The organism is Delftia sp. WSY_7 (genome assembly GCF_043104845.1).
In the GTDB taxonomy this organism is placed as follows: domain Bacteria; phylum Pseudomonadota; class Gammaproteobacteria; order Burkholderiales; family Burkholderiaceae_C; genus Comamonas; species Comamonas tsuruhatensis.
Map to the genome: position 1 here is coordinate 112,587 of NZ_JBICLB010000021.1, position 54,866 is coordinate 167,452.

Annotated in this window: 54 protein-coding genes (2 of these 54 cut by a window edge); 29 read left to right on the forward strand and 25 right to left on the reverse strand. The window is 67.2% G+C overall.

Annotated features, from left to right (window positions below):
• The 4 genes in view from infB to typA are tightly spaced (at most 23 nt apart) and all read left to right on the forward strand, a layout consistent with a single transcriptional unit that may run on beyond the window.
• Window positions 1–840: the end of a translation initiation factor IF-2 gene (infB, locus tag ACF8ME_RS09540; RefSeq protein ID WP_016448884.1), read on the forward strand. The gene continues 2,016 nt to the left of window position 1, outside the view; 840 of the gene's 2,856 nt are visible here — the last part of the coding sequence; its start codon lies off the left edge, out of view; its stop codon occupies window positions 838–840.
• 6 nt (window positions 841–846) lie between these two features.
• On the forward strand, window positions 847–1,218 hold the full coding sequence (rbfA, locus tag ACF8ME_RS09545; protein WP_016448883.1) for a 30S ribosome-binding factor RbfA: 372 nt from the start codon (window positions 847–849) through the stop codon (window positions 1,216–1,218).
• A 4-nt stretch (window positions 1,219–1,222) separates the two neighbouring features.
• On the forward strand, window positions 1,223–2,188 hold the full coding sequence (gene truB / locus ACF8ME_RS09550) for a tRNA pseudouridine(55) synthase TruB (protein ID WP_016448882.1): 966 nt from the start codon (window positions 1,223–1,225) through the stop codon (window positions 2,186–2,188).
• A 23-nt stretch (window positions 2,189–2,211) separates the two neighbouring features.
• Window positions 2,212–4,041, forward strand: a complete 1,830-nt coding sequence (gene typA / locus ACF8ME_RS09555) for a translational GTPase TypA (protein WP_034364351.1) — start codon at window positions 2,212–2,214, stop codon at window positions 4,039–4,041.
• A gap of 123 nt (window positions 4,042–4,164) precedes the next feature.
• Here typA and ACF8ME_RS09560 read toward each other — a convergent pair whose 3' ends face one another.
• Complete coding sequence (locus ACF8ME_RS09560) at window positions 4,165–5,055, reverse strand: LysR family transcriptional regulator (protein WP_392416168.1); 891 nt, start codon at window positions 5,053–5,055, stop codon at window positions 4,165–4,167.
• 83 nt (window positions 5,056–5,138) lie between these two features.
• On the opposite strand from ACF8ME_RS09560, the gene ACF8ME_RS09565 reads away from it, so the two are divergent.
• The 4 genes from ACF8ME_RS09565 (at window position 5,139) to ACF8ME_RS09580 (ending at window position 9,135) form a co-directional block, all read left to right on the forward strand.
• Window positions 5,139–6,335 carry a CaiB/BaiF CoA-transferase family protein gene (locus ACF8ME_RS09565; protein WP_074923289.1) on the forward strand — a complete coding sequence of 399 codons (1,197 nt, stop codon included), beginning with the start codon at window positions 5,139–5,141 and terminating at the stop codon, window positions 6,333–6,335.
• Window position 6,336: 1 nt separating this feature from the next.
• Window positions 6,337–6,834 (forward strand): MaoC family dehydratase, encoded by a 498-nt coding sequence (locus tag ACF8ME_RS09570; RefSeq protein WP_209800357.1) that lies wholly within the window; start codon window positions 6,337–6,339, stop codon window positions 6,832–6,834.
• Window positions 6,835–6,876: 42 nt separating this feature from the next.
• Window positions 6,877–7,890, forward strand: coding sequence for a tripartite tricarboxylate transporter substrate binding protein (locus tag ACF8ME_RS09575; protein WP_016448877.1), 1,014 nt, complete (start codon window positions 6,877–6,879; stop codon window positions 7,888–7,890).
• Window positions 7,891–8,043: 153 nt separating this feature from the next.
• A complete protein-coding gene (locus ACF8ME_RS09580; protein WP_016448876.1) occupies window positions 8,044–9,135 on the forward strand; it encodes an enoyl-CoA hydratase/isomerase family protein in 1,092 nt (363 codons plus the stop codon).
• A gap of 75 nt (window positions 9,136–9,210) precedes the next feature.
• Here ACF8ME_RS09580 and ACF8ME_RS09585 read toward each other — a convergent pair whose 3' ends face one another.
• Window positions 9,211–9,876 (reverse strand): TetR/AcrR family transcriptional regulator, encoded by a 666-nt coding sequence (locus ACF8ME_RS09585; protein WP_047327212.1) that lies wholly within the window; start codon window positions 9,874–9,876, stop codon window positions 9,211–9,213.
• Window positions 9,877–10,032: 156 nt separating this feature from the next.
• Between ACF8ME_RS09585 and ACF8ME_RS09590 the strand changes: the two genes are divergently transcribed.
• A complete protein-coding gene (locus tag ACF8ME_RS09590) occupies window positions 10,033–10,728 on the forward strand; it encodes a DAPG hydrolase family protein (protein WP_012204844.1) in 696 nt (231 codons plus the stop codon).
• A 15-nt stretch (window positions 10,729–10,743) separates the two neighbouring features.
• Here ACF8ME_RS09590 and ACF8ME_RS09595 read toward each other — a convergent pair whose 3' ends face one another.
• From ACF8ME_RS09595 to smpB, 4 genes are all read right to left on the reverse strand, one after another.
• Window positions 10,744–11,583 carry an anti-sigma factor gene (locus ACF8ME_RS09595; protein ID WP_047327213.1) on the reverse strand — a complete coding sequence of 280 codons (840 nt, stop codon included), beginning with the start codon at window positions 11,581–11,583 and terminating at the stop codon, window positions 10,744–10,746.
• A gap of 10 nt (window positions 11,584–11,593) precedes the next feature.
• On the reverse strand, window positions 11,594–12,127 hold the full coding sequence (locus ACF8ME_RS09600; protein ID WP_016448872.1) for an RNA polymerase sigma factor: 534 nt from the start codon (window positions 12,125–12,127) through the stop codon (window positions 11,594–11,596).
• Window positions 12,128–12,157: 30 nt separating this feature from the next.
• Entirely contained in the window at window positions 12,158–12,574 is a 417-nt protein-coding gene (locus tag ACF8ME_RS09605; protein ID WP_016448871.1) for a hypothetical protein, read from the reverse strand.
• Window positions 12,575–12,683: 109 nt separating this feature from the next.
• Entirely contained in the window at window positions 12,684–13,157 is a 474-nt protein-coding gene (smpB, locus tag ACF8ME_RS09610) for an SsrA-binding protein SmpB (protein ID WP_016448870.1), read from the reverse strand.
• Between the two features lie 168 nt (window positions 13,158–13,325).
• On the opposite strand from smpB, the gene ACF8ME_RS09615 reads away from it, so the two are divergent.
• Both ACF8ME_RS09615 and ACF8ME_RS09620 read left to right on the forward strand, forming a co-directional pair.
• Entirely contained in the window at window positions 13,326–13,778 is a 453-nt protein-coding gene (locus ACF8ME_RS09615) for a type II toxin-antitoxin system RatA family toxin (RefSeq protein WP_392416171.1), read from the forward strand.
• Window positions 13,771–14,115: an RnfH family protein gene (locus tag ACF8ME_RS09620; RefSeq protein ID WP_016448868.1), complete on the forward strand. Its 345-nt coding sequence runs from the start codon at window positions 13,771–13,773 to the stop codon at window positions 14,113–14,115. The genes ACF8ME_RS09615 and ACF8ME_RS09620 overlap by 8 nt, the downstream gene beginning before the upstream one ends.
• A 19-nt stretch (window positions 14,116–14,134) precedes the next feature.
• Here the strand turns inward: ACF8ME_RS09620 and ACF8ME_RS09625 are convergent, their stop codons facing one another.
• On the reverse strand, window positions 14,135–14,689 hold the full coding sequence (locus tag ACF8ME_RS09625; RefSeq protein WP_034364364.1) for a DUF4124 domain-containing protein: 555 nt from the start codon (window positions 14,687–14,689) through the stop codon (window positions 14,135–14,137).
• 84 nt (window positions 14,690–14,773) lie between these two features.
• Here ACF8ME_RS09625 and guaB point away from each other — a divergent pair, with 84 nt between their 5' ends.
• Window positions 14,774–16,249, forward strand: coding sequence for an IMP dehydrogenase (gene guaB / locus ACF8ME_RS09630; RefSeq protein WP_013803023.1), 1,476 nt, complete (start codon window positions 14,774–14,776; stop codon window positions 16,247–16,249).
• Window positions 16,250–16,334: 85 nt separating this feature from the next.
• Here guaB and ilvD read toward each other — a convergent pair whose 3' ends face one another.
• Window positions 16,335–18,029, reverse strand: coding sequence for a dihydroxy-acid dehydratase (gene ilvD / locus ACF8ME_RS09635; RefSeq protein ID WP_047474146.1), 1,695 nt, complete (start codon window positions 18,027–18,029; stop codon window positions 16,335–16,337).
• A 93-nt stretch (window positions 18,030–18,122) separates the two neighbouring features.
• Between ilvD and ACF8ME_RS09640 the strand changes: the two genes are divergently transcribed.
• The 4 genes from ACF8ME_RS09640 to guaA all read left to right on the forward strand — a co-directional run bounded on the left by ACF8ME_RS09640 (window position 18,123) and on the right by guaA (window position 21,550).
• Complete coding sequence (locus ACF8ME_RS09640; RefSeq protein ID WP_392416173.1) at window positions 18,123–19,052, forward strand: LysR family transcriptional regulator; 930 nt, start codon at window positions 18,123–18,125, stop codon at window positions 19,050–19,052.
• A 140-nt stretch (window positions 19,053–19,192) separates the two neighbouring features.
• A complete protein-coding gene (locus ACF8ME_RS09645) occupies window positions 19,193–19,471 on the forward strand; it encodes a type II toxin-antitoxin system Phd/YefM family antitoxin (protein ID WP_012204855.1) in 279 nt (92 codons plus the stop codon).
• Window positions 19,468–19,902, forward strand: coding sequence for a type II toxin-antitoxin system VapC family toxin (locus tag ACF8ME_RS09650; RefSeq protein WP_012204856.1), 435 nt, complete (start codon window positions 19,468–19,470; stop codon window positions 19,900–19,902). Before ACF8ME_RS09645 ends, ACF8ME_RS09650 begins: the two co-directional genes overlap by 4 nt.
• A gap of 31 nt (window positions 19,903–19,933) precedes the next feature.
• Window positions 19,934–21,550, forward strand: a complete 1,617-nt coding sequence (gene guaA / locus ACF8ME_RS09655; protein ID WP_016448864.1) for a glutamine-hydrolyzing GMP synthase — start codon at window positions 19,934–19,936, stop codon at window positions 21,548–21,550.
• Between the two features lie 91 nt (window positions 21,551–21,641).
• On the opposite strand, the gene ACF8ME_RS09660 is transcribed toward guaA, so the two are convergent.
• Both ACF8ME_RS09660 and ACF8ME_RS09665 read right to left on the reverse strand, forming a co-directional pair.
• Window positions 21,642–23,513 (reverse strand): DUF2075 domain-containing protein, encoded by a 1,872-nt coding sequence (locus ACF8ME_RS09660; RefSeq protein WP_046238702.1) that lies wholly within the window; start codon window positions 23,511–23,513, stop codon window positions 21,642–21,644.
• Window positions 23,510–23,884, reverse strand: a complete 375-nt coding sequence (locus ACF8ME_RS09665; protein WP_016448215.1) for a nucleotide pyrophosphohydrolase — start codon at window positions 23,882–23,884, stop codon at window positions 23,510–23,512. Before ACF8ME_RS09665 ends, ACF8ME_RS09660 begins: the two co-directional genes overlap by 4 nt.
• Before the next feature lie 319 nt (window positions 23,885–24,203).
• On the opposite strand from ACF8ME_RS09665, the gene ACF8ME_RS09670 reads away from it, so the two are divergent.
• Window positions 24,204–25,346, forward strand: coding sequence for a DUF3883 domain-containing protein (locus ACF8ME_RS09670; RefSeq protein ID WP_392416176.1), 1,143 nt, complete (start codon window positions 24,204–24,206; stop codon window positions 25,344–25,346).
• A 157-nt stretch (window positions 25,347–25,503) separates the two neighbouring features.
• Window positions 25,504–26,790, forward strand: a complete 1,287-nt coding sequence (locus ACF8ME_RS09675) for a M16 family metallopeptidase (protein ID WP_392416296.1) — start codon at window positions 25,504–25,506, stop codon at window positions 26,788–26,790.
• 60 nt (window positions 26,791–26,850) lie between these two features.
• On the opposite strand, the gene ACF8ME_RS09680 is transcribed toward ACF8ME_RS09675, so the two are convergent.
• Both ACF8ME_RS09680 and ACF8ME_RS09685 read right to left on the reverse strand, forming a co-directional pair.
• Window positions 26,851–27,243, reverse strand: a complete 393-nt coding sequence (locus tag ACF8ME_RS09680) for a 5-carboxymethyl-2-hydroxymuconate Delta-isomerase (protein WP_392416178.1) — start codon at window positions 27,241–27,243, stop codon at window positions 26,851–26,853.
• A gap of 12 nt (window positions 27,244–27,255) precedes the next feature.
• A complete protein-coding gene (locus ACF8ME_RS09685) occupies window positions 27,256–28,236 on the reverse strand; it encodes a Bug family tripartite tricarboxylate transporter substrate binding protein (RefSeq protein ID WP_392414252.1) in 981 nt (326 codons plus the stop codon).
• Window positions 28,237–28,341: 105 nt separating this feature from the next.
• Here ACF8ME_RS09685 and ACF8ME_RS09690 point away from each other — a divergent pair, with 105 nt between their 5' ends.
• Window positions 28,342–29,286, forward strand: a complete 945-nt coding sequence (locus ACF8ME_RS09690; protein WP_227469613.1) for a LysR family transcriptional regulator — start codon at window positions 28,342–28,344, stop codon at window positions 29,284–29,286.
• Between the two features lie 55 nt (window positions 29,287–29,341).
• On the opposite strand, the gene ACF8ME_RS09695 is transcribed toward ACF8ME_RS09690, so the two are convergent.
• The 3 genes from ACF8ME_RS09695 to ACF8ME_RS09705 are packed head-to-tail and all read right to left on the reverse strand — an operon-like array spanning window position 29,342 to window position 31,830.
• Window positions 29,342–29,641 (reverse strand): putative quinol monooxygenase, encoded by a 300-nt coding sequence (locus tag ACF8ME_RS09695; RefSeq protein ID WP_392416180.1) that lies wholly within the window; start codon window positions 29,639–29,641, stop codon window positions 29,342–29,344.
• A 3-nt stretch (window positions 29,642–29,644) separates the two neighbouring features.
• Window positions 29,645–30,664 (reverse strand): zinc-binding alcohol dehydrogenase family protein, encoded by a 1,020-nt coding sequence (locus ACF8ME_RS09700; protein ID WP_016448208.1) that lies wholly within the window; start codon window positions 30,662–30,664, stop codon window positions 29,645–29,647.
• A 59-nt stretch (window positions 30,665–30,723) separates the two neighbouring features.
• Window positions 30,724–31,830, reverse strand: a complete 1,107-nt coding sequence (locus ACF8ME_RS09705; RefSeq protein ID WP_016448207.1) for an alkene reductase — start codon at window positions 31,828–31,830, stop codon at window positions 30,724–30,726.
• Window positions 31,831–32,050: 220 nt separating this feature from the next.
• Here ACF8ME_RS09705 and ACF8ME_RS09710 point away from each other — a divergent pair, with 220 nt between their 5' ends.
• Window positions 32,051–32,611: a dihydrofolate reductase family protein gene (locus ACF8ME_RS09710; protein ID WP_392416182.1), complete on the forward strand. Its 561-nt coding sequence runs from the start codon at window positions 32,051–32,053 to the stop codon at window positions 32,609–32,611.
• A gap of 29 nt (window positions 32,612–32,640) precedes the next feature.
• Here the strand turns inward: ACF8ME_RS09710 and ACF8ME_RS09715 are convergent, their stop codons facing one another.
• The 3 genes from ACF8ME_RS09715 to ACF8ME_RS09725 form a co-directional block, all read right to left on the reverse strand.
• A complete protein-coding gene (locus ACF8ME_RS09715; protein ID WP_016448205.1) occupies window positions 32,641–33,591 on the reverse strand; it encodes a LysR family transcriptional regulator in 951 nt (316 codons plus the stop codon).
• Window positions 33,592–33,724: 133 nt separating this feature from the next.
• Window positions 33,725–35,239, reverse strand: coding sequence for a 4-hydroxyphenylacetate 3-hydroxylase family protein (locus ACF8ME_RS09720; protein ID WP_392416184.1), 1,515 nt, complete (start codon window positions 35,237–35,239; stop codon window positions 33,725–33,727).
• Window positions 35,239–36,387 carry a branched-chain amino acid ABC transporter substrate-binding protein gene (locus ACF8ME_RS09725; protein ID WP_392416186.1) on the reverse strand — a complete coding sequence of 383 codons (1,149 nt, stop codon included), beginning with the start codon at window positions 36,385–36,387 and terminating at the stop codon, window positions 35,239–35,241. The genes ACF8ME_RS09720 and ACF8ME_RS09725 overlap by 1 nt, the downstream gene beginning before the upstream one ends.
• Window positions 36,388–36,666: 279 nt before the next feature.
• Between ACF8ME_RS09725 and ACF8ME_RS09730 the strand changes: the two genes are divergently transcribed.
• The 7 genes from ACF8ME_RS09730 to ACF8ME_RS09760 all read left to right on the forward strand — a co-directional run bounded on the left by ACF8ME_RS09730 (window position 36,667) and on the right by ACF8ME_RS09760 (window position 42,893).
• Window positions 36,667–37,584: a branched-chain amino acid ABC transporter permease gene (locus ACF8ME_RS09730; RefSeq protein WP_074923460.1), complete on the forward strand. Its 918-nt coding sequence runs from the start codon at window positions 36,667–36,669 to the stop codon at window positions 37,582–37,584.
• On the forward strand, window positions 37,584–38,765 hold the full coding sequence (locus ACF8ME_RS09735; RefSeq protein WP_016452302.1) for a branched-chain amino acid ABC transporter permease: 1,182 nt from the start codon (window positions 37,584–37,586) through the stop codon (window positions 38,763–38,765). The genes ACF8ME_RS09730 and ACF8ME_RS09735 overlap by 1 nt, the downstream gene beginning before the upstream one ends.
• Window positions 38,755–39,582 carry an ABC transporter ATP-binding protein gene (locus ACF8ME_RS09740; protein WP_392416188.1) on the forward strand — a complete coding sequence of 276 codons (828 nt, stop codon included), beginning with the start codon at window positions 38,755–38,757 and terminating at the stop codon, window positions 39,580–39,582. Before ACF8ME_RS09735 ends, ACF8ME_RS09740 begins: the two co-directional genes overlap by 11 nt.
• A complete protein-coding gene (locus ACF8ME_RS09745) occupies window positions 39,575–40,273 on the forward strand; it encodes an ABC transporter ATP-binding protein (protein WP_016448200.1) in 699 nt (232 codons plus the stop codon). The genes ACF8ME_RS09740 and ACF8ME_RS09745 overlap by 8 nt, the downstream gene beginning before the upstream one ends.
• 115 nt (window positions 40,274–40,388) lie before the next feature.
• Window positions 40,389–41,672, forward strand: a complete 1,284-nt coding sequence (locus tag ACF8ME_RS09750; protein ID WP_392416190.1) for a flavin-containing monooxygenase — start codon at window positions 40,389–40,391, stop codon at window positions 41,670–41,672.
• Between the two features lie 55 nt (window positions 41,673–41,727).
• Entirely contained in the window at window positions 41,728–42,162 is a 435-nt protein-coding gene (locus ACF8ME_RS09755; RefSeq protein WP_392416192.1) for a RidA family protein, read from the forward strand.
• A 53-nt stretch (window positions 42,163–42,215) separates the two neighbouring features.
• Window positions 42,216–42,893 (forward strand): DUF1028 domain-containing protein, encoded by a 678-nt coding sequence (locus tag ACF8ME_RS09760; RefSeq protein ID WP_392416193.1) that lies wholly within the window; start codon window positions 42,216–42,218, stop codon window positions 42,891–42,893.
• A 67-nt stretch (window positions 42,894–42,960) separates the two neighbouring features.
• Here the strand turns inward: ACF8ME_RS09760 and ACF8ME_RS09765 are convergent, their stop codons facing one another.
• Both ACF8ME_RS09765 and ACF8ME_RS09770 read right to left on the reverse strand, forming a co-directional pair.
• Window positions 42,961–45,930: a diguanylate cyclase gene (locus tag ACF8ME_RS09765; RefSeq protein ID WP_392416194.1), complete on the reverse strand. Its 2,970-nt coding sequence runs from the start codon at window positions 45,928–45,930 to the stop codon at window positions 42,961–42,963.
• A 333-nt stretch (window positions 45,931–46,263) separates the two neighbouring features.
• A complete protein-coding gene (locus ACF8ME_RS09770) occupies window positions 46,264–47,235 on the reverse strand; it encodes a LysR family transcriptional regulator (RefSeq protein WP_392416196.1) in 972 nt (323 codons plus the stop codon).
• 116 nt (window positions 47,236–47,351) lie between these two features.
• On the opposite strand from ACF8ME_RS09770, the gene ACF8ME_RS09775 reads away from it, so the two are divergent.
• Window positions 47,352–48,593, forward strand: coding sequence for a serine hydrolase (locus ACF8ME_RS09775; protein WP_154834630.1), 1,242 nt, complete (start codon window positions 47,352–47,354; stop codon window positions 48,591–48,593).
• Entirely contained in the window at window positions 48,590–49,762 is a 1,173-nt protein-coding gene (locus ACF8ME_RS09780) for an MFS transporter (protein WP_202760039.1), read from the forward strand. Before ACF8ME_RS09775 ends, ACF8ME_RS09780 begins: the two co-directional genes overlap by 4 nt.
• A gap of 32 nt (window positions 49,763–49,794) precedes the next feature.
• On the opposite strand, the gene ACF8ME_RS09785 is transcribed toward ACF8ME_RS09780, so the two are convergent.
• From ACF8ME_RS09785 to ACF8ME_RS09805, 5 genes are all read right to left on the reverse strand, one after another.
• Complete coding sequence (locus ACF8ME_RS09785) at window positions 49,795–52,071, reverse strand: putative bifunctional diguanylate cyclase/phosphodiesterase (protein WP_392416198.1); 2,277 nt, start codon at window positions 52,069–52,071, stop codon at window positions 49,795–49,797.
• 28 nt (window positions 52,072–52,099) lie between these two features.
• On the reverse strand, window positions 52,100–52,858 hold the full coding sequence (locus tag ACF8ME_RS09790) for a GGDEF domain-containing protein (RefSeq protein WP_016448192.1): 759 nt from the start codon (window positions 52,856–52,858) through the stop codon (window positions 52,100–52,102).
• Entirely contained in the window at window positions 52,858–53,259 is a 402-nt protein-coding gene (locus tag ACF8ME_RS09795; RefSeq protein WP_016448191.1) for a DUF1987 domain-containing protein, read from the reverse strand. The genes ACF8ME_RS09790 and ACF8ME_RS09795 overlap by 1 nt, the downstream gene beginning before the upstream one ends.
• Window positions 53,260–53,343: 84 nt before the next feature.
• Window positions 53,344–53,916, reverse strand: coding sequence for a SiaB family protein kinase (locus ACF8ME_RS09800; RefSeq protein ID WP_016448190.1), 573 nt, complete (start codon window positions 53,914–53,916; stop codon window positions 53,344–53,346).
• A 9-nt stretch (window positions 53,917–53,925) separates the two neighbouring features.
• On the reverse strand, window positions 53,926–54,866 hold the 3' portion of the coding sequence (locus ACF8ME_RS09805; RefSeq protein WP_392416200.1) for a SpoIIE family protein phosphatase. 292 nt of this gene lie beyond the right edge of the window; only the last 941 of its 1,233 coding nucleotides appear in the window; the start codon falls outside the window, past its right edge; it ends in the stop codon at window positions 53,926–53,928.

Sequence of the window (54,866 nt, forward strand, 5' to 3'; positions counted from 1 at the left end):
GACGAAGACGGCAAGCAGACCAAGTCCGCTGGCCCCTCCATCCCGGTGGAAATCCAGGGTCTGTCCGACGTGCCCCAGGCCGGCGACGACTTCATGGTGCTGCAGGACGAGCGCCGCGCCCGCGAAATCGCGACCTACCGCGCCGGCAAGTTCCGCAACACCAAGCTGGCTCGCCAGCAGGCTGCCAAGCTCGAGAACATGTTCGCCGAAATGGGTGCGGGCGAGGTCCAGACCCTGCCCATCATCGTCAAGGCCGACATGCAGGGCTCGCAGGAAGCACTGGGCGCATCGCTGCTCAAGCTCTCCACCGAAGAGATCCGCGTGCAGCTGGTCTACTCGGGCGTGGGCGGCATCAGCGAGTCCGACGTGAACCTGGCGCTGGCCTCCAAGGCCATCATCATCGGCTTCAACGTCCGGGCCGATGCCCAGGCGCGCAAGACGGCCGAGAGCAACGATGTGGACCTGCGCTACTACAACATCATCTACGACGCCGTCGAAGAGGTGAAGGCAGCGATGTCCGGCATGCTGGCTCCCGAGCGCAAGGAAGAGATCATCGGCATGGCCGAGATCCGTACCGTGTTCGTGGCGTCGAAGATCGGCACCGTGGCTGGCTCGTACATCACGCAAGGCCAGGTTACGCGCAATGCGCATTTCCGCCTGCTGCGCGAGAACGTGGTCATCTACACGGGCGAGATCGAATCGCTCAAGCGCCTGAAGGACGACGTCAAGGAAGTCAAGGAAGGCTTCGAGTGCGGTATCAAGCTCAAGAACTACAACGACATTCGCGAAGGCGACGTGCTCGAAGTGTTCGAGATCAAGGAAATCGCGCGCTCGCTGTAATTCGACATGGCAACACGCAAGTCCGCTGCGCCGAACCGCAGCTTCAAAGTCTCCGACCAGATCCAGCGGGATCTGGCGGAGCTGATCGCACGCGAGTTGAAGGACCCGCGCGTGGGCATGGTGACGCTGCAAAGCGTGGAGGTGACTCCGGACTATGCCCACGCCAAGGTCTACTTCAGCCTGCTGATCGGCGATCCGCAGGAGACGCAGGACGCCCTGAACCAGGCCGCAGGCTTCCTGCGCAACGGCCTGTTCAAGCGCCTGCACATCCATACCGTGCCCACGCTGCACTTCATCTACGACCGCACCACCGAGCGTGCGGCCGACATGAACGCCTTGATCGCCAAGGCCGTCTCCTCGCGCGGGAAGGAAGAGTAGCCCCATGAACGCGCCACGCACAAGGGTGCAGCGGCGCCCTGTGCATGGGGTGTTGCTGCTCGACAAACCGCTGGAGCTGTCCAGCAACGACGCCTTGCAGAAGGTCAAGTGGTTGCTGCGCGCCGAAAAGGCCGGACACACCGGCACGCTGGACCCGTTGGCCACCGGCGTGCTGCCGCTGTGCTTCGGTGCGGCGACCAAGTTCAGCCAGTTGCAGCTCGAAGCTGCCAAGACCTACGAGGCGATTGCGCGCCTGGGCCAGACCACGACCACGGCCGATGCCGAGGGCGAGGTGCTGCGCGAGCGCGCCATCGATCCCGCCGCCCTCACGGCCGAGCGGCTTGCCGCCGTGCAGGCGCAGTTCACGGGCCCCATCCGCCAGGTGCCGCCCATGTACAGCGCGCTCAAGAAGGACGGCAAGGCTCTTTATGAATATGCGCGTGCCGGCATCGAAGTCGAGCGTCCGGCGCGCGAAGTGACAATCCACGCACTGGAGCTTTCGCTGACGCAAGACAGCCAAGGCCAGCCGGCGATCCGGATGCTGGTGACCTGCAGCAAGGGCACCTATATCCGCACGCTGGCGGAGGACGTGGGAGAGGCCCTGGGCTGCGGCGCGCACCTGCGCGCGCTGCGCCGTATCGACACCGGCGGGCTGGGTGTCGAGCGCTGTATCTCGCTGGAGGCGCTGGCCGCCATGGGCGAGGACGAGCGTCTGCAGCAGTTGCAGCCTGTCGATGCCTTGCTGGCCAGCCACACGGCTGTCACGCTGGGCGAGCAAGATGCGGCCCGTTTTCTCACGGGCCTGCCCCGCAAGGGCGCTTGGGCCGATGCCGAGGCGGTGGCTGTGTATGGCGAAAACCCCCAGGCTCTGCTGGGGGTGGGGCGCGTGGTGCGTGGGGAACTCATCCCCGCCCGCCTGCTCAGTTCACTGGAAATTCAACAGATTTTGGAAGACACGCCGCGCCCATGACGCTGCGGCAATGGGAAAACACTATGAGCAAACAAATCCGCAATATCGCGATCATCGCCCACGTGGACCACGGCAAAACCACCATGGTGGACCAGCTGCTGCGCCAATCCGGAACCTTCGCCGAACACGAGAAAGTCGTGGACACGGTGATGGACAACAACGCCATCGAACGCGAGCGTGGCATCACCATCCTGGCCAAGAACTGCGCCGTGAGCTGGAACGACACGCACATCAACATCCTCGACACACCCGGCCACGCGGACTTCGGCGGTGAAGTGGAGCGTGCCCTGTCCATGGTCGACGGCGTGGTGCTGCTGATCGACGCGCAGGAAGGCCCCATGCCCCAGACGCGCTTCGTGACCAAGAAGGCGCTGGCCCTGGGCCTGAAGCCCATCCTCGTGGTCAACAAGGTGGACAAGCCCGGCGCGCGTCCCGACTACGTGGTCAACGCCGCGTTCGACCTGTTCGACAAGCTGGGTGCCACCGACGAGCAGCTGGACTTCCCCGTGGTGTACGCCTCGGGCATCAACGGCTGGACCTCGCTGGAAGAAGGCGCTCCGGGCGAGCAGTGGGGCCCCGACATGTCGGCCCTGTTCGACACCATCCTGAAGCACGTGCCTTCGGTCAAGGGCGATCCCGCCGCTCCGCTGCAAATGCAGATCTCGGCGCTGGACTACTCCACCTTCGTGGGCCGCATCGGCGTGGGCCGCATCACCTCCGGCACGCTCAAGCCTTCGACCGACGTGCTGGTCATGGAAGGTCCTGACGGCAAGAGCTACAAGGGCCGCATCAACCAGGTTCTGAAGTTCCAGGGCATCGACCGCGTGCAGGTGACCGAAGCCGGCCCCAGCGACATCGTGCTGGTCAACGGCATCGCCGACCTGGGCATGGGCGTCACGCTGACCGACCCGCTGAACCCCCAGCCGCTGCCGATGCTCAAGATCGACGAGCCCACGCTGACCATGAACTTCTGCGTCAACACCTCGCCGCTGGCAGGTCGTGAAGGCAAGTTCGTGACCAGCCGCCAGATCTGGGACCGCCTGCAAAAGGAACTGCGTTCCAACGTGGCCCTGCGTGTCAAGGAAACCGACGAAGACGGCATCTTCGAAGTGTCGGGCCGCGGCGAACTGCACCTGACCATCCTGCTGGAAGAAATGCGCCGTGAAGGCTACGAGCTGGCCGTGTCCAAGCCCCGCGTGGTCTACCGCGACGTGGACGGCGTGCGCCACGAGCCCATCGAGCTGGTGACGGCCGACATCGAGGAAGGCCACCAGGGTGGCGTGATGCAGGCCCTGGGCGAGCGCAAGGGCGAGCTGGTCAACATGGAACCCGATGGCCGCGGCCGCGTGCGCCTGGAATACCGCATTCCTGCGCGTGGCCTGATCGGCTTCACCAACGAATTCCTGAACCTGACCCGTGGTTCCGGCCTGATCTCCAACATCTTCGACAGCTACGAGCCGCACAAGGGCGAAATCGGCGGCCGCAAGAACGGTGTGCTGATCTCCATGGACGAAGGCGAAATCTTCACCTACGCCCTGGGCAAGCTGGACGACCGTGGCCGCATGTTCGTCAAGGCCAACGATCCCGTGTACGAAGGCATGATCATCGGCATCCACAGCCGTGACAACGACCTGGTGGTCAACGCCACGCGTACCAAGCAGCTGACCAACTTCCGCGTGTCCGGCAAGGAAGATGCCATCAAGATCACGCCCCCGATCGACCTGTCGCTGGAATACGCGGTGGAATTCATCGAGGACGACGAGCTGGTGGAAATCACCCCCAAGAGCATCCGCGTGCGCAAGCGCCACCTGTCCGAGAACGAGCGCAAGCGCGCTTCGCGCGCAGGCGCATAAGCGCCGTGGCGCCGAGGGCGCGCGCAAGCCAGCCGGCTTAGCCGCCCTCATTGTCAAAGGCCGCATCCGCGGCCTTTGTCTTTTCTGCGGCGGCTTCTGCCACGCCGTCCGCCAGGCCGTCCGTCAGGCATTCAGCCGCAGCAGCAATTCGCGCAGGCGCTGGCCGGACGCTGCGCTCTGGTGCGGGTTGAGCGCCAGGGCCAGGCCGATGGAGGGCAGGGTCCCGGCGTCTTGCAGCGTGCGGAACACCACGCCCGGCGTGCTGCCCTTGGCCACGATGGCCGGCACCAGGGCCACGCCCAGGCCCGCGCCCACCAGGCTGACCAGGGTCTGGGCCTGCACCGCATGCTGCTTGACCTGGGGCATGAAACCCGCGTTCTGGCAGGCCAGCACCACCAGCGCATGCAGGCCGGGCACTTCGCTGGGGCGGTAGTTGACGAAGGGCTGGTCGGCCAGATCCCGCAGCCGCAAGGCGGGCCGCTGCAGCAGCGGGTTGCCTTCGGGCAGCACGGCCACCAGTTCGTCCTTTTCCACGGGCGTGATGGACAGCTCGGTGGCCTGCGTCACCGGGTAGCGCAGCAGGCCGGCATCGAAATCGCCGCTGGCCACCTGCGCGCAGATCTCGCGCGTGGTCGATTCGGTCAGCACCAGGTCGATCAGTGGATATTCGCTGCGAAAGGCCTGCACCAGCCGTGGAATCAGCGAGAACGTGGCCGAGCCTATGAAGCCTATGTGCAGCCGGCCGCGCTCGCCGCTGGCCGTGGCCTGCGAGACCTCCTGCACCTGGCGCGCATGGTGCAGTGCCAGCTCGGCACTTTCCAGGGCCGCCCGGCCTGCCTCGGTCATCTCCGTGCCCCGGCGGTCGCGCTGGAACAGCTGCACGCCCAGGCTGTCTTCGAGCCGGCGGATGGATTGGGACAGCGGCGGCTGCGACATGTGCAGCTGCTCGGCCGCCTGCCGGTAGTTGAGCGTGCGGGCCAGGGTGACGAAGTGACGCAGTTGGCGCAGGTCCATTGATATCCACCGTGTATCAGCGATGCTGAATTAAGTCTTAGACGCAACTTCAAAGATATCAAATACTGGCTCCCTGAAGCAACATGGAGACCACAGTGCAGGCTGCGTTGACAGGGATTCGGGTGCTGGATCTGTCCAGCGTGGTGTTCGGGCCGCTGGCCAGCCAGGTGCTGGCCGACTATGGCGCCGAAGTCATCAAGATCGAGCCGCCGGCCGGCGACTCCACGCGCCACACCGGCCCTGCCGTGGAGCCCGGCATGGCGGCCATGTTCATGGGCACCAACCGCAGCAAGAAGAGCGTGGTGCTCGATCTCAAGCAGGACGAGGCGCGCCAGGCCCTGCATGCGCTGCTGGCCACGGCCGATGTGTTCATGCACAGCATGCGCCCGCAGAAGCTGGCCCCGCTGGGCCTGGACCCCGACACGCTGCGCGAGCGCTATCCGCGCCTGGTCTATGCAGGCCTGCATGGCTTTGGCGAGGACGGCCCCTATGCAGGCATGCCCGCCTACGACGACGTCATCCAGGGCATGAGCGGCCTGGCCGACCTGATGGAGCGCCAGACGGGCGAGGCGCGCTACCTGCCCACCATTGCGGCCGACAAGACCTGCGCCCTGGTGGCCGCGCATGCCGTGCTGGCGGCGCTGTTCCAGCGCGAGCGCAGCGGCCACGGCTGCTTTGTGGAAGTGCCCATGTACGAGACCATGGTGGGCTTCAACCTGGTCGAGCATTTCTACGGCATGCACTTCAGCCCCGCGCTCAGCGGCGCTGGCTACCCGCGCGTGATGGCGCCCTGGCGCAAGCCCTACCGAACGCTGGACGGCCACGTCTGCATGATGCCGTACACCGATGCGCACTGGCAGCGCTTCTTCGCCGCCGTGGGCCAGCCGCAGCTGGCCCTGGATGCGCGCTTTGCCAGCCAGGCCAGCCGCACGGCCCACATTGCCGAGCTGCTGGAGACCGCAGGCGAGCATGTGGCCCTGCACGGCACCCAGCACTGGCTCGATACCTGCCAGCGCCTGGAGATTCCTGCCGCCCCGGTGGCACGCATGGACGATCTGCCTGCCGATCCACACCTGCAGGCCACGGAGTTCTTCGTGCCGCTGCACGACGCCGCCATGGGCACCGTGCACCTGCCTCGCTCCTCCGTGCGCATGGATGGCCGGCAGGCCCCCATGGGCATGCCACCGCGCCTGGGCGAGCACACGGCGGCGCTGCTGGCCCAGGCGGGCTGGAGCGCCGAGCGCATCGCCGGCCTGCAGATCACGCAACAGGAGACATGAGATGACAGTGAACACCCCGCAGCCCCACCCTGGCGCCGCCTGGAACGCCGTGCCCCGCATGGGCCAGGGCTTCTTCTGGCAGGACCTGCAGGTTGGCCAGCAGCTGCGCACCTTCCGCCGCACCGTGACCGAGTCCGACCTGGTCGCCTTCATCAATGCCACGGGCATGCTGGAGGCCATCTTCATCGAGGAGGGCTACGACGGCGGCGCCATTGCCGGCCGCCCCGTGCCGGGCGCCATGACCTATACGCTGATCGAAGGCTTCATCCTGCAAAGCATGATCCAGGGCACGGGCCTGGCCATGCTGGAGCTGCACCAGAAGATCCTCGGCCCCGTGCTGGTGGGCGACACCATCGAGGCCCTGGTCGAAGTCACCGCCATCAAGCCCACCTCCAAGGGCAACCGCGCCGTCGTCACCTCGCGCATCGAGGTCTTCAACCAGGGCCACCACAAGGTCATGGAGTACACGGCCGTGCGCCTGCTGGCCGGACGCAGCTAGACGGACAAAAGAATTCCCATAACGACACCAGGAGACAACAGCATGGACAAGAAAGGCAACAAGGCCGCAGGCAGACAAGGGCGGCGCAGGGTGCTGGCCGCCGTGGCGGCCTGCATGGCAGCCGCAGCGGCAGTGCCGGGGGCGGCCCTGGCCCAGCAGCCCTGGCCCAGCAAGCCCATCACGCTGGTTGTGCCTTTCCCGCCGGGCGGGCCCACCGACCTGGTGGCGCGCGTGCTGGCCCAGCAGGTGGGGCAGCAACTGGGCCAGACCGTGATCGTGGACAACCGGCCCGGCGCCAACGGCAACATCGGCAACGCCCTGGTGGCCAAGGCCGCGCCCGATGGCTACACCGTGCTCTACAACACTTCGTCGATTGCGCTGAGCCCGTCGCTCTACAAGAAGATGAGCTACGACGTGAACAAGGACCTGATGCCTGTGGCGCTGACGGCCGTGGTGCCGCTGGGCCTGGTGGTCAACCCCAAGCTGCCGGTGAAGAACGTGCAGGAGTTCGTGCGCCATGCCAGGGACAAGGCGGGCCAGCTGTCCTATGGTTCGGCCGGCAACGGCAATGTCACGCACCTGGCGGCCTTCCAGGTCGTGCAGCACTACCAGATCGAGGCCAGCCACGTGCCCTACAAGGGCAGCGCGCCGGCCGACGTGGATCTGGTGGCCGGGCAGATCGACTTCATGACCGACACCATTAACTCCGTCGCACCCTTCATCAAGGAGGGACGGCTCAAGCTGCTGGCCGTGAGTTCCTCCAAGCGCCTGCCCAACTTCCCCGATGCACCCACGCTGGCCGAAAGCGGCATGTCCGGCTTCGAGGCCGGGGCCTGGCAGGGCGTGATGGTGCCCGCGAAGACGCCAGCCGCCATCATCCAGCGGCTCAACCAGGAGCTGATGCGCGCGCTCAAGGACCCGGGCGTGGTCGAGAAGCTGCAGCTGCAAGGCGCCGAAGGCCTGGGTTCCACGCCCGAGGAATACGGCGCCTACATCCGCAGCGAGATCAAGCGCTGGGCCGGCGTGGTCAAGAGCACGGGCGTCTCTCTGGACTGAGTGCGCTGCGGTGCGCGGCGGCTGCCCGCCCTGTCGTGCACTTGCGCAAATTGGCACCTGTTTGTCAGGGGTGGGCGCGGATTTTCAGCTATGGTTGCGGCTCATCGCCCCGGGCTGCCGGGGCAGGGCATGCATAGCAACAAGGAGCAAGATATGACGGGAGCTGCCGGCGAAGTCCTCAGCGAAGTGCGGGGCCGCATTGGCATGATCACCTTGAACCGGGCCAAGGCGCTGAACGCGCTGTCGCTGGGCATGGTGCGCGATCTGCTGGCCACCCTGCTGGCCTGGCAAAAGGACGATCAGGTGCTGGCCGTGGCCATCCGCGGCATGGGCAAGGAAGGGGCCTTCGGCGCCTTCTGCGCGGGCGGCGACATCCGTTTTCTGCACGGCGCAGGCAGCACGGGCAATCCCCAGCTGGAGGACTTCTTCACCGAGGAGTACGCGCTCAACCACCTGATCCACACCTTCGGCAAGCCCTACATCGCCTTCATGGACGGCATCGTCATGGGCGGCGGCATGGGCATCAGCCAGGGCGGCACGCTGCGCATCGTCACCGAGCGTACCAAGATGGCCATGCCCGAGACGGCCATCGGCCTGTTCCCCGATGTGGGTGGCGGCTACTTCCTATCGCGCTGCCCCGGTCACGCGGGTGAGTGGCTGGCGCTGACGGGCGACGTGATCGGCGCGGCCGACGCGCTGGACTTCGGCCTGGCCGATGGCTATCTGCCCTCGGACCAGCAGCCTGCGCTGTGGGATGCCCTGGCCGCCGGCAGCTTTGCCGATGCAGCGGCCGTCGAGGCGCTGGTGAAGTCGAAGTTCACGGCCCCGGCCAAGCCAGCGGCCCAGCCCCGCGCCGAGATCGACCGCGTGTTTGCCCTGCCCACGGTGGCTGCCATGGTGCAGGCACTGGAAGCGGCGGATGGCGAGTGGGCGCAGCACACGGCAGCCACGCTGCGCAAGCGCTCGCCGCTGATGCTGCACGTGGTGCTGGAGCAGATTCGCCGCGCACGCGGCATGACACTGGCCCAGGACCTGCGCATGGAGCGCGACATGGTGCGCCACTGCTTTTACCTGCGCCCCGGCCAGAGCGAGACCATCGAAGGCATTCGCGCCCTGGCCGTGGACAAGGACCACCAACCGCGCTGGAACCCTGCGCGCATCGAAGACGTGCAGGACGCGCAATGGCGTGCCTTCTTCGACAGCCCCTGGCCCGTGCACTCGCACCCGCTGGCGGCGCTGGACTGATCGCGCGGCGGTTGCTCAAACCTCCAAGGGTTCAAAAGGCTATCCGGCACCGCGCCGGATGGCCTTTTTTTCGGTTCAGCAATCAGCGGGCTCCATGCGGCAGGAATGGCCTGCCAGCAGCCGTACCGCGTCGTCAATGCGCGGGCCCGGATCCCATTCGGGCACGGGCGGCGTCAGGCCCAGGGCCATCTGCCGCAGCGGCTCGGCAATGGCCATGGACAGCAACAGGTCGCAGATGACATCGGGCTGCTCTGCCCTGAGCAACCCCTTCGCGCACTGGCGCCGCAGCCAGTCCACCAGCATGCCGCGGCCGCGCTCTATGCCGTTGCGCTGGTAGACCTCCAGCAACTCGGGCTTGGCGGGGAAATCGGTGGTGAGCAGGCGGAACATCCCCACCGCCTCGGCCGACAGCACGCGCGCGGCAATCACGCGCAGGATCTCGGCCAGCGCCGGAGCCACCTCTGAGGCCGACTGCGCATCGGCCGACAGGGCGGGGCGGAAACCGTCGGTCCAGCTGCGCACCACCAGGGCCACCAGATCCTCGCGGTTGGCGGCAAAGCGGTAGAGCGTCTTCTTGGCCAGCCCCGCGCGCCTGGCCACGGCTTCCATGGTGGTGGCGGCATAGCCTTCATTGAGCAAGAGCCAGGTGGCGGCGGACAGGGCGGCATCGTTGGCCTCGTGCTCGGGCCGGGCCGGCCGCCCGCGCGGCCTGGGGGCCACAGGAGTGATTTCGGTTTCCATTGGATTTCTTGTCGTTCCGTTCGGTGTTGTGCAGGGTCGTGCCTGGTTGTGCAGCATTTTGTTACCCGGCTGGGATTATCCGATTGTTTGGAAACGTTGTTCGTTTCTTTAATATAAGATGGCTTTTCCTCATCAACCCAGGAACGGAAAACACCCATGAACTCCCATGCCTTCGAGCCCGACATTTCCCGCATCGACGAGCTGCTGCACATCACGCCGCTGCGGCTGGAGACGGGAATCCAGCGCCTGCCCAGCGGCTGTCTGGTGGTGGCCTGCCGCACCGACCTGCACGGCTGCAGCGGCCGCATGCTGGACTGGTGGTTCAAGTTCTTCGAGACCACGCAGCACATCAAGTGGTGGCATCCGCATGACCACATCGCACATCGCGGCTGGGATGCGCAATGGAAGAAGGGCGAGAGCTACATAGGCGCCTCCATCGAGGCCGTGGAGTCCCTGGCCGATATTCCGCCCGTGGCGGCCAGGCTCAAGTTCCACGATCCGCGCGAGCTTTTCGACCCTGCGCAGCTGGAGCTGGCCTTTGCCGAAAAACGCGCATCGGCCGCCGTGTATGCGCGCATCGGCTTCGGCGAGCATGTGCAGCTGGACGCCAGCGGGGACCCCATGGACGGGCAGATGGTGCACCTGGCGCGTGACACGCCTTTTGGCTGCGTGCTGCGCAGCCGCTTTTTGCTGGGCCAGTCCTGCGCCGACCCGGCGGCCGAGCTGCCCGACGCGCTGGGCCTGGGCCTGCTGCGCCACTGCTACACGGAGTTCACCTACCTGTCGCGCTTTCTGCCCTCGCTGTACTACGGCGAACATGGCAACGGCGAGGCGGCGCCGCTGCCCTGGTAGCCGTGGCCCCAGGCTTCAAAGCTGCTGGTGCACGGCCGTGGCCAGCTGCAGCAGTCGGTTGCGCGGCAGGGCGCCGCTGAGGGCATAGCCAAAGCCCTGGTCCACCCAGTAGAAGCTGGGCACGGGGCCGTCGCTGCTGAAGCGAAAGGCGGTCTCGCCACGCGTGGCCGGGTCCTCCAGCGCGCCCAGATACAGGGTGATGCGCTCGCCGGCCGCATCCTGGTACATGAACTGGGCGCGTGCGCCGCTGTCGCCGGGCAGCAGCCGGCCGCCCACCAGCTCATAGCCCAGTTCCGTGAGGGCTGGCAGCTTCAGCGGCCGGCCCAGGCGCTTGGAAAGCCATTGCAGCAAATGGGCCTGTTGCGCTGCCTCGACCTCGACCGGGTGGCGCTGCTCGGGCTGGTAGACCGCGTGGGCGACTGCTGCCTGATGGGCGAAGCGGGCAGGTGCGGCAGCGGCCAGCGTGTCCGCCGTTGAGGGTGCCGCAGGCGCTGCCTGCTGCCCGTGCACCAGCCAGCCCAGGCCGAAGGCCAGCAGCCAGCCTGCGGCCATGCCGCCCCAGCGCCACCATTGCTGCTGGCGCTGTTGCAGGCCCTGCAGCTGCTCGGCGGCGGCGCGCATTTCATCGGGCATGGGCGGTTCGCTGCGGGCGCCGTGCAGGGCGCGCAGCAGCTGCCGCTGGCGCTGCCATTGCTCCACGCGTGCTGCGCTGTCTGCATCCAGCTGCTCGCGCAGCGCCTGTGCCTGTGGGGCCGGCAGGCGGTCATCGACCAGGGCATGCAGCTGCTCGTCGGGGATGGCCGTGGCAGCCGAGACACAGGAGGAGGAGGGGGAGGTGGGGGCGGGGGCAGTCATGGCGGCCTCGTCATTTGAGCCGGCGCAGCGACGGGGCTGCGGCTTGGGGTGCAGCAGTCTGGGCGGGCGAAGCTGCGGGCGGTGCCTCCATCAGCTCGCGCAACCGGGAGCGTGCGCGCGACAGGCGCGACATCACGGTGCCCAGGGGCAGCTGCAGCACGCGCGCCGTGTCGGCATAGCTCATGTCCTCCACGCTGACCAGCAGCAGCACGGCCCGCTGCTCGGCGGGCAGGCGCTGCAGGCAGCGCTCCAGGTCCAGGGCAGCGTCGCTGCTGTCCTCGGGCGCTGCCAGGGACTCGGACAGGCTGTCGATGTCCAGCCACTGCCCTCGTGCGGCAGAGCGCCGCTGGTTCAGGTAGAGGTTGTGCATCAGGGTGAACAGCCAGGCGCGCAGATCGCCATCGGAGCGCCACAGCAGCCATTTGCGGCAGGCGCGTTCCAGCGTGTCCTGCACCAGGTCGTCGGCTGCCCAGGCATCGCCTGCCAGCAGCCGCGCGTAGCGGCGCAGGCCGGGCAGGTGCTCCAGGATCTGGCTGCGGTCCATGGGCAGGTCCGATCGCGCAGGGGGCCGGACTCAGGGGCGTGCGGTATGCCAGACGCCCATGACGCCGTCGCCCGTGGTATCGCCGGCCTTGCCGTCCTTCACCCAGTAGTACAGGGGCTTGCCCTTGTAGGCGATCTGGCTGCTGCCATCGTCGCGCTGGATCACGCTGTAGTTGCCGCCAGAGGGCGCCTGCTTGCCCATCAGGGGCGGCCAGTTGGTCGCGCAGGGGCCATTGCAGACGGACTTGCCACTGCCGGCCGTGTCCTTGTCGAAGGTATAGAGCGTCATGCCGTTGGCGCCGACCAGAATGCCGTTTTGCACGCTGACCGCACTGGGCGGCGTCTGGCCAGAGGCGTTGGCCGCAGGCGCGGAATAGCAGCCTGCCAGGGCCAATGTCAGGGCTGCCGTGAAGGCACAGGTACCAAGTTTCATGCCGAGCTTCTTCATCGCTGTCTCCGGTGCTTGCCGGCGCGCGAAATTGCGGCCGGACACTGCAATGAACACTGGACCGTGCCGGTTTATTCCGCAGCAGTGCAAAAAAAGCTGCGGATGCCCGTCAACGGTTGAAGCTCTTCATGGCGCGCTCGACCTCGCGCTTGCCTTCGCGGTCCTTGATCACGTCGCGCTTGTCGTGCTCGGCCTTGCCCTTGGCCAGGGCAATGTCGCATTTGACATAGCCGTTCTTCCAGTGAAGGTTGATGGGCACCAGGGTAAAGCCCTTTTGCTCCACCTTGCCGATCAGGCGCAGGATGTCGTCCTTCTTGAGCAGCAGCTTCTTGATGCGCGCCGCGTCGGGGTTGACGTGGGTGGAGGCGGTCTTGAGCGGGTTGATCTGGCAGCCGAGCAGGAACAGCTCGCCGTCCTTGACGATGACGTAGCCGTCCGTCAACTGCACCTTGCCGCTGCGCAGTGCCTTCACTTCCCAGCCGTGCAGCACGATGCCGGCCTCGAAGCGTTCCTCGAAGAAGTAGTTGAATGCGGCTTTTTTGTTGTCGGCGATGCGCGACTGTGTTTCAGGTTTCTTGGCCATGGAGTAATAGATGCGGCGAAAACCTGGAGATGAAAGGTCTCCCTACAATACTGGATTGCCGTCTTCCCGCCGTGCGGGATTTTAGTTTCGCCTTGCCGTCATTGTGACAGCCGGCTGTGCCATGGCGGCGCTGCCGGTGTTTTGCATGCCGTGCAGCCCGCCCCATTCATGAAAAAAGTCAACAAGTCCGTCCTGATCTGGTACAGCCCCCAAGAAATGTTTGCCCTGGTGACGGACGTGGCCCACTATGCCGACTTCCTTCCCTGGTGCGATCAGGCCAGGGTGCTGGAGCAGGACGAGCAGGGCATGACGGCCGAGGTGGGCATTGCATTCGGCGGCATGCGCAAGTCCTTCGTCACGCGCAACACGCACAGCGTGCTCGACGATGGCGGGCGCCAGGTCAGCATCCGCCTGATCAAGGGGCCGTTCTCGCGGCTGGAGGGCCACTGGATGTTCCGCCCCGTGGGCGACGGATCGCAGCGCGCCTGCCGTGTCGAACTGCAACTGGACTACGGTTTCGACAGCATGGCCCTGGCCGCCGTGGTCGGCCCGGTGTTCGACCGCATTGCAGGCTCCATGGTCGATGCCTTCATCAAGCGTGCCGAGCAGGTCTATGGCTGAGCCACAGCCCGCTGTGCGCATCACTCTGGCCTGCAGTGCGCGCGCCGGCGAAGTCGTCGAGCTGTTTCTGCAATTGCCGGCCGGTGCCACGATTGCCGATGCGGTGGCGGCGGCGGGCGGCTGGCAGGCGCTGGGCTTTGCGCAGGCCGGGCCGGCAGGCCTGTGGGGCCGCAGCGCGCCTTTGACGCAAGCCCTGCGCGACGGTGACCGAGTGGAGCTGTACCGGCCCTTGACCGTGGACCCCAAGGTGGCGCGCCGCGAGCGTTTCGCACGCCAGGGCGCTCGGGCCACGGGGCTGTTCCAGCGCCAGAGGCCTGGAGCCAAGGCCGGCTACTGAGCCGGCCCGGATTCGGCGATCAGCGCATTGCGCCGCAATCGGAGGCGATGATGGCGTCGGCGCGCTTGAGTTCCGCATCGCGCGTGGCGTCGTCCATGAAGCCGCGCTCGCCCTGCTCATTCGTGTAGCCCAGCAGGCGGCCCGAAGACAGCGCGGTCTTGGACTGCTTGGCGCGTGCGCAGTTGTCCTGGCGCTGCTTGGCAATCCGTTCCTTTTCCGCCTTGGCCTTGGCGGCCTCCTGGGCTTCGGCCTTGCGCTTTTGCTCTTCCAGGGCCTTGTCGGTGCCTGCGGGCTTGGTGTCCTTGGCGGCTGCGGCAGGTGCTGCCGGTGCCGCGGCGTCCGCCGCAGGCGCCGTGCCTGCATCCGCAGCTGCCGCAGCGGCGGAGGGCGCGGCGGCAGGCGGCGGTGTGCTGCCGCCAGGCTGGCGCAGGATGTTCTTGGCGGGAATGTCAGGAGGCGGTGCGCGGTCGCTGAAGACCTTGCGGCCTGTGGCGTCGACCCATTGCCACTGGGCGGCTGCGGGCAGCGAACAGGCGGCAAGCGTGACTAGCAAAACAAGCTTGATGGCGTGCATGGTGAGTTGGGGATCGGGCCGAATGGCCTACAGCATACATTGTGATCCGGCGCACGGGTACAATCCTTCTTTTGGAGCTCTCACATGCGCCTTCTCGGTAAAGCCCTGACCTTCGACGACGTCCTTCTGGTCCCCGCTTTCTCCCAGGTCCTGCCCAAGGACACTTCGCTCAAGACGCGCTTTTCGCGCAACATCTCCCTGAACATTCCCCTTGTGTCCGCCGCCATGGACACCGTGACCGAGGCGCGTCTGGCCATTGCCATCGCGCAAGAGGGCGGTATCGGCGTCATCCACAAGAACATGACGGCCGAGCAGCAGGCCGCCGAAGTGTCCAAGGTCAAGCGCCACGAATCCGGCGTGGTGCACGACCCCGTGGTCATCACCCCCGAGCACACCGTGCTGCAGGTGCTGCAGCTGTCCGAGAACCTCGGCATCTCGGGCTTTCCCGTCTGCGACGGCGGCAAGGTGGTGGGCATCGTCACCAGCCGCGACCTGCGCTTCGAGACCCGCTACGACGTCAAGGTCAGCCAGATCATGACGCCGCGCGAGCGCCTGATCACCGTCAACGAGAAGGACGGCACCACGCCCGTGGAAGCCAAGGCCCTGCTCAACAAGCACAAGCTCGAACGCATCCTGGTCGTGAACGACGCCTTTGAACTCAAGGGCCTGATCACCGTCAAGGACATCACCAAGCAGACCACCTTCCCCAACGCAGCGCGTGACAGCGCAGGCCGCCTGCGCGTGGCCGCCGCCGTGGGCGTGGGCGAGGGTACCGAGCAGCGCGTGGAGCTGCTGGTCAAGGCCGGCGTCGATGCACTGGTGGTGGACACGGCCCACGGCCACAGCAAGGGCGTGATCGACCGCGTGCGCTGGGTCAAGCAGAACTACCCCCAGGTGGACGTCATCGGCGGCAACATCGCCACCGGCGCCGCTGCGCTGGCACTGGCCGAGGCAGGCGCCGACGCCGTCAAGGTCGGCATCGGCCCCGGCTCCATCTGCACCACGCGCATCGTCGCCGGTGTGGGCGTGCCCCAGATCATGGCCATCGACAGCGTGGCCCAGGCCCTGCAGGGCACGGGCGTGCCGCTGATCGCCGACGGCGGCATCCGCTTCTCGGGCGACATCGCCAAGGCCCTGGCCGCTGGCGCCTCGACCATCATGATGGGCGGCATGTTCGCCGGCACCGAAGAGGCTCCGGGCGAAGTCATCCTGTACCAGGGCCGTTCGTACAAGAGCTATCGCGGCATGGGCTCCATCGGCGCCATGCAGCAGGGCTCGGCCGACCGCTACTTCCAGGAATCGAGCACCGGCAATCCCAATGCCGACAAGCTCGTGCCCGAAGGTATCGAAGGCCGCGTGCCCTACAAGGGCTCCATGGTCTCCATCGTCTACCAGATGGCCGGCGGCGTGCGCGCTGCCATGGGCTACTGCGGCTGCGCCACCATCGAAGAGATGAACAACACGGCCGAGTTCGTGGAGATCACCGCCGCAGGCATCCGTGAATCGCACGTGCATGACGTGCAGATCACCAAGGAAGCGCCCAACTACCGCGCCGACTGATCCAGGTCCAGCGCCTTGGCGCGAGATGGAAAAGAGGTCCGGGCAGCCACTGCCCGGACCTCTTTTTTTCGTGCGCTCACGAAGCTCAGATGGCGAAGTTGTCCAGCACCGCGCCCGAGCTGGCGCTCGATGCGTTGAACGCGAACTTGGCCTGCACGCCCCGCGTGTAGCGGGGCGCGGGGGCCTTCCATGCCGCACGGCGCTGGGCGAGCACGTCTTCGGGCACGTTCAGCTGCAGCTGCAATGCGTGCGCGTCGATGGTGATCGAGTCGCCCTCGTGCACCAGCGCGATGGTGCCGCCCACGGCCGCTTCCGGCGCCACGTGGCCGACCACCATGCCCCAGGTGCCGCCGGAGAAGCGGCCATCGGTGATCAGGCCCACGCTCTCGCCCAGGCCGGCGCCGATCAGGGCGCCCGTGGGGGCCAGCATTTCCGGCATGCCGGGGCCGCCCTTGGGGCCCAGGTAGCGCAGCACCATCACATCGCCGGCCTGTATCCTGCCGTCGAGGATGGCCGCCAGTGCCGATTGCTCATCGTCGAACACGCGTGCCGGGCCGGTGATGACCGGGTTCTTCAGGCCCGTGATCTTGGCCACCGCACCTTCCGGGCTCAGGTTGCCCTTGAGGATGGCCAGATGGCCCTGCGGATAGAGCGCATCCGAGAGCGGGCGGATGACCTGAGGGTTGGGCGGTTCGTCAGGCACGCCGGCCAGGGTCTCGGCGATGGTCTGGCCCGAGATGGTGATGCAGTCGCCGTGCAGCAGGCCCGCATTCAGCAGGATCTTCATCACCTGCGGGATGCCGCCCGCCTGATGCAGGTCCACCGCCAGGTATCTGCCGCTGGGCTTGAGATCGCACAGCACCGGCACCCGCTGGCGGATGCGCTCGAAGTCGTCGATGGACCAGGGCACGCCGGCCGCATGGGCGATCGCGAGAAAGTGCAGCACGGCATTGGTGGAGCCTCCGGTCGCCATGATCACCGAGACCGCGTTCTCGATGGACTTGCGCGTCACGATATCGCGCGGCTTGAGGTCCATCTTGATGGCCTCGATCAGCACCCTGGCGGATTCCTTGGCCGAGTTCTCCTTTTCATCATGGGGATTGGCCATGGTGGAGGAGTAGGGCAGGCTCATGCCCAGCGCCTCGAACGCGCTCGACATGGTGTTGGCGGTGTACATGCCGCCGCACGAGCCCGTGCCGGGAATGGCGTGCTGCTCGATGTCCTTGAGCTCCTGGTCGCTGATCTTTCCCGCGGCGTTCTCGCCGACGGCCTCGAACACGCTGACGATGTTCAGGTCCCGGCCTTTCCACCTGCCGGGCAGGATGGTGCCGCCGTAGACATAGATGGCCGGCACATTGGCGCGCAGCATGCCCATCATGCCGCCCGGCATGTTCTTGTCGCAGCCGCCGACCACCAGCACGCCATCCATCCACTGGCCGCCCACGCAGGTCTCTATGCAGTCGGCGATCACCTCGCGGCTGACCAGCGAGTACTTCATGCCTTCCGTGCCCATGGACATGCCGTCCGAGATGGTCGGCGTGCCGAACACCTGCGCGTTGCCACCGGCTTCCTCGATGCCTGCGATGGCCGCGTCCGCCAGCCTTTGCAGGCCGGAGTTGCACGGCGTGATCGTGCTGTGGCCGTTGGCCACGCCGACCATGGGCTTCTTGAAATCCTCTTCCTTGTAGCCCATGCCGTAGAACATGGAGCGGTTGGCTGCGCGCGCCTTGCCTTCGGTGATGTGGGCGCTTCGGCGGTTGATCTGGTTCGGCGGGGTCATGGCATGTCTCTCGTTGTGGGGGTTGGATGAGTATGGGCCGACTGATTCATCTGATCCAATCCTATTCATCGGCATGATTGATATGCTGGGCATATGAATGAGCCCCCCATTGATCTGCGCGTCTGGCGGCAATTCCTGGCCGTGGCGGACGAGCTGCACTTCGGCCGCGCCGCATCGCGCCTGCACATGACGCAGCCGCCGCTCACCCAGGCCATCGCCCAGCTGGAGCGCAGCCTGGACGTGGCGATGTTCGAGCGCTCGAGCCGCCACGTCGCACTGACGCCGGCCGGCGAGGCGCTTGTGCCGCAGGTGCGTGAACTGCTAGGGCGTGCGGCAGCGCTGCCTGGGATTGCGCGGGCTGCGGCAGCGGGAGAAGTGGGGCGCGTGCGGCTGGCCTTTGTCTCCACCATCGGCTTCACCCGGCTGCCGCTGTGGGTGCGGGACTTCGTGGCAGGCACGCCAGGTGTGGCGCTGGAGCTGGTCGAGGCCACCAGCGATGTGCAGATGGAAGCCTTTGAGCGCGGGCAGATCGATGCCGGACTGATGTTGCATGCCCCCGGGCATGCGCCGGCCGGCCTGGAGCGCCTGGCCGTGGGACGGGAAGCCATGGTGCTGGCCCTGCCGCAGCAGCATGCGCTTGCCGGTGCGGACCGGCTGATGCTCGACGAAGTGCTGGAGCAGCCGCTGGTGATCTTTCCGCGCCGCATCATGCCCTCGCTCCATGACGCGGTGACGGATCTGTACCGACGGCACGGACATGTGCCGCGCATCGCGCAGCAGGCGATACAGATGCAGACCATCGTGAACCTGGTCTGGGGCGGCATCGGCCTGGCCTGGGTGCCCGCCAGCGTGATGCAGTTCTGCAGGCCCGGCGTGGTTTACCGCGAGGCGGTTTTCGCCAGCGCCCGTGCGGGCAGCAAGGCCGTTGCCCTGCCGGTCTGCGAGACCAGCCTGGCATGGCCTGCCGGAGCCATGTCGCCCGCGCTGGCGCGGTTTGTCGGCTTCGTGCGCGAGCAGCGCTGAGTGGCGTTCACCGACAGCCCCCCGAGGCAAGGCCGGCGAATATCCGCATGGTTCTGGTCTGAATTTTTGGAAATTCTGGCCAGAATGATAGAATTCGGGCCAGGCCGGACACCAGGCCTGCTTTTGTTTTCAGCCCCGCCATGCAATCTGTCGGCATCTACGAAGCCAAGACCCGTTTCTCCGCCCTGATCGAACTTGTCGAGCAGGGCGAGGAAGTGCGCATCACCCGCCACGGCAAGGAAGTGGTGCGCATGCTGCCGGTGCGCCGCCGCCCCGTGATCACCGACGAGCAGATCGCCCGCGAGCTGGAGCAGATGCAGGCGCTGCAGGCCACGGTGCGGCCGGCCCAGCCGGCCCAGTCGGCACAGGCGCCGGACTCCACCACCCGACTGCGCCACGCAGGCCGGAGCCAGGCATGACCTCCTTCGTGCTCGATGCCTCCGTCACCGCCGCCTGGCTGCTGCCCGATGCCGCCAGCGTGCACACCCAGCGCCTGTATACCCGCATCCGCCGCCATGAAGTGGACCCGCAGGCGCCCAACCTCTGGCAGTGGGAATGCGGCAACCTGATCGCCTCGGGCGTGCACGGCGGCCGCATTCCGCACAGCTCGGTCGAAGGCCTGTGGGGCGTGCTCGAGGCCATCCGCCACCGCGTGGAACTGCACGAGCTGGCACCCGCCCAGCACAAGGCCGTGCTCGACGTGGCGCTGGACACCCGCCTGCCGGTCTATGACGCGGCCTACCTGTGGCTGGCCCAGTCGCTGCGCCTGCCGCTGGCCACCTTTGACGCGGCCCAGGCCGCCGCCGCCCGCAAGCGCGGGCTGGCGCTGCTGGCCCCTGAAGATTTCTGATCCCCTCCCATCACCTTTGCCTGAGATGACCATGCAACACGACAAGATCCTCATTCTTGACTTCGGCTCCCAAGTCACCCAGCTGATCGCCCGCCGCGTGCGCGAAGCCCATGTCTACTGCGAAGTCCACCCCTGCGACGTCAGCAGCGACTGGGTGCGCGAATTCGCCGCCGACGGCCGCCTCAAGGGCGTGATCCTGTCGGGCAGCCACGCCAGCGTCTACGAAGTGGACGACCGCGCCCCCGACGCCGTGTTCGAGCTGGGCATTCCCGTGCTGGGCATCTGCTACGGCATGCAGACCATGGCCACCCAGCTGGGCGGCAAGGTCGAAGGCTCGCACACCCGCGAATTCGGCTATGCCGAAGTGCGCGCCCATGGCCACACCGAACTGCTCAAGGGCATCGAGGACTTCGCCACGGCCGAAGGCCACGGCATGCTCAAGGTCTGGATGAGCCACGGCGACAAGGTCACCGAGCTGCCCCCGGGCTTCAAGGTCATGGCCTCCACGCCGTCCTGCCCCATCGCCGGCATGGCCGACGAGGCGCGCCGCTTCTACGCCGTCCAGTTCCACCCCGAAGTCACGCACACCGTGCAGGGCGCGGCCCTGCTCAACCGCTTCGTGCGCGAGATCTGTGCGGCGAATGCCGACTGGATCATGGGCGACTACATCGAGGAAGCCGTTGCCAAAATCCGCGAGCAGGTGGGTGACGAGGAAGTCATCCTCGGTCTGTCGGGCGGCGTGGATTCGTCCGTGGCTGCAGCCCTGATCCACCGCGCCATCGGCGACCAGCTGACCTGCGTCTTCGTGGACCACGGCCTGCTGCGCCTGAACGAAGGCGACATGGTCATGGAAATGTTCGAAGGCAAGCTGCACGCCAAGGTCATCCGCGTGGACGCCAGCGACCTGTTCCTGGGCAAGCTGGCCGGCGTCAGCGAGCCCGAGGCCAAGCGCAAGATCATCGGCGGCCTGTTCGTGGACGTGTTCAAGGCCGAGGCCGCCAAGCTCAAGGCCGGCGATGCAGGCCACAAGGGCGCCACCTTCCTGGCCCAAGGCACCATCTACCCCGACGTCATCGAGTCGGGCGGCGCCAAGAGCAAGAAGGCCGTCACCATCAAGAGCCACCACAACGTCGGCGGCCTGCCCGAGCAGCTGGGCCTGAAGCTGCTCGAGCCCCTGCGCGACCTGTTCAAGGACGAAGTGCGCGAACTCGGCGTGGCCCTGGGCCTGCCGCGTGAAATGGTCTACCGTCACCCCTTCCCGGGCCCGGGCCTGGGCGTGCGCATCCTGGGTGAAGTCAAGAAGGAATACGCCGACCTGCTGCGCCGCGCCGACGCCATCTTCATCGAGGAACTGCGCAACTGGACGGACGAAGCCACCGGCAAGAACTGGTACGACCTCACCAGCCAGGCCTTCACCGTCTTCCTGCCCGTCAAGAGCGTGGGCGTCATGGGCGACGGCCGCACCTACGACTACGTCGTGGCCCTGCGCGCCGTGCAGACCAGCGACTTCATGACCGCCGACTGGGCCGAGCTGCCCTACGGCCTGCTCAAGAAGGTGTCTGGCCGGATCATCAACGAAGTGCGCGGCATCAACCGCGTGACCTACGACGTGTCGACCAAGCCGCCGGCGACGATTGAGTGGGAATGATTGCGCAATAGGAAACGGCCGGGGTCGTCCGGCTGTACTTCCGAATCAAGCCCGCGGCACTGCGGGCTTTTTTCTGCCCGCCCGCCGTTGTTCAGTGGGATGCTGGAATAGCCGAATGCTCGCGCAGGTATGCCCTCAGCTTCGCGTCCGTGGCATACACATAGCACCCCTTCATGCCACGGGTCATCAAGGTGCGATAGGTGTTCTTGATGATGCTGTCCGCCAGCCGTGCGGCCTCGGCAGGCTGCTCCTTCGTCATCTTCACGAATCCCTTCATGGTCTTGTCATGTCTGTCCCTGGCTCGGGGCACTGCCACCAGCGTGTCGCCCATGATGGCCAGGTCTGGCCCGATGATGACTCCCACATAGTCCACTTCCAGCCCCTGGCAGGTGTGTATGCAGCCGACCTGTGCCACAGAGTTCGGTGCCACGATCCAGAGGCTGCCGTCCTGGTCCAGATTCCATTGGCGCTCGTAGTCTCCGATGACTACGTCCATAAGCTTGGGATTCTTCTTGCTGTTCCATGGCCAGCAGTAACCAGCCACAACGCGTGCCCGGTTGTTGGCGTTCTTCGTCTCGATGGCCTTGTGCAGATCCGAGGGGTCGTCAAACACCTGAAAGTCAAACGGAATATCTGCAAGGCTAGGGTTGGCGGTAGTTCGGATCTGCAACGTATGGTCTACCCAGGCCAGATAGCCGTCGGAGCCGGCGCACCGAAATTGGGAAGTCAGCGAATATTCCTCTACCTCAGCATTCCGCTCAGCTGCAAACTTGCGGATGATCTCCTTGGAACCTACATCCTTGAGAGTCACGCGCTGGTCTTCGTCGATGAAAAAGATGCTGCACTTGGCAGCTTCTATCAGCTCCTTGACCTGATGGGTGCCCAGATTCCCATAGAAGCCGCTTTTTTCGGTTAGGCGATGTGCTTCGTCCACGACCAAGACATCAAAGGCATCCTGCACGGTTTCCGTGAAGGAGCCTGATCCGCCGAAAAGATTGACCAGATGTGCGTTGTCGCGCGTCTGTATCAGCTTGTCGCTATAGACAGCGCGTGGGGCAGCGTTCTTGGAAATGTATTTGACGGTCAAGCCTTCGCGCAGAGCCGCAAGCAGGTTGACGGCGATCACCGACTTGCCGGTTCCAGGACCGCCCTCAATGATCAAGACGCGAGGCCTGCCGCTGGCGCTGGCCTGGCGGCATGCCGCCTTCGCAGCCTCGAACACTTCCTTCTGGTCGTCGATTAGCGCGAACTCGCTGTTGCCCTTCAGCAGCTTGCCGACCACATCCGCCAGCGCTTTGGATGGCCGCATCCTTCCTCGTTCAAGATCGAACAGCACCTGGCGGCCTCGGCCATGCCGGATGTGCTGTTTGATGAACTCGCGGAGTTTCTTGCGGTCTTCATCGCCTTTCAGGAACAAAGGTGCCCGCTCGATATAGGGCTGGTACTGGGGGGAGTCGATGATGCCATCGGCGGCATAGTTGTGCAGGTAGGCGCAAGGCTTCAGCTGCAGCCCGCCGTCATAGATGGCCTCGTTGAACCCCTCCAGAAATGCCGTGTACGACCACGCCTGGTAGCTGGGGTGAATGCGCGCCTGGTCAGGGCGCATTCCACCGCGCAAAAGCACGATGGCATCGCGGTCGGTGGCGCCGACCGATGACCATTGCTTGAGTTCGACCACCACCAGCCGTCGAGAGCCGTCGTCGGCATGTCCGGCAAGAATGACATCGATGCGTTTTGACGATTGCGGCAGGATGAATTCGACAGCGACCCCGATGTCGGGTGCGATTTCCGGGTCACGCAGAAGGCGGGCAATGTAGCCCAGCGACTCGCGCCATGATCGGATCTCCGCCTTGGCTACCTTGCGGTGAGTCGCTGCCTGGTACTTCGCGTAGATGACGTCTTCAATATCGCGTTCGTCGTAGTCGAGCAGGAATTGTGTCTTCTCGGCCTGATAAACGATCATGGCTCGGGCAGCTGGTCGTATTTGGTGCTGACGCCGCGCGACGCCTCGACAGGGTATTTGGCGGCGTTGGAAGCCAGCTTGCTGGCGATGGCTGCGTTGAGGTCCACGTCCAGCACATCCGCCAAGCGGATGAGGTACAGGGCGACATCGGCCAGTTCGTCGCGTACCGCCGAGGCGGTTTTAGGATTCGAGGCGGCCGAATGAGAGTCGGCCTCGGTCATCCATTGGAATATTTCGGTCAACTCACCCACCTCGCCCGAGAGAGCCATGACCAGATTCTTGGGTGAATGGAATTGCTGCCACTCCCGCTCTTGCGCAAACTGCCTCAGCGCGTGTACCGCGCCCGTCACGTCAATCAGACTTTTGTCCACATCCAGACCCTTTCGGAACGGATTGTTACCTATTCTGCAGTTCCTAGGACTCAGAGACCTGAAGTATCGCTGCGCCTAGGAAGATTCTGAGCCCGGGCGAGGCTTGGATGTAAGAACTAGCCGCCTGATTCCCAGGCCAGGTGCAAGCACTTGCGCGCAGACAGACGAAGTCCAGTGTTCCCCATGAAAGACATGGCTGCTACCAGACCAAGCATGCGTTTGTAACGTAAAGTACTATTTCTTTGCAATTTGCTGTGTGCTGCTGCGGACCTAGGCCGTGGGTATTGATTCCGCATGAAGATACTTCTCCCAAACGCTGATGGCTGTTGAAATCTCTCGCCTTCAAAGTCCTGCGGCCGTTCAGGCGGCGTTGGACGAGTTTTCACGTCTTGGTCGGACGGCATTCCTGAAGCGATACGGATTTGGAAAATCGCGCGATTTCTTGGTTCGCAATGCAAGAACCGGGCAGCTATGCGACTCCAAGGCCATCGTCGGAGCTGCGTTCGGCCATCAGTTCCCGCAGGAGGGACCGCTCAAGCCGACTGATTTCTCCGGTGGAGAGGCCACCGTCGTTCCTCGATTGCAGCATCTGGGCTTCGATGTCGTGCGCATTGGTGAAGACTGGACCTTCGATGAGGTGCAGGCCACGGTCGCGTCATATTTCGAGATGCTTTTGCTGGAGGCCGAGCAGCAGCGCTACACCAAGACCGAATTCAATGCGCAGTTGCGCCAGCGGCTGCGTGAGCGCAGCAAGGGATCGGTGGAGCTGAAGTTCCAGAACATCAGCGCCGTCCTGCATGACCTGGAGCTGCCCTTCATCCGCGGCTACAAGCCCCGGAGCAACGCTCAGCTTCTGTTGCGTCAGGCGGTTCAGCAGTTCGTCCTGAATCAGCCGGGCCTGGTTTCCCGTGTGGTGGATGCGATGGAGGAGGTCAAGACGTCTGCTGAGCAGAGTTTTCATGCCTGCCTGGTTGAACCGCCTGCGCTGGAGACAGTGGCGCAGTTGGCGAAAGACGGCGCCAAGGTCAGATTTCCACGCAAGACGAGCTGGGCCCAGCGGGATGAAGCCAACCGGCATCTTGGCCGTGCCGGAGAGCAGTGGGTCATCGGATTCGAGCAGCGGCGACTTGTCCATGCCGGGTATCCGGAGCTTTTCCAGCAGCTGGACTGGGTGTCTGACCGGCTCGGCGACGGGAGCGGCTACGACATCCTCTCGCATGAGCGGCCCGGCGAGCATCGCTTCATCGAGGTCAAGACCACCAATGGCGGGCATGCCTCGTCCTTCATCATCAGCCGCAACGAACTGGATTTCGCGGCAGAGGCCGGGGATGCCTTCCATCTCTACCGGGTTTTTCAGTTCCGGGAGGAACCAAGGCTCTACATCCTGAACGGGCCGCTGGCGGACCAGCTGCACCTGGAGCCCATCGATTTTCGGGCGTCGTTCCGGCGCCTGGTCGGGTAACGCGCAGGGCGGCCGGGCCAGAGCTCCCCGCAGCTTTGAGCACAGGCACATGAAAGAGGGCTGAAGAGGCCTGCCCTGCGCATCCTCTGGAGCGCGACGACAATAGCCCATGATTCAAGAAAAGCCCCTGGCGGCAACCGAACTGGAGCGGCCTGCCATGGCCTTGCGCACTCTTGCGAATGGGGTCCGGCTGCTGGCGCTGCCCATGCCGCACTTGCAGAGCGTCAGCGTGGGTGTGTTCCTACGCGTGGGCTCCCGCGACGAGACCTCCACCAGCAACGGCATCAGCCATGTGCTGGAACACATGGCGTTCAAGGGCACGCACACGCGTTCCGTGCAGGAGATCAACCTGGATGCGGAGCGGCTGGGTGCGGAGGTCAACGCCTTCACCGGCAAGGACATCACCGGCTATTTCATGACCGGCCTGGGCTGGCATGCGCAGGCCTTGCTGGGAATGATTGCGGACATCGTGCTGAACAGCGTGTTTCCCGAGCATGAGCTGCAAAGGGAGCTGCAGGTGATCCGGCAGGAGGCCATCGAGTACGAAGAGGACCCGGAGGACAGCGCCGGCGATCTGCTGGACCGCGCCATCTGGGGCGACGACCCCATGGGCATGCCGGTGATCGGCACGGTGGCCAATATCGAAGGCTTCACCCGGCAGGATCTGGTGCGCCATGTGCAAACCCACTACGTGGGAGAAAAGACCGTCGTCGTCGCGGCCGGAAACTTCGATGTGCCGGCCTGGCTGGAGCAGGCGGCGCAGCTGTTCGCCGGCATGCCTGCGTCGGCCAATCCGGCTGAGGCGTTGCCCCCTCAGCCCGCAAAGTATGTGGGGCAGGCCCTGGCGCAACGCTTCACGCAGGTGTCCCAGGTGTTCGTGAACCTGGCCTATCCCCTGGTGTTCGAGCCGTTGCAGGGCGAGCATACGCAGCGTGCGCGTCTCGTGGCCTCGCTGGCGGCCCATCTGCTGGGCGAGGGGATGTCGTCGCCCCTGGTCGATACCGTGCGCGAGCGGCTCGGACTGGCCTATACGGCCTATGCGGCGATGGAGGGCGGTGACGTCTGGGCCAATTTCATCGTGCATGCCGTCACGACGCCGGACAAGCTCGAAGCGCTGGTGGCTGCGACAGGCGGCCTGCTGCGCGCCCAGGCAGCCGGCATCGACCCCGTGCATCTGGAACGGGCCAAGAACCAGCTGGCGGTCTCGCGGGTGCGTGCGGGCGAGCGGACCTACGCCACCATGGAGCGCGCTGTCGAAGACCTCTTTGCCCATGGCAGCGTGACATCCGTGGCCGAAACGCTGGCGATGATCGATGGCATCGGTGCCGAGGAAGTGCGCAAGGTCTTCGAGCGCATGCTGGCCCACCCTCCGGCGGTGGCCATCACCGGCAAGGGCGCCAGTGCCCGGACCGTGCGGCAGCTGGCCGCAGGCCTGGCGGGCTGAGCCGGCAGCGCGCGGTCAGCGGCCAGCGGCCAACCGCAACACATGGCGCTTTTCCCGTTGTCATGGAGTTGAGGGAACCGGCGGCGGCGCATTCCATTGCCGCTTGAGGTAGTGCGACTTCGGGTGCTCCTGCAGGAACACGCAGCACTGCACCCACGCCGCTGACTCCGGGTGCGCGTCGACGGCGCGCGAGAGATGCCCGAGCACGACCTCGGCCATGGCCGAGCACATCTGCGGCGGGCGCGGGTTGGTCAGCGTCAGGGTGGCGATGAGTTGCTGCGCGTGGGGGTCGTCGCCGCACAGTCCGACGGCGATGGGTGCCACGCGCGACTTCAGGTCCGCGAGCCGTGCCCATCCGCGCTCGGCCAGCGCAAGGTGCATGGCGTGCAGGACCGGCTCCCACTGGATCGACGGGAGCAAGGATGGCGATACCTCGATGGCGATGTGCGGCATGGGGCGGCGCCTTCAGTCGAGCTTGATGCCGACTTCGCGGATCAGCGTCTGCCAGCGTGCCCGTTCGCTGTCCAGCAGGCGTGCGAATGCCTGCGGCGAGTTGTCGATGGGCACCGAGCCGAGTTCGGCCAGCCTGTCCTGCGTGGCCTTGGCCGCCAGCGCCGCGCCCATGTGCTTGACCAGCCAGGCCTTGCGGTCGGCCGGGGTCGCGGCGGGCGCGAGGAAGCCGTACCAGCCGCTGATCTCGGCGTCCACGCCGGATTCCTTGAGCGTGGGCACGCCGGGCAGCGCGGGAATGCGCCTGGCGGACGTCACCGCCAGCGCCTTCAGGCGCCCGCTTTGCACATGCTGCAGGATGGCCGGCGTGGCTTCGAACACCATCTGCACCGTGCCGCCCAGCACGTCGTTGAGTGCAGGCGCGGAGCCGCGGTAGGGAATGTGCAGGATCGAGGTGCCGGTCTGGCGCTTGACGAGTTCTCCCGCCAGGTGCTGCGGCGTGCCGTTGCCGGCGGATGCGTAGGAGAACTTGCCCGGGTTCTTGCGCAGCCATTCGAGCGCCTCCTTGGCCGTGGTCGCCGGGAAGGAGGGATGCACGGCCCAGATCAACGGCACCGAGGCGGCCCATGCCAGCGGTGTGAAGTCCTTGGCCGGATCGAAGTTGAGCCTGGAGTACAGCGCCGGGTTCGCGGCCATGGGGCCGAGTGCGCCCAGCAGCAGCGTGTAGCCGTCGGCCTCGGCGCGTGCTGCCGCCTCCGTGCCGATGTTGCCGCCCGCACCGCTGCGGTTGTCGACGATCACCGTGCTGCCGCTGTCCGTCTGCAAGGCATTCGCCATCAGGCGGGAGACGGCATCGGTGGTCGCACCTGCCGGATAGGGGCAGATGATGCGTATGGGCTTGGAAGGGAATGCCTGTGCGCGCGCCGAGGGGCTTGCGCCCATGGCTGAAATGGCCGTCGCCGTGCTGGCGTACTGAAGGAAGTTGCGTCGTTTCATCGGTGCTCTCGTGACCAGAGTTGTCTCGTGGCCGTAGTGTCGGCAGGCCCTTGTTTCTTCGCAATTCGCATTTTCTGGCCGCGCCTATCGGATAATCCGATGGCCATGTCCGCACGCAGCCGCGACCCCCTCGATCTCGTCTCATTGCGCCAGTTGCGCTACTTCGTGTCGGCGATGCGGGCGCACAGCTTCAGTGCGGCATCACGCGATGCCTCGATCTCGCAGGCGGCGCTGTCGGAGCAGATCGCCTTGCTGGAATCGACCCTGGACGTGCAGCTGTTCGACCGTGCGAGCGGGCGCGCCGTAGCCACGGCCTCCGGACATGAGCTCGACCGCCGGGTGTCGGCCTGCCTCAGGGAGCTGCAGGCGGCGCTGCGCGACGTGCAGGCGCGTGCGAGCACCGTGGCGGGCCTGGTGCGCATCGGCCTGGTGCAGTCCTACGCGGGATGCTGGGTACTGCCCGTCGTGCGCAGGGCCCAGGCGCAGTGGCCGCAGCTGGCGATCGCACTGCGCAGGCGCACCGCACAGGCCTTGGTGGAGGGCGTGTTGCGCGGCGATTTCGATCTCGCCGTCAGCTTCGACCCGGAGCCGCATGCCGATCTGGAGATCCTGGCCTGCTTCGACGAGCCGGTGGTGGCCGTCGGATTGAAGCCCCGCCGGCGGCGACGCCTGCTGGAGCTCAGCGAGGTCGCGAACCACCCCCTGGCCTTGCTGCCAAGCGAATACGCCATGCGGCGCCAGCTCGACAACGCCTTTGCGGCGCAGGGGCTGAAGCCGGGCGTGCATCTGGAGTCCGATACGCTGGAGGACCTGGTGCATGCCGCCCGTGAAAACGGCATGGTCGCGCTGCTCAACGGTGCCGCGGCAATGAGCCTGGACGTGCAGGACGCAGTCCCGTTGGCCGAAAGAAATCTGGGCCGGCAAGCCTGCCTGGTGCGCTCACGCAGCCGTCACCACGGCTTTGCCGCCCAGTACGTATGGGACGAGCTGTCGGCGGCAACCCCCACGCTGCCGCCAGCGTGGGGGCGGCGCGTTGCAGCCGCGCGCTAGTCGTCGGCCGGACCCGTACCGCCCGGACCCGTACCGCCCGGACCCGTACCGCCCGTCAGGGCACTTCCTTCAGGCCCACCAGTTGCAGGGGGCGTGCCAGCAGTTCGTCGAAGCGTTTCTCGAACGCCTTGAAGTACGGCATGCGGAAGTGCGCATCCAGCGCTGCCTGGTCCCTGAATGACTCCCGCATGTAGAAGGTGCCGGGGGTGTCCGCCAGCTCGAACAGCGTGTAGTCCAGGCATCCGGGCTCCTGCCGGGTGAATGGCACCAGCGCGCGCAGGGCGTCGCGCAGCTGGTCTTGCTGGCCGGCCTTCGCTTCAAGGATGGCCAGGTTGAAAATGGTCTCTGTCTTCATGGCTCAGCCCCAGTTCTCCAGCACCACCTTGCCGCGCGCCTTGCCCGACTCGATCAGGGCATGGGCGCGCTTGAGGTTGTCGGCGTTGATGCTGCCGAAGCGCTCGGCCAGCGTGGTGCGGATCAGGCCGGCATCGACCAGTGCGGCAACCTCGTTGAGCAGGCGGTGCTGGCCGATCATGTCGTCGGTGCCGAACAGGGCGCGGGTGAACATCAATTCCCAGTGCACCGACACGGACTTGCGCTTGAGCTTGGTGATGTCCAGCGACGCGGGATCGTCGATCAGGCCGAATTTTCCCTGGGGCGCGATCGCCTCGACGATCTGTGCGAAGTGCAGGTCCGTCTGCGTGAGGCTCACGATGAGGTCCACCGTGGGAAAGCCGATGCGCTTGAGTTCGTCGGCAATCGGCTGGCTGTGATCGATCACGTGGTGGGCGCCGAGCTCCTTGACCCAGGCCTGCGTCTCGGGCCGCGATGCGGTGCCGATGACGGTAAGGCTGGTCAGCCGCGTGGCCAGCTGCGTGAGGATGGAGCCCACGCCGCCGGAGGCGCCGATGATGAGCAGCGTCTTGTGGCTGGGGTGCTTGCCCGGCGCGATGCCCAGGCGGTCGAACAGCATCTCCCATGCGGTGATGGCGGTCAGGGGCAGGGCCGCAGCCTGTGCGAAGTCCAGCGACCTGGGTGCGTGGCCCACGATGCGCTCGTCCACCAGGTGCAGTTCGCTGTTCGTGCCAGGGCGCGCAATGGAGCCGGCGTACCAGACGCGGTCGCCCGGCTTGAACAGCGTGACTTCGGGGCCCACGGCCTTGACGATGCCGCTGGCATCCCAGCCCAGCACCTTGTGCGTTTGCCCCTCGGCGGGCGCGCCGCTGGCGCGCACCTTGGTGTCCACCGGATTGACGGACACGGCCCTGACTTCGACCAGCAGGTCGCGGCCGGTGGCCACGGGATCGGGCAGGGTGATGTCGATCAGCGATTCGGGTTGGCTGATGGCCTGGGGCTTCTGGTATCCAACGGCTTTCATGGTCGTGCTTTCAAAGGTTGAGGAAGAGGGGATAGCAAGGAGGGCGAGCAAGGAGGGTTTCAGGCAGTGGCCAGGGCTGCGTAGTCCGAGTAGCCGCGCGCGTCGCCGCCAAACAGGGCCTTCGGATCGAATGCGGCCAGCGGCGCCTGGGCGGCGTAGCGCGCCGGCAGGTCCGGGTTGGCAATGAAGGGGCGGCCGAAGGCGACGAGGTCTGCCAGGCCCTCGTGCAGGATGGCTTGGGCGCGCTCCGCGTCGTACTTGCCCGCAACGATCACCTTGCCCTGGTAGGCGCGGCGCAGCGCGTGGCGGAAGTCTTGCGGAATCTCGGGCGCATCGTCCCAATCGGCTTCGGACAGGTGGATGTAGGCCAGGCCGATCTCGTCGAGCCTGCTGGCCAGATGCAGGATGGTCTCGATGATCTGCGGGCAGTTCATGTTGCGCTGCGTGATGAAGGGCGCCAGGCGGATGCCGGTGCGCTCTGCCCCGACCTCGCCCGCCACGGCGGCCGCGACCTCTTCGGCGAAGCGCGTGCGCTGGGCGATGCCGCCGCCGTAGGCGTCGGTGCGGTGGTTGGAGGTGGTGCGCAGGAACTGATCGATCAGGTAGCCGTTGCCGCCGTGGATTTCCACGCCATCGAAACCGGCGCGCATCGCATTGGCCGCGCCCCTGCGGAAGTCGCCGATCACGTCCTGGATGTCCTGTGCGCTCAGTGCGCGCGGTACGGGGCAGTCGACCATGCGGCCGACACCGTCGTCGCCGACCACCCAGACCTGCGCTTGGGGCGACAGCGCCGAAGGCGCGACCGGCAGGCCATCGGCGTGAAAGCTGGCATGCGACATGCGGCCAACGTGCCACAGCTGCAGCACCATGCGCCCGCCGGCGGCATGCACCGCGTCCGTGACGCGGCGCCAACCGTCCACCTGCGCCTCTGAATAGATGCCGGGGGTGAAGCTGTAGCCTTGGCCCTGGCGGGAGATCTGGGTGGCTTCCGAGACGATCAGGCCGGCGCTGGCGCGTTGTGCGTAGTAGGTGGCCATCAATGCATTGGGCACGTCGCCTGGCTGGCTGGTGCGGCTGCGCGTCATGGGGGCCATCACCATGCGGTTGGGCAGGCTGAGCGGGCCGAGCTGCAGGGGGCGAAACAGGGGCGTGGAGGCGGTGGTCATGCGGTTCCTTGGCGGAGCTGTAGAGGTGTTGGGGCGGGAGCGGAAACCCGGTTCGCAAGTCGTCTGGGCATGGAGCGATGTTGACCTGGGCGTTTCAATTGAAAAAGACCCGCAAGACTGAAGGCGGCTTCAAAAGAAATTTGACGATGAGCTCAGGGCGCGGCCTGCACGACACCCGGGCGGATGGCCGTGCCGCGCCTGCCTGGCTACCATCTCCCCCATGAAGACCCAATACTTCGCCGCCACCTCACTCGACGGATTCCTGGCCACCGAGGACGATTCCCTGGACTGGCTGTTCCCGCTGGGCGACATGCAGGCCACGGGCTACCCGGAGTTCATTGCCGGCGTGGGCGCGCTGGCCATGGGGTCGGCCACCTACGAATGGATGCTGCGCCACGCGGACACGGTGGCCAGGGAGACCGGGGCGGCGTGGCCCTATACGCAGCCTGCCTGGGTGTTTTCCAGCCGCACGCTGCCTGGTATCCCGGGTGCCGATATCCGGTTTGTCAGCGGTGATGTGCGTGCCGTGCATGCGCAGATGCAGGCGGCGGCCGGTGGGCGCAACCTCTGGATCATGGGAGGCGGGGACCTGGCAGGCCAGTTTTATGACGCGGGCCTGCTGGACGAGATGATCCTGAGCGTGGGCTCGGCCACGCTGGGCCGGGGCAAGCCGCTGTTTCCGCGCCGGGTGCTGCATCCGGTGCTGCGTTTGTTATCCGTGCGGCAGATTGGCGAGGGCATGGCGGTGCTGCATTACGAGGTGCGCAAGAGCACCGCCTGACAGGCTCCCTGATTCGGTCTGCGCGCCGCTCAGTTCGCCTCCCCGCGCCCAGGCGCCGTCATCCCCGGAATGTATTCATTGGAGATGAAGCTGCGGCAGCGGTGCATGAAGGCTTCCACCACATGGCGGGGCTTTTGTTCGCGGGCCCAGGCCAGGCCCAGTTTCATGGGGCGGTGGTTGCCGTTCAGGTGCAGGTTGACGATCTTCTTGCCGTCCAGCGCATGGGAGTTGCGCGGGCGCACGTTGACCAGGGAGTAGCCCACGTCGTTGGCGACCAGGGAGCGCACCACGTCGGGGCTGGCGCTGCGGGCCGCGATCAGGGGCGAGACGCCGGCTTCGCGGAACAGCGACATGAAGTATTCACGGCTCAGGGGCAGGTCCAGCAGGACCATGGGCAGCTGGGCCAGCGCCTCCAGCGTGGTGGAGCGGTGGTTGGCCAGCGGATTGAGTTCGCTGACGATGACCATGGGCGGCAGCTGGGCCAGGGGCTCGAAGCAGATGTCCGATTCGGCCACCAGCAGGTCGTAGGTGATGGCGACATCGATCTGCGCGGTGCGCAGCTTGTGGATCAGGCCTTCCTGGTGGTCCTCGATCTGCGTGACCGTGGCCTTGGGGTGGGCGCGCGCGAATCCCTGGCACAGCTCGGGGGCGACCATGGCCGCCAGCGTGGTGAAGCAGCCCACGCGCACGGGGCCGCGCACCTGGCTTTGCGCGCTGCTGGCCACGTCGTACAAGGCCATGGCCTGGTCGAGCAGGCTGCGGATTTCCCGCAGGACCTCGGCGCCTGCGGGCGTGACGGACAGGCCTTGCGCATGGTGGCGCACGAACAGCGGCACCTGCAGCTCCGCCTCCACCTGGGTGATGGCCGAGGAGATGGACGAAGGCGAGACATGGATGCGGTTGGCGGCCTCGGCAATGCTGCCGAACTCGCCCGCTGCCACGCAGTATTCCAATTGTCTGAAGGTCAGTCGTGTCAGCACGGTGCGCAAGAGGTGGAGAGGGGGAGGGCGGCCAGGGTGATCCGCCGCGTAGTTGACCAAGCCGCGGACCGCGCTGCAAGAGGCCCTTCCCGCAAGGCGCCTGCATTGTGCGGCGGTCGGGCCCCGGCAGCCTTCAGTCGCTGGCGTTGTGATTGCGAAACCATTGCGCCACCGCACCGTCGCCCTGGGCCGGCGCCTGCGTGGCCTCCACGCGGTCCGTCAGACCGGCGGACTTGCCCACGAAGTCCAGCGGCGCATCCCAGTTGAAATGCCGGTACACGGCCGCCGTCTGGGCGTAGGGCGGGCATTGTGCAAACAGCTGGAAGCTGAGCCGGTGGCCGGCGTGGTCCGAGTCGAGCAGGTCGCGCGCATAGGCCAGCAGCCTGCGGCGGTCGTCGGCCTGCCACTGCGGGCCGAGGGTGTAGAACTTGCGCAGCCAGGGGCCGGTTTCCTCGTTCTCGAAGCTGGCGTGGTCCGGCGTCAGGCAGACCTGGCCGCCGCACAGCTCGCGCACGGTGTTCATCATGTGGTGCAGCTGGCCGGTGGCCAGCGACCTTCCGGTGAACAGCAGGGACTGGTTGGGCATCATCAGCCCGGCCGGGCTGCGCTCGGCCAGCGCGATGGCGGCCGTGAGGTGGGCGTTGATGCCTTCGCGGTAGCAGGCCAGGCCGGCCAGCCTGTCCTGCACGGCCTGCAGCTTCTCCACGCCGGTCTGGCGCGCGTTGTGCAGGGCCGTGCCTATCAGCATGTCGGCCAGCTTCAGGCTGCGCTGCAGGAAGGTGAAGGCCGAGTAGCGGTGCAGCGTCTCGCGCAGGAAATGGGCGGCCCGGGTGTGGCGGTAGAACAGCACGTTCTCCCAGGGAACCAGCACGTCGTCGAAGACCACGATGGCATCCACTTCGTCGAAGCGATGGCTCAACGGATGGTCCTGGGCCGATGCGCGGGCGGCCAGGCCCGGGCGGCAGATGAAGCGCAGGCCGGGCGCGCCCAGGTCGCAGATGAAGCCTATGGCGTATTCGGACTGCGCCGCGTCGCCCCAGTGCGCCAGCCCCGGCTTGGTGAAGGCCTGGTTGGCATAGGCGGCAGCGGTCTCGTACTTGGCGCCGCGCACGATGACGCCTGCATCGGTCTCCTTGACCACGTGCAGCAGCACGTCGGGGTCCTGGTCCTGCGGCAGGCGCGAGCGGTCGCCCTTGGGGTCGGTGTTGGCCGATACGTGGAACAGGTCGCCACGCACCACGCGGCGGATGTGGGTGCGGATGTTGGCGGAAAAGCGCGGGTCCAGCTCGTTGAGCACGTCCTGGCCGTCGAACAGCGACCACATCTCGCCCACGCTCTCGTCGCCCACGCGCATGACCACGCCGCCCATGTCCTCCAGCAGCAGGTCGGTGGCGCGGCGCTTGTCCCACCAGTCCTGGCGCGTCAGCGGCAGCTTGTGGGCGATGGGGTGGCGCTCGCCGTCGCCTTCGTCGCAGGTGAGCGCGTCGCGCAGCGCGGCCTCGTGCTGCAGGTCGTACATGCGTGCACGGATGTCCACCAGCGGCTTGAACATGGGGTGGGTGGTCACGTCGTTGACGCGCTCGCCGTTCATCCAGACCCGCCGGCCATCGCGGATGGAGTCGCGGTACTGGCTGCCTGTCCTGATCATCAGCGGCTGGCCCACTTGCCGTCTTTGACCTCGTGCAGCTGCAGCTCCACGGGCACCTGCGTCTGGCCGTTGGCATCGAAAGTCACGGTACCGGTCACGCCGTCGTAGCGTATGGCGCGGATGGCCTTGGCCACGGCCTGCCGGTCCTTGGTGCCCGCCGTCTTGAGCGATTGCAAAAGGATGCCGGTGGCGTCGTAGGCGTACTTGGTGTACGGGCTCTCGGAGTCGGCATAGCCCTTGGCGGCATAGGCGCGGCTCATGGCGTCCAGCCGGGGGGTGGTCTGCGATTTGGGCGTGCCGACGATGGTGCCGTCCGCGGCCGGGCCGGCGATCTGGATGAGCTGCGGGTCGAAGATGCCGCTGATGCCCAGCATGGGCTGCTTCATGCCCAGCTCGGCCATCTGCTTGCGCACGATGCCGGCCTCGGTGATCACGCCGCCGAAGTAGACCGCGTCGGGGTTCAGGCTCTTGATCTTGGTGAGGATGGAGCGGAAATCCGTGGTGCCCACGGGGTAGCTTTCCTCGGCCACCACACTGCCTTTTTCTGCCTTGTAGAAGCTGCCGAACGAAGCCAGGTTGGCACGCCCGTAGTCGCTGGTGTCGGCAATGATGGCGATCTTTCTTGCGCCCAGGCCCGTGGCGGCCCAGGCGGCCAGGGGCTTGTTCTCGTTGACCAGGGTGGGCGTCACGCGCGTGGTGTTGGCGAAGTTCTGGTCGGTGATCTTGGGGCCGATGGCGCCCCAGACGATGAAGGGCATCTGCACGCGGTTGAACACCGGCAGCGTGGCCAGGGCCACGGGGCTGTTCCAGTGGCCGATGGCGCCCACCACGTCGCGGTCGTTGACCAGCTTGAGCGCGGCGGACACGCCGGTCTGCGGGTCGGAGGCATCGTCCAGCACCACGCCCTCCACCTTGAACGGCACGCCGGCCGTGGCGTTCCACTGGTCTATGGCCAGCAGGAAGCCGTTCTTCGCGCCCAGGCCCTGCTGTGCGTTGCCGCCGCTGACGGGGCCGATGAAGCCCAGCTTCACGGTGGACTGGGACCAGGCCGCGCCGCAGGCCAGCGTGGCGGCGGCCAGCGCCAGGGCGGATGCGGCAAGGCGCCGGCGCGATGGCAGGAGGGCGGTGGTTGTCGTGAAGGCTTGCATGGTCGGTCGGTCCTGTTCAGGTGAAGACGAAGGGCAGCCATGGCGGCCCGGGGGCGGCGGGGCGCCACGGTGCATGGCGGGCTGGCCGGCGCTGTCTGGCAACGCCGCCGGATCAATGTATCGCCGCACCTGCCCGGGACTGGATCGCGTTTTCCGAAGCAGCGCCTCGGCAAAAGCGACGCAGGTTTTGCGCGGTTTCTTGCTTCAATGGCTGCGTGACATGGAGACAAGCGAAGCCCCGCCAACCCGGCCGAACCCGACACAAGAGGAACCCTATCGATGCATGACGCGCTGTTCCAGCAACTCATCAACTGGCTGACCCTGGGCTGCATCTACAGCCTGCTTGCCCTGGGTTTCAGCCTGTTGTTTGGCGTGCTGCAGGTGATTCACTTTTCCCATGGCGACGTGGCCATGGTCGCCCCCTTCATCGCCCTGGCGGCCGTGCAGGCCCTGGCCACCGCGCTGGGCGGCTCGGCCCCCTGGCTGGTGCTGGGCCTGGCCTGCCTGGTGGCCATTGCGGCGGTGGGAGGGCTGGGCATCGCCCTGGACCGGCTGGTGATCAGCCGCTTTCGCAATGCGCCGGCCATGATGCCGCTGGTGGCCACGGTGGCGCTGGGCATCGTGATCCGCGAGCTGATCCGCCACCTGTACCCGCAGGGCAGCAATCCGCACGCGTTCCCGGCGATTGCGCAGGGGGCCGTTCCCACCCCGTTCGGGCCGCTGCCCCTGATCAGCGTGGTCTCGGTGCTGGTGGCCATGGCGCTGGTGGGCGTGCTGCTGTACGTGCTGCACCACACGCCCATGGGCATGCGCATACGCGCCGTGTCGCAGGACCGCGAAACCGCGCGGCTGTTCTCCATTGCGCCGGGGCCGGTGTTTCGCAACACCTTCTTCATTGCCTCGGCCACCGGCGCGGTGGGCGGCATCTTCCTGGCCAGCTATGCGGGCGTGGTGCGCTTTGACTTCGGCGTGCAGGCGGGGCTGATCGGCTTTTCCGCCGCGGTGGTCGGCGGCCTGGGGCGGCTCGGGGGCGCCATTGTCGGCAGCCTGCTGATTGCGGCCATCGAGACCATCGTGCAGGGCTATGTGCCCAACGGCACCTCGTACCGCCTGGTGTTCGTGTTCGCCCTGGTGATCCTGGTGCTGATCTTTCGCCCCGCCGGCCTGTTCGGCGTTCAGAAAATGGAGAAGGTGTGATGCAGACAACGACGATACAGGCGCCGCCGCAGGCGGCACCACGGAGTGCGGGCTCGGCCGCCATCGTGCTGGGCGTGGCCCTGGCGGGCGCCGTGCTGCTGCGCCAGTTCCTGCTGGCCGAAAGCTGGATCACGGTGCTGGCGCTGCTGGCCTGCTTTGCCGTGGCCCTGGTCGCGGTGCAGAAACGCCCGGTGGTGGAAGACCGCATCGTGGCTGCCTTCGGCCAGTGCAGGCCGCTGGCCGTGGGCACGGGCGTGGTGCTGGCCCTGGTGTTTCCGTGGGTGCTGGGCGGTGACAGCTACGCCATGCACCTGATGATCATCGCCTGCCTGTACGCGGTGCTGGCGCTGGCGCTGAACTTCCAGCTGGGCAGCGCCAACATACCGAACTTCGCCACTGGCGCGTCCTACGGCATCGGCGCCTATGCGTCGGCCCTGCTGGCCATCCACTTCGGCGTGAGCTTCTGGATCTGCCTGCTGGTGGCCGCCGCCGTGGCCACGGTCTTCGGCTTTTTGCTGGGCCTGCCGTCCATGCGCACCCGCGACAGCTACCAGGCGCTGGTGACGATCGCCTTCGGCATCGTCGTGCACCAGCTGCTGATGAACCTGGAGTGGACGGGCGGCGCCAACGGCCTGGTGGGCATTCCTTCGCCCACATTGTTCGGGCATTCGTTCAACGACCCCATCACGCTGTGGGGCCACAGCCTGCCGGGCCAGGCCAACTTCTACTACGTGGCCGTCGCCCTGCTGGGGCTGGCCATCGTCTCGGCGCAGCGCCTGCACAGCTCGCGCGTGGGACTGGCCTGGAATGCCCTGCGCGACGACGAGATCGCCGCGCGCGCCTGCGGCATCAACGTCACCTGGTTCAAGGTCAAGGCCTTTGCGGTGGACGCCTTCCTGGCGGGCTTCGCGGGCACGGTGTATGCGTTCTATGTGAGCTTCATCTCGCCGGACAACTTCACCTTCCTGGTGTCGGTGACCATCATGACGCTGGTGATCGCAGGCGGCATGGACAACACGCTGGGCGTGATCGTCGGCGCCTTCCTGCTGACCATGCTGCCGGAGAAGCTGCGGGCGTTTTCCGACTACCGCATCCTGTTCTACGGCCTGGTGGTGATCGCCTTCCTCATCATCCGCCCGCGCGGCATCTTCCCCCAACGGGTGCGCAACCATGAGCATTGATTCCCATCCCACCCACCATGCCGCGCCCGCAGGTCCGCTGGTCCTGGAGGGGCGTGGCCTGACCATGCGCTTCGGCGGCCTGACGGCGGTGCAGGGCGTGGACATCCACCTGGCGGCGGGCGAGGTGCTGGGCATCATCGGGCCCAACGGCGCTGGCAAGTCCACCTTGCTGAACCTGCTGACCGGCATCTACCAGCCCACCGAGGGCGAGGTGCTGCTGCAAGGCCGCTCGCTCAAGGGCATGGCCGCGCACGACATCGCGGGCGCCGGCATTGCGCGCACCTTCCAGACCAGCCGGCTGTTCGGCTCGCTGAGCGTGCTGGACAACGTGATCATCGGCATGCACGCGCGCACCCGCTGCGGCGTGCTCACCGCGCTGCTGCGCCCGGCCGTCTCGCGCGCCGAGATGAAGCGCTGCGCCGAGCGCGCCTGCGCGCTGCTGCAAAGCGTGTCCAGCGACCTGCACCAGCGCCGCAACGTGCTGGCCAGCAGCCTGCCGCAGGCCGACCGCCGCCGCCTGGAGATTGCGCGCGCCCTGGCCGCCGAGCCCCGCATCGTGCTGCTGGACGAGCCCTCCAGCGGCATGGACGATCGCGACACCGATGCGCTGATCGCCGACATCCAGCGCCTGCGCGAGGCCAATCCGGCGCTGGGCTTCATCATCATCGAGCACGACATGCGGCTCATCGCCACCTTGCCGCACCGCGTGATGGTGCTGGACTACGGACGCAAGATCGGCGACGACAGCTTCGAGGCGGTGCGCCGGCTGCCGCGCGTGCAGGAAGCCTATCTGGGCAGAAAGGCCAGCCATGCTTGAACTGGACTCCATCAGCACGCGCTATGGCGTGGTGAACATGCTCAACCAGGTCTCGCTGCAGGTGCCCGAGCACAGCATCGTCTGCCTGCTGGGCCCCAACGGCGCGGGCAAGACCACCACCTTCAAGGCGATTGCGGGCCTGCTGCCCGTGCACCACGGCGCCATCCGCGTCATGGGCCAGCCGCTGGCGCGCATGCGCACCGAGGACCTGGCCGGCCTGGGCGTGGGCTTCGTGCCCGAAGGGCGGCGCCTGTTTGCCGAGCTGACCGTGCAGGAGAACCTGAAGATCGGCCACGACGCGCTGCGCCCGCAGCAGGGCTTTGCCCAGGCGCTGGAGCGCGTGGTGGCCCTGTTCCCCCGGGTGGGCGAGCGCCTGTCGCAGGCGGCGGGAACGCTGTCCGGCGGCGAGCAGGCCATGGTGGCGCTGGGCCGCGTGCTCATGGGCGAGCCGCGCCTAGTGGTGATGGACGAGCCCACGCTGGGCCTGTCGCCCAAGCTCATCGAGGAGTACTTCGAGACGGTGCAGCGCATCCACAGCCAAGGCATCACCGTGCTGCTCATCGAGCAGAACGCCGAGGCGGCGCTGTCCATCGCCCACACCGGCTATCTGCTGCTCAAGGGCCAGCTGGTGGCCTCGGGCACGGCCAGCGAGCTGCTGGCCAACGACGTGGTGAAGCACCTGTACCTGTAGCGCCGCACGGGCGGCCTTCACCTCCTTCCCTTTTTTGTTGCGGACCACACCAAGGCAGTCGGCACCGCGCCGATGCGGGACGGCCTGCGCCTTTTTTTCCTGAGAGACCCACACCATGACAGCTGAAATCCAAACCATCAACACGCTCGTGGTCGGCGCCGGGCAGGCCGGCATCGCGGCCAGCGAACACCTGAGCCAGCTTGGCGTAGAGCACCTGGTGCTGGAGCGCCAGCGCATCGCCCAGGCCTGGCGCACGGGGCGCTGGGACTCGCTGGTGGCCAACGGGCCGGCCTGGCATGACCGCTTTCCGGGCCTGGAGTTCAAGGGCGACCGCGACGGCTTTCCCGGCAAGGACGAGGTGGCCGACTACTTCGAGGACTATGTCCGCCAGATCAAGGCGCCCGTGCGCACCGGCGTGGAGGTCAGGCGGGTCACGCGCAACCAGGGCCGGCCGGGCTTCACGGTGCAAACGTCCGAGGGCGTGATCGAGGCCCGCAACGTGATCGCTGCCACGGGGCCGTTCCAGGTGCCGGTGATCCCGCCGATAGCGCCGGCTGCGCCGGCTGCGCCCGCCGATGGCCGCCTGCTGCAGATCCATTCCGCGCACTACCACCGCCCCGCGCAGCTGCCCGAAGGCGCCGTGCTGGTGGTGGGCGCAGGCTCCTCGGGCGTGCAGATTGCCGATGAACTGCAGCGCGCGGGCCGCAAGGTGTTCCTGTCGGTGGGCGCCCATGACCGGCCGCCGCGCGCCTATCGCGGCCGTGATTTCTGCTGGTGGCTGGGCGTGCTGGGCGAATGGGATGCGGCCATTGCCAAGCCCGGCCGCGAGCATGTGACCATTGCCGTCAGCGGCGCGCGCGGCGGCCACACCGTGGACTTTCGCGCGCTGGGACACCAGGGCATCACCCTGGTGGGGCTGACCGAGTCCTTCGCCGATGGCAGTGTGCGCTTCCGGGACGACCTGGCCGAGAACATCGCCAACGGCGACGCCAACTACCTGGCCATGCTGGATGCGGCCGATGACTACATCCGCCGCAACGGCCTGGACCTGCCCGAGGAGCCCGAGGCGCGCAGGCGCCTGCCCGATCCCGAGTGCATGACCCATCCGCTGCGCGAACTCGACCTGGCCGCCGCAGGCATCACCTCCATCATCTGGGCCACGGGCTACAGGGTGGATTTCAGCTGGCTGCAGGTGGACAGCTTCGAGCCCGGCGGCAAGCCGCGCCACCACCGCGGCGTGGGCCATGAGCCCGGCATCTACTTCCTGGGCCTGCCCTGGCTGTCGCGCCGTGGCTCGTCCTTCATCTGGGGCGTGTGGCATGACGCCAAGTTCGTGGCCGACCACATCGCCAAGCAGCGCCGCTACAGCGACTACGACGCCGCTGCCCGCAGCAGGTAGCAGGTAGCGCGCTCTGAGACACCTTCCCATCCACCCCCTGCAGAGGAGCCAGACCATGCCCACCCATACCCGCATCCGCATGTTCAACACCAAGGACACCTATCCCAACCAGTCGCTGGACAACGACCTGTGCCAGGCCGTGCGCGCCGGTAACACCGTCTATGTGCGCGGCCAGATCGGCACCGATTTCGAGGGCAACCTGGTCGGCCTGGGCGATCCGCAAAAGCAGGCCGAGCAGGCGATGAAGAACGTCAAGCAGCTGCTGGAGGAAGCGGGCAGCGACCTGTCGCACATCGTCAAGACCACCACCTACATCATCGACCCGCGCTACCGCGAGCCCGTCTACCGGGAAGTGGGCAAGTGGCTCAAGGGCGTGTTTCCCATCTCCACGGGGCTGTGCATCTCGGCCCTGGGGCAGCCGCAGTGGCTGATGGAGATCGACGTGATCGCGGTCATCCCCGATGACTGGAAGCCGCCGGCCAGCGTCTGAGCGTCGACCACAGCAAGCACCTGGTACAGCCGCATCGGCAGGAGGAAGAAACCATGACTTTTTCGATTGTGGGGCGCTGCGAGCGCACCGGGCAGCTGGGCGTGGCCATCAGCTCGTCCAGCATTGCGGTGGGCGCGCGCTGCCCCTGGGTGCGCGCGGGCGTGGGCGTGGTGTCCACGCAGAACATCACGCTGCCCGCCCTGGGCCCGCGCGTGCTGGACCTGCTGGAGCAGGGCGCCGACCCCCAGGCCGCGCTGCGCCAGGCGCTGGACGACGGCAGCTGGCCCCAGTACCGCCAGGTCACCGTGGTGGACGCGCAGGGCCGCACCGGCGTCTTCAGCGGCAGCCAGGCCCTGGGCATCTTCACCAGCGCCGTGGGGCGGCAGTGCGTGGCGGCGGGCAACCTGCTGGCCAGCGAACGCACCATCGAGGCCATGGTGCCGGCCTTCGAGCGCAGCGCGGCGCTGCCGCTGGCCCAGCGCCTGCTGGCCGCCATGCAGGCCGCCATGGCCGCGGGCGGCGAGGCCGGGCCCGTGCATTCGGCCGCGCTCAAGGTGGCGGGCGAGCACAGCTGGCCCATGGCGGACCTGCGCGTGGATTGGTCGGAGCACGATCCCATCGGCGCGCTGCAAGGCCTCTGGGCCGCCTACGCGCCGCAGATGCAGGACTACCAGACGCGCGCCATCGATCCCACGGCCGCGCCCAGCTACGGGGTGCCCGGCGATGAATGAGGCGGCCGGGTAGCTGACACATCGCCTTGCCCGGTCGCACGGGCGTGTCGCGGCACTGGCGTCGCGCTCACTTGGCGTCCGAAATCACGGGGGTATCGGGCGTCCAGCACGTGGTGCGGTTGCGGCCATTGCGCTTGGAGAAGTACATGGCGGCGTCGGCCCGCTCCAGGCAGCGCTCGACCGATGCCTCGCCCTCGTCCATGAGGCATACGCCCAGGCTCACGGTGAAGCGGATCGGGCTGTCCTGGCCCTGTACGGACACGGCCAGCGCCGCCACGGCCTCACGCAGGTTCTCCGCGCGCCGCAGTGCGGTCGGGGCGTCCACGTCCGTCAGCAAGACGGCGAATTCCTCGCCGCCCAGGCGGCCCAGCATGTCGCCCTGGCGCAGTTGCTTGGACACCGCGATCACCAGATGCCTGAGCACCTCGTCGCCCACGCCGTGGCCGAAGCTGTCGTTGACGCGCTTGAAATGGTCGATATCCAGCATGATCAGTGCCGACGGATGGCTCAGTCCCAGGCGCAGGTGCTCCAGCTCCGACTCCATGCGCGTGATGAAGGCCCGCCGGTTGCTGGCACCCGTGAGCGCATCTGTCAATGCCAGGGCTTCGAGCTGCGTTTCGCGCCTCTTGTAGTCGGTCACGTCGTGGAATACCCAGCAGTAGCCAAGCAGCCGCTCCTGCCTGCGAAGCGGCAGCAGCTCCGTTTCTATATGGCGGCCGTTGGACAGGGCAAAGATCGTTCGTTGCGACAGGGCGCCTGCCCCCGGTTGCGGCGCAGGCTGCAAGGCCCTTGCCATGGCCGGGGGCAAATAGGACAGCAAGGTCTGCAGGCTTTTCCCCACAAGGTCCGCGGCGGACAGCGGCAGCTCGAACAGGTCCACCAGCATTGCGTTGCTTGCCCTGATGCACTGCCCCGCATCGTCGGTCACCAGAATGCCTGACGGAAATTTCTCGATGATGGCCTCCAGCCGCTGCTGTACCTGGTGCAATGCGCTTTCCGCCTGATGGCGGGCATCTACGTCGAACAGTGTCCAGATCACATTGCCCTGGGGGTCTTCGGGGTCCAGCAGTGCGCCCTGCATGTCGAACCAGCGCATGTGGCCACCCTTGACCTTCAGTGCCCACTCGGTACGCACCGTGCCCTTCAGGCTCAGGCGCTCGTACAGCGATGCGAAGCTGTCGAAACTGTCGCTGGACGGATGCAGCTGCTGGAATGAGCACTGCGGCTCGAGCGCGCCCGCGGCAAGGCCGAAGCACTCGGCTGCCCGGGCATTGGCGTAGACGATGCTGCGGCGATGGCTGGCGACAAGCACCAAGGCGCTTCCGCGCTCCAGCAGGGCGCTCACCATATGGGTCTGCTCCACCCGTTCCTGGATATCGGTGTGCATTCCCAGCATGCGCAATGCCTTGTTGTCGGCATCGCGCAGGGTCACTTCCCCGCGCGATTCGATCCATCGCCAGGAGCCATCGGCCTGCCTTATGCGCATCTCGACACGGAATGGGTCGCCGTGTTCGAGGTGGCGCCTGAGCCGTTCCTGGACGCGAGGCTGGTCCAGTGGGTGCAGCAGATGCATGAAGCCGGCCACCGTGAACGAACCGAGTGCCTGGTCCGGCATGCCCAGCATCTGGTAGCAGCGGGCATCCCACAGCACCTGGTCGTGTTCGCGGTCCCACTGCCAAAGTCCGTCACGCACGGCACCGATGGTCAGCCGCAGCCGCTCCTCGCTTTCGTGAAGCGCCTTGCGCAGGCTTTCGTCCTGGGTGACATCGAGGATGTAGCCATGCCAGAGCACGGTTGCGTCGTCAGTGCGTTGCGGGCGTGCATGGCCCTGCAGCCAGCGCACGGAGCCATCGGCGGACTGTACGCGGTACTTGCAGGCCCAGTCCCCCTGGCTGCGCATCGCTTCGTCGATGGACCGCCTGAGCGCGGAGATATCTTCCGGATGAACCCGCTGTGCCAGGTCCTGCAAGGCAGTGCCTGCCGTATCCGCATCGATGCAGTGCATTGCATAAAAGCCGGGGTTGGCAAACGACAGGGCGTAGTGGCCGGCAGGGTCCCAGCTGTACTGGAACAGGCCGCCCGGGACTTCCTCGGACAGGAGATGAAAGCGCTCTTCGGACTGGACCCGCTGGTCCTCCTCCCGCCAGCGCTGGAACGCCAGCCAGGCCGTCAGCATCCCGCCCAGAAAAATCAGCAGCGTGCCTATGCCGTTGCGCCACAGGCTCTGCCGTATGGTCTCGTTGAGCGGGCCGAACACGGCCTCGTGGTCCAGCCCCGTGCTCACCAGTATCGGAAAGCCGCTGACGCGGCTCCAGGCATACATGCGCTGTATGCCGTCGGTGCTCGCCAGCGCCTCGTAGGTGCCATGCGTGACGTCGGGGGCAAACAGCGCCACCCGCGTCGCGGGCAGCTGGCGCCCGAGCACCCGATCCTGGTTCTGCGAGCGTGCAAGATAGGTGCCGTCCTCGCGCAGCAGCAAGATCACGTCGCGCGGGCTGTCGAAGATGGCCTGCAACTGCCGCGACAGGTACTGCGGCGACAACGACACCACCAGCACGCCCGCAAACGCGCCTCGGTGGTGCAGGGCACGGCTCAGCTGGATACCCCATTGCCCGGAAACCCGTCCCTGCACCGGACGGCCGATGAAGGTTCCCTGAGTCAGGCCCTTCAGATGCGCCTGGAAATGTTCGCGGTCGAAAATGGACACGCCCTGCGCAGGCGGCTCCGAGGCTGCCAGGCTCGAATACACCACCTGGCCCTTCGCATCGGCCACGGCCACCTGGACGATGGTGCCGGGCGGATAGGCCTCCTGGACGCTGGCGACGGCCCGCCCGAACGCCTCGGAGTCACCCGACTCGTAGTCCTGGGCCAGGTCCCGCAGGGAATAGTTCAGGCCCGACAGCATGGTCCCGGCCTGCGCGGAAACCGCCTGGGACATCTGCGAGACGCGCAGCCAAGCCTGATCCTGTGTGTAGCGCTGCATGTACTGGTGGCTGGCCAGCAACGCGGCCCAGTACAGCCCCGCTGCGAGCGCCATCAAGCAGACGCCTGCAATGACGGCCAACGATGTTCTTGCGTGCGAGCGCGAGGAAAGGGCGGGACGATGGATAGCGGTGGAACGAGAAGACATGCAACGCAGCGAGACAAGAAAAAAGATCTGCAACGCCAGCTGTCAACCGCAATGGCCCACCGATACAGCGCCCCGCACGCCACAGCGCTCGAGACGCAGGTCCTGCCTGCCGGTGGGCCAGAGCAACCGATATGACTCTGTGAATACGTCGCTCTATAAGTATGCTAACTCAGATAGGGGCCTGCGCGATAGCCAGCTAGGCAGGGCAGGGCCTGCAGGCTGCAGCAGCCGGCGCGCAGCCTATCTGCGCGTCCCGGATGTCTGGGGTGTCTTGGGTGTCTTGGGCGCCGCGGTCCTGGCAGCGTCCTGGGCCTGCCCGGGTTGCGCCTGCGGAAACACCCGCGCGCACAGGAAGTCCACCAGCGCCCGCAGCTTGGGCGAGGGGTGCTTGCTGGCGGGCCACAGCACGTGGAAGACATTGGTGTGCTCCATGCAGTCCGCCAGCACGGGCTGCAGCCGGCCGTCGGCCAGCGGCTCGCGGATGGAAAAATCCGGCAGGTAGGCGATGCCCAGGCCCTGCAGCGCAAAGCACAGCCGGGTTTCGATGTTGTTGCAGATCATGGAGGTGGGCAGTTGCAGCTCGGGCGCGCCCGCTGCGCGCCGCAGCACCCAGGGCTCCAGCTTGCCGCTGTGGGGGTAGCGGTAGTGCAGGCAGCTGTGCTGCAGCAGATCTTCGGGCACCCGGGGCGTGCCGCGCTGCGCCAGATAGCCGGGCGAGGCCACCAGCAGGTAGCCGAAGGCGCCCAGCCGGCGCGCGGACAGCCGGGAGTCGGCAGGGGCGCCCGTGCGCACCACGGCATCGAAGCCTTCCTCGATCACATCCACCAGCTGGTCCGTGAAGTCCAGGTCCAGCTCGATCTCGGGATAGGCGCGCATGAACTCGCCCAGCACCGGCAGCACCAGCGAGCTGACCAGGGGCAGGCTGACCCGCAGCCGGCCACGCGGCGCGGCGCTGGCCTGCGACAGCTCCAGCTGTGCGGCCTCGATCTCGGCCAGGATGCGCCGGCTGCGCTCCAGGAACAGCGTGCCCTCGGCCGTCAGCGTGATGCTGCGCGTGCTGCGGTGGAACAGGCGCACGCCCAGCCGGTCCTCCAGCCTTGCCACGCTCTTGCCGATGGCTGATGCCGAGACTCCCATCAGCCGGCCTGCCGCCACGAAGCTGCGGGTCTCGGCGACCTGCACGAACACCAGGAAACCGTTGAGGCTGTCCAAGGCCACTCCTTCATTGCGGACAGAAAGCTCCGCATAACCCGGAAATCTACCCCACTTTTTCTTTAATCGAGGGCTTTCTATCGTCAGGACCCTGTTCATTGATCCCGGGAATTCCCATGACGATTGCTCTTTCTGCGGCATCTGCTGCACCCGCTGCGCTGCCTGCAGCCCCGTTGAACTCGCCCCTGTCCGACCGCATCCAGGCCGTGGTCCGGCAGGCGCTTGAGGCGCAGCGCCTGGTCGGCACCGTGGTGCTGGTGGCGCGTGGCGGCGCCCTGGTCCACCGCCAGGCGGCCGGCTGGGCTGACCGCGAGCGCGGCCTGCCCATGGCCGTGGACACGGTGTTCCGCCTGGCCTCGGCGAGCAAGCCCATTGTTTCGGCGGCGGCCCTGGTGCTGGTGGCGCAGGGCCGGCTCGGTCTGGATGAGGGCGTGGACCGCTGGCTGCCGCAGTTCCGGCCCCGGCTGGCCGATGGCCGGCCGGCGCGCATCACCGCGCGGCAGCTTCTCAGCCACACGGCGGGGCTGGGCTACCGCTTCTTCGAGGCCGACGCACAGGGCCCTTATGCGCTGGCCGGTGTATCGGACGGCATGGATGGCTCGGGCATCAGCCTGGCGGAGAACCTGCGCCGCATCGCCAGCGTGCCGCTGCGGTACGAGCCCGGCACGGCCTGGGGCTACTCGCTGGCCACCGATGTGCTGGGCGCCCTCATCGAACAGGTGCACGGCAGGCCGCTGGAGCAGGCCGTGCGCGACCTTGTGGCCGGGCCGCTGGGCATGGCCGATACCGGCTTTGCCGTGACCGATGCACTGGCCGCACGGCGCGTGGCCACGGCCTATGTCAGCGATGTGCCGCAGCCCCATCCGCTGGCCGAGGGCGAGACCGTGTCGCCCTTCGAGGGTGCCATCGGCATCCCGTTCAGCCCGGCCCGCATCTTCAATGCGCGGGCCTTTGCCTCGGGCGGCGCGGGCATGGCCGGCACGGCCGGCGACTTCCTGCGCCTGCTGGAGGCCCTGCGCCAGGGCGGCGGAACGCTCCTGCCCGACGCGCTGGTCGCCGAGATGGCGCGCGACCAGACGGGCGGGCTGGAGCTGCCCGATGCGCCCGGGTTCGGCTTTGGACTGGGCTTTTCCGTGCTGCGCGATCCGGCGCTGGCCGCGTCGCCCGAGTCGGCGGGCACCTGGCGCTGGGGCGGGGCCTACGGGCATTCCTGGTTCGTGGACCGGGCACAGGAACTCAGCGTCGTGGCCTTCACCAACACCTTGTACGAGGGCATGTCGGGGCGCTTCGTCAACGATTTGCGCGACGCGGTCTACGGGGTTTGTGAGGTCCACGGGGCTTCGGGAGAGCCGCAATGAACGGAACAAGCCAGGACCGCCTGCCCGTTGCCTCCCTGCTGGCGCTGGCCATGGCAGCCTTCATCACCATATTGACCGAGGCGCTGCCGGCGGGCCTGCTGCCGCAGATGGCCCAGGGCCTGGCCGTGACCGAGGCCTGGGTGGGCCAGACCGTCACCCTCTACGCCATAGGTTCCCTGGTGGCCGCCATACCGCTGACGGCCGCCACGCAGGGCATGCGCCGCCGCCCCCTGCTGCTGGCGGCGATCGCCGGCTTTGTCGTCGCCAACACGGTCACGGCGCTGTCCACGCACTTTGCGCTGACCCTGGTGGCGCGCTTTCTGGCGGGGGTCTCGGCCGGGCTGCTTTGGGCGCTGCTGGCCGGCTACGCGGCACGCATGGTGCCCGGCCATCTCAAGGGCCGCGCCATCGCCATTGCCATGGTGGGCACGCCGCTGGCGCTGTCGCTGGGCGTGCCGGCCGGCACCGTGCTGGGCCAGTGGGTGGGCTGGCGGCTGTGCTTCGGCCTCATGAGCGTGCTGGCGCTGGCGCTCATGGTCTGGGTGCGCGCCCGCCTGCCCGACTTCGCGGGGCAGGCGGCAGGCCGCCACCTGCCGCTGCGGCGCGTGTTCACCCTGGCGGGCGTGCGCCCCGTGCTGTTCGTGGTGCTGGCCTTCGTGCTGGCGCACAACATTCTCTACACCTACATCGCGCCCTTCCTGGCGGTGGCGGGCATGGCCGCGCGCACGGACCTGGTGCTGCTGGTGTTCGGCGCCACCTCCGTGCTGGGCATCTGGATCACCGGCGTGCTGATCGACCGCCACCTGCGTGCGCTCACGCTGGCCAGCATTGCGCTGTTTGCACTGTCCACGCTGATGCTGGGCGTGGCCGCTGATGCGCCGGCCCTGGTGTATGCGGCGGTGGCCGTCTGGGGCCTGGCCTTTGGCGGCGCCGCCACGCTGCTGCAGACCGCCATTGCCCACACGGCGGGCGAGGCCGCCGACGTGGCGCAGTCCATGCTGGTCACGGCCTGGAACATGGCGATTGCCGGCGGCGGCATCGTGGGCGGCCTGCTGCTGGCGCGCATGGGCGTGGGCGCCTTCACGCCCGTGCTGCTGGCGCTGCTGGGCGCATCGCTGGCCGTGGTGTGGGCGGCCAGGCGGCATGGGTTTCCTGCGGTGTGCAGGTAGGTAGGGAGGGAGCAGGGCGCGGCCTGCCCGCCTCAGGGGAACTCAGAGGTGCCAGGCTGCCGCTGAAGCGCTGCATTGCGCTGGCCCAGCCAGCCCAGCAACTGGCCCTTGTCCATCGGCCGGGCAATGTGATAGCCCTGTCCCTCCTGGCAGCCCATGGCGCGCAGGGCCTGCCAGGCGCTGGCGTCCTCTATGCCTTCGGCCAGGACCTGCAGGCCGAGCTTGCGGCCCAGCTGGGCGATCATTTCGGCGATGCGCGCTTCCTGTGATTCGCCAAGCTGGCGCACGAAGCTGCGGTCGATCTTGATGCGGTCCAGCGGCAGGCGCTCCAGGTAACTCAGCGAGGAGTAGCCGGTGCCGAAGTCGTCGATGGCAATGGTCACGCCCAGGGCGCGCAGGGCGCTGAGCGTGGCCTGCAGCAGCTGGGTGGGCAGGACCGCGACGGATTCGGTGATCTCCAGCTCCAGCTGCGCGCCCTGCAGGCCGTGCTCGGCCAGGGCATGGCGCACCGTCTGCAGGAAGCCCGGGTCCTGCAGCTGCACGGTGGAGACGTTGACGGCCATGCGCCGGGGCGCGCGGCCGGCATCCAGCAGTTCGCGCATGGTGCGGCAGGCCGTGGCCAGCACCCATTGGCCCAGCGGCACGATGAGGCCCGAATGCTCGGCCACGGGAATGAAGCGGTCGGGCGGCACGAAGCTGCCGTCCTGCCGTGGCCAGCGCAGCAGGGCCTCCAGGCCGACCATGGCATGGGTTTCCAGGTCCACCTGGGGCTGGTAGACCAGGAAGAGCTGGGCGCCGTCGATGGCGGCGCGCAGGTCGGACAGCAGCAGGGCGCGGTCGCGTGCCTCCATGCCCATGTGCTCGGAGTACTCCAGCAGCTGGCCCCGGTGGTCGCGCTTGGCGCGCTTGAGGGCGATGGTGGCGTCCTTGACCAGGTCGGTGCCGGCCTGGCGTTCACGGGGCAGGTGCACGTAGCCGCAGGTCAGCGAGACCTTGTGCGGCACGCCGTCCACGGCCAGGGGCTGGCGCGCGCAGTCCAGCAACTGGCCCAGGGCCACTTCCCTTGTGGGGCCCAGGATGCCGAAGGTGTCCGAGCCCACGCGCGCCAGCAGCACGCCGGCGGGCAGGGCGCCGGCCAGGCGGCGGGCCATGGCTTCGAGCAGGCGGTCGCCGAAGCGGTGGCCCATCACGTCGTTGGTGGCGCTGAAGTCGTCGATGTCCACCAGGGCCAGCACATGGTCCTGCGTGCCGCGCCACACGCATTCGTCCACTTTTTCCACGAAGTGGGCGCGGTTGGGCAGGCAGACCAGGGGGTCGAAGTAGGCGGACTGGTGCAGGCGCTCCAGCAGGCCGCGGTTGTGCAGCAGCGTGCGCAGGTTGGCGCAGAAGACTTCGAGCAGCTGGCGGTCCAGTGCGCTGTGCGAGGCCGGCGCGTCGATGAACACGGCCATGTCCTGCTCGTCGCCCCGGCCTATGTACAGGGCCACGCCGCGCTGCACGCCGTAGATGTTGCGGCGGGTCTGCAGCGCCTGGCGCAGCAGGCGCAGGCCGCTCGATGCCAGCACGGTGGCGATGGGCTGGTCGATGAGCCGGGCGAACGGCCCCGTGGCCGCGAGCACGCGGTAGGGCTCGGCCGGGTGCGTGCCCTCCGAGCAGACCAGGCCTTCGCTGGCCACGCCCAGCAAGGTGGCCAGCTGGGTGATCACGCCGCGTGCGAAGGCGTGCAGATTGGTTTCCTCCAGCAGCGAGGCGCTGGAGCGCACCATCAGTTCCAGGCTGCGGCGGTTGGCCTCGATGGCGCACAGCTGCTCGTAGGAGCGCACGGCGGTCACCACGATGGCCAGCAGCCGGTCGGGCGTGAGTTCGGTCTTGGTGCGGCAGTCGTTGATGTCGTAGCGCAGCAGGGTTTCCAGATCGGGCGCCTGGCCCGGGCGGCCGGTGCGCAGCACGATGCGGCTGTTGCGCAGGCCGGCCGTGTAGCGGATGAAGTCCACCAGGTCCAGGCCGGCGCCCGTGCCGTCGGTCACGGCGTCGAGCACCACCACGGCCAGGTCCTGCTCGCTGCGCAGCAGGTTGCGTGCCTGCGTGCCGGAGCGGGCGTAGAGGAACACCAGCGGCCGGCCGAACAGGGTGTGGCCTTCCAGCGCCAGGCGGAAGGCGGCGTGTACATCGGGGTCGCTGTCCACGATCAGCACCCGCCATTCAGGCCCGGGCACGGGCGATGGCGGGGGCGGCTGCAGAGCCGGCTGCAGCAGGGCGGAAGCAGGGGCGGGCGCCCTGGGCGCCCGTGCGCGCATCACGAAACTCATGCCTCAGCCCTGTCTGTGTCCGCGCCGCTCAGGCCGTGGCATGGTCTGCCGCGCGCACGACCTGGTTGCGCCCGCTGCGCTTGGCGGCGTACAGCGCCTCGTCGGCCAGGCTGTAGGCCTCGTCGAAGCGGCCGCCGCTCGGGCGCCAGCTCACGCCGAAGCTGGCCGTGATGCAGCTGGCGTCGGGCAGGCCGAAGGGATGGGCCTCGATGGCGGCGCGCACCTGCTCGGCCACGCGCACGGCGCCGTCGCTGTCGTGCTGGGGCAGCAGCACGGTGAATTCCTCGCCGCCCACGCGGCCGATGTGGGCCGTGTCCGGCACGGCGGCCTTGAGGCAGCGCACCACGCCCAGGATCACGCTGTCGCCCACGGGGTGGCCGAAGCTGTCGTTCACGCGCTTGAAGTGGTCTATGTCCAGCACGATCAGGGCCAGGCCCTGCTGGGTGAAGTGGCGGTTCACGCGCTCGATGATGGCCGCGCGGTTGAGCACGCCGGTCAGCGGGTCGTGCGTGGCGCGGTACTCCAGCTCGCCGGCCAGCTCCTGCAGGCGCTGGTTGAGCTGGGTCATCTCCAGCTCGGCGCGGTCGCTGCGGCGCACCAGCCGGCGCGTTTCGCGCAGCAGGCGGTCATAGGCGGCCAGCAGCGCGCCCAGGGCCTGGTGGCAGGCCCGGGCGCCGGCCTCCTCACCCAGCTCGTGGGCCGCGCGGGCCGCCAGCAGGGCCCGGTGCTCGGCATCGAAAAGATCTGCAGGAGCGGCGCAGGCGGCGGGTGCTGCCACGGTGTCCATCACGCGGCCTTCACGGGATGGCCGGTGAAGGCAATGGCGGCAAAGTCGTCGCGCAGCTCCTCGCCGAATTCGCAGATGGTGTCGTCTTCCTCGTCGTAGTACCAGTGCAGGGCCACGGTGCGGCCGGCCTCGGCGGCCTCGCTCAGCGCCTCGATGAGGTTGAACAGCATCTTGGTGCTGGAGCTGTTGAAGTAGGCCAGCGCGATGTGCACCTGGATCGGTGCCTGCTGCTGCGCGGGCTGCGCCAGGGCCAGGTAGTCCTGCAGGCGGGTGAGGATGCCGCCATAGAAGGCGGCGGCGTTCTCCGGATAGGACTCGCCACGCAGGTGCAGCGTGTGCGTGTCGAACCGGAAGTCCACTTCCGGGGAGCTGGGGGTCGGAGCGATGTAGAGGTTGTCCATGCGTGATCTCGGTGCGTTGTCCGTGCCTGCGCGCCCGGCCTGTCCAGGTCCGGTGCCGGAGCGTTCCTGGCTGGCCGGTGCGGCTCAGAGCGTGGCTTTCAGGTAGAAGACGGGACGACCGTCCACGGTCTGGGCGGGATCGAAGTCGAACTGCAGCGGCTCGCGCGCATCGCGGGCCAGGGTCAGGAAACCCATGCCCGCGCCCTTGCTGCCTTCGGGCGCGTCGTCGCGCAGCGACTGGCGGCAGGCCTTCTTGATCTCGTCCAGGGTCATGCTGCGCAGGGCGTCGAGCTTGGCGCGCAGCGCCTCGCCCATGCCGGGCTCGATGGGGTTGGCGCACAGCAGCACGAAGCTGCCGTCGTCCTCGCGGCGGATGCAGACCGCGCCGTGGCGCAGCTCGCCATCGTCCTGGTGGGGCGGGGTCAGGGCATCGGCCGAGTAATGGATGATGTTCTGCGCCATCTCCACGAAGGACGAGAACAGCTTGCGCCGCGTGGGGCCGGGCACGCCGGCCACTTCCAGCTGCAGCCGCACGGCCTCGGCCATGGCCGCGACGATGTTCTGCGAGAAGTAGCCCACGTAGTAGAAGATCACCTGGTGCTGGCGCGCCAGGTGGAAGAAGCTGCCGTACTTGTCGGCGATCTGTGCTTGGGGCATGGGAGGCATTCAGGTTCTGAAGCAGAAGAAGGTCAGGTCGTCACGGCGGTGGTGCTCGCCTTGCCAGGCCTGCAGGGCGTCCAGCAGGGCGCGGTTGATCTCGGCGGGCGTGCGGCCGGCCTGCTCCAGCAGCAGCTCGCGCAGGCGCTTCTTGCCGAAGGTGATGCCGCGCGGGCCGCCGACCTGGTCGATCAGGCCGTCGGTGGTGGTGAAGACCAGGGTGCCTGCGGGCAGCTCCAGGTCGATGTTGTTCCAGGCGAAGTCGAATTCGCTGTCCACATAGCCCACGCCCTTGCGCTGGCCGTCCACCACCTCCACCGCCTCGGCGCCGGGGCGCAGCAGGAACAGCGACAGGCGCGCGCCTGCAAAGCGCAGGCGCCGGTGCGCGGGCTCGAACCAGAAGCAGGCCGCGTCCAGCCCGTCGTCCGAGCCCGGCGTGCCGTCCTTGCCGTCGAGCTGGCCCAGCATCTGCTTGACGCTGCGGTTCACATGGCCCAGCAGCGCGGCCGGGTCGCGCGGGCCGTGTTCCTTGATGGCCTGGCCCAGGCTGCTGGTGGCGATCAGCGTCATGAAGGCGCCGGGCACGCCGTGGCCCGTGCAATCGGCCACGGTGGCAAACCAGCCATCGCCGTCCTGGCTGAACTGGTAGAAGTCGCCGCCGACCACGTCGCGCGGCTCCCAGACCAGGTCGGCGCCGGGGCAGGCGCGTGCCAGGGCCTCGCGCGAGCTGCGCAGCAGCGACTGCTGGATCACGCTGGCGTATTCGATGCTGTGCATGATCTGGCGGTTGCGCGCCACCTGCATGTCCGCCACCGCGCGCATCAGCTGCAGACCGTTGCCCACGCCCGCGAACAGGCCGTCGCGCGTGATGATGAAGCCATCGGTCAGCGCCTTTTCACCGTACTCCACGGTCTTCACGGTCAGGGTGTCGATGTCGGTGGAGGCATCGA

Coding starts and splice junctions, on each gene's coding strand:
- ACF8ME_RS09795 (WP_016448191.1), bottom strand. CDS start 53,259: ATGGACAACCTCTACATCGCTCCGACCCCCAGCTCCCCGGAAGTGGAC.
- ACF8ME_RS09695 (WP_392416180.1), bottom strand. CDS start 29,641: ATGAAGACAGAGACCATTTTCAACCTGGCCATCCTTGAAGCGAAGGCC.
- ACF8ME_RS09730 (WP_074923460.1), top strand. CDS start 36,667: ATGCATGACGCGCTGTTCCAGCAACTCATCAACTGGCTGACCCTGGGC.
- ACF8ME_RS09625 (WP_034364364.1), bottom strand. CDS start 14,689: ATGCACGCCATCAAGCTTGTTTTGCTAGTCACGCTTGCCGCCTGTTCG.
- ACF8ME_RS09605 (WP_016448871.1), bottom strand. CDS start 12,574: ATGAAGAAGCTCGGCATGAAACTTGGTACCTGTGCCTTCACGGCAGCC.
- ACF8ME_RS09670 (WP_392416176.1), top strand. CDS start 24,204: ATGGCTGTTGAAATCTCTCGCCTTCAAAGTCCTGCGGCCGTTCAGGCG.
- ACF8ME_RS09735 (WP_016452302.1), top strand. CDS start 37,584: ATGCAGACAACGACGATACAGGCGCCGCCGCAGGCGGCACCACGGAGT.
- ACF8ME_RS09680 (WP_392416178.1), bottom strand. CDS start 27,243: ATGCCGCACATCGCCATCGAGGTATCGCCATCCTTGCTCCCGTCGATC.
- ACF8ME_RS09645 (WP_012204855.1), top strand. CDS start 19,193: ATGCAATCTGTCGGCATCTACGAAGCCAAGACCCGTTTCTCCGCCCTG.
- ACF8ME_RS09560 (WP_392416168.1), bottom strand. CDS start 5,055: ATGGACCTGCGCCAACTGCGTCACTTCGTCACCCTGGCCCGCACGCTC.
- rbfA (WP_016448883.1), top strand. CDS start 847: ATGGCAACACGCAAGTCCGCTGCGCCGAACCGCAGCTTCAAAGTCTCC.
- smpB (WP_016448870.1), bottom strand. CDS start 13,157: ATGGCCAAGAAACCTGAAACACAGTCGCGCATCGCCGACAACAAAAAA.
- guaB (WP_013803023.1), top strand. CDS start 14,774: ATGCGCCTTCTCGGTAAAGCCCTGACCTTCGACGACGTCCTTCTGGTC.
- ACF8ME_RS09785 (WP_392416198.1), bottom strand. CDS start 52,071: ATGAGTTTCGTGATGCGCGCACGGGCGCCCAGGGCGCCCGCCCCTGCT.
- ACF8ME_RS09685 (WP_392414252.1), bottom strand. CDS start 28,236: ATGAAACGACGCAACTTCCTTCAGTACGCCAGCACGGCGACGGCCATT.
- ACF8ME_RS09650 (WP_012204856.1), top strand. CDS start 19,468: ATGACCTCCTTCGTGCTCGATGCCTCCGTCACCGCCGCCTGGCTGCTG.
- ACF8ME_RS09615 (WP_392416171.1), top strand. CDS start 13,326: ATGAAAAAAGTCAACAAGTCCGTCCTGATCTGGTACAGCCCCCAAGAA.
- ACF8ME_RS09755 (WP_392416192.1), top strand. CDS start 41,728: ATGCCCACCCATACCCGCATCCGCATGTTCAACACCAAGGACACCTAT.
- ACF8ME_RS09765 (WP_392416194.1), bottom strand. CDS start 45,930: ATGGCGCTCGCAGCGGGGCTGTACTGGGCCGCGTTGCTGGCCAGCCAC.
- ilvD (WP_047474146.1), bottom strand. CDS start 18,029: ATGACCCCGCCGAACCAGATCAACCGCCGAAGCGCCCACATCACCGAA.
- ACF8ME_RS09775 (WP_154834630.1), top strand. CDS start 47,352: ATGACGATTGCTCTTTCTGCGGCATCTGCTGCACCCGCTGCGCTGCCT.
- ACF8ME_RS09760 (WP_392416193.1), top strand. CDS start 42,216: ATGACTTTTTCGATTGTGGGGCGCTGCGAGCGCACCGGGCAGCTGGGC.
- ACF8ME_RS09640 (WP_392416173.1), top strand. CDS start 18,123: ATGAATGAGCCCCCCATTGATCTGCGCGTCTGGCGGCAATTCCTGGCC.
- ACF8ME_RS09705 (WP_016448207.1), bottom strand. CDS start 31,830: ATGACCACCGCCTCCACGCCCCTGTTTCGCCCCCTGCAGCTCGGCCCG.
- ACF8ME_RS09710 (WP_392416182.1), top strand. CDS start 32,051: ATGAAGACCCAATACTTCGCCGCCACCTCACTCGACGGATTCCTGGCC.
- typA (WP_034364351.1), top strand. CDS start 2,212: ATGAGCAAACAAATCCGCAATATCGCGATCATCGCCCACGTGGACCAC.
- ACF8ME_RS09570 (WP_209800357.1), top strand. CDS start 6,337: ATGACAGTGAACACCCCGCAGCCCCACCCTGGCGCCGCCTGGAACGCC.
- ACF8ME_RS09750 (WP_392416190.1), top strand. CDS start 40,389: ATGACAGCTGAAATCCAAACCATCAACACGCTCGTGGTCGGCGCCGGG.
- ACF8ME_RS09740 (WP_392416188.1), top strand. CDS start 38,755: ATGAGCATTGATTCCCATCCCACCCACCATGCCGCGCCCGCAGGTCCG.
- ACF8ME_RS09800 (WP_016448190.1), bottom strand. CDS start 53,916: ATGCCCCAAGCACAGATCGCCGACAAGTACGGCAGCTTCTTCCACCTG.
- ACF8ME_RS09565 (WP_074923289.1), top strand. CDS start 5,139: ATGGAGACCACAGTGCAGGCTGCGTTGACAGGGATTCGGGTGCTGGAT.
- ACF8ME_RS09675 (WP_392416296.1), top strand. CDS start 25,504: ATGGCCTTGCGCACTCTTGCGAATGGGGTCCGGCTGCTGGCGCTGCCC.
- ACF8ME_RS09660 (WP_046238702.1), bottom strand. CDS start 23,513: ATGATCGTTTATCAGGCCGAGAAGACACAATTCCTGCTCGACTACGAC.
- ACF8ME_RS09620 (WP_016448868.1), top strand. CDS start 13,771: ATGGCTGAGCCACAGCCCGCTGTGCGCATCACTCTGGCCTGCAGTGCG.
- ACF8ME_RS09725 (WP_392416186.1), bottom strand. CDS start 36,387: ATGCAAGCCTTCACGACAACCACCGCCCTCCTGCCATCGCGCCGGCGC.
- ACF8ME_RS09590 (WP_012204844.1), top strand. CDS start 10,033: ATGAACTCCCATGCCTTCGAGCCCGACATTTCCCGCATCGACGAGCTG.
- ACF8ME_RS09780 (WP_202760039.1), top strand. CDS start 48,590: ATGAACGGAACAAGCCAGGACCGCCTGCCCGTTGCCTCCCTGCTGGCG.
- ACF8ME_RS09790 (WP_016448192.1), bottom strand. CDS start 52,858: ATGGACACCGTGGCAGCACCCGCCGCCTGCGCCGCTCCTGCAGATCTT.
- ACF8ME_RS09585 (WP_047327212.1), bottom strand. CDS start 9,876: ATGGAAACCGAAATCACTCCTGTGGCCCCCAGGCCGCGCGGGCGGCCG.
- ACF8ME_RS09580 (WP_016448876.1), top strand. CDS start 8,044: ATGACGGGAGCTGCCGGCGAAGTCCTCAGCGAAGTGCGGGGCCGCATT.
- ACF8ME_RS09595 (WP_047327213.1), bottom strand. CDS start 11,583: ATGACTGCCCCCGCCCCCACCTCCCCCTCCTCCTCCTGTGTCTCGGCT.
- ACF8ME_RS09720 (WP_392416184.1), bottom strand. CDS start 35,239: ATGATCAGGACAGGCAGCCAGTACCGCGACTCCATCCGCGATGGCCGG.
- truB (WP_016448882.1), top strand. CDS start 1,223: ATGAACGCGCCACGCACAAGGGTGCAGCGGCGCCCTGTGCATGGGGTG.
- guaA (WP_016448864.1), top strand. CDS start 19,934: ATGCAACACGACAAGATCCTCATTCTTGACTTCGGCTCCCAAGTCACC.
- ACF8ME_RS09745 (WP_016448200.1), top strand. CDS start 39,575: ATGCTTGAACTGGACTCCATCAGCACGCGCTATGGCGTGGTGAACATG.
- ACF8ME_RS09600 (WP_016448872.1), bottom strand. CDS start 12,127: ATGGACCGCAGCCAGATCCTGGAGCACCTGCCCGGCCTGCGCCGCTAC.
- ACF8ME_RS09690 (WP_227469613.1), top strand. CDS start 28,342: ATGTCCGCACGCAGCCGCGACCCCCTCGATCTCGTCTCATTGCGCCAG.
- ACF8ME_RS09700 (WP_016448208.1), bottom strand. CDS start 30,664: ATGAAAGCCGTTGGATACCAGAAGCCCCAGGCCATCAGCCAACCCGAA.
- ACF8ME_RS09575 (WP_016448877.1), top strand. CDS start 6,877: ATGGACAAGAAAGGCAACAAGGCCGCAGGCAGACAAGGGCGGCGCAGG.